Raw genomic sequence first — 57,671 nt, 5'->3', positions numbered from 1 at the left:
GGGTTACGGTCGCCCAACTGCCAGCAGCGGTCGATGACTTCCTGGCAACGACGCTCCATCTCGGGGTTTTCACGCTGAACCGAAGCGAAATCCAGGTCTGCGGAGCTGGTGCCGGTTGCCATCGAGGAGGCCGCGCCGCCACCCAGGCCGATCAGCATCGCCGGGCCACCCAGTACAATCAGCTTGGAACCCACGGTGATCTCGCCCTTCTGGACGTGATCTTCACGGATGTTGCCCATACCGCCCGCGAGCATGATCGGCTTGTGGTAACCACGAACCTCGTCACCGTGGTGTGTGGTGATGGACTGCTCGAAGGTACGGAAATAGCCGGTCAGCGCCGGACGACCGAACTCGTTGTTGAACGCCGCGCCACCTAGCGGGCCTTCAATCATGATGTCCAGCGCCGTCACGATGCGCTCGGGCTTGCCGTACGGCACCTCCCAAGGCTGCACGAAACCGGGGATCTGCAGGTTGGAGACGGTGAAACCGGTCAGCCCGGCCTTGGGCTTGGCACCGCGACCGGTTGCACCTTCGTCGCGAATCTCGCCGCCGGAGCCGGTCGCTGCACCAGGAAACGGCGCAATGGCGGTCGGGTGGTTGTGCGTCTCGACCTTCATCAGAATGTGCACCGGCTCCTGAACCGCGCCGTACTGACGGGTTTCAGGGTCCGGGAAGAAACGACCGGCGACGTTGCCGACGATCACCGAAGCGTTGTCCTTGTAAGCGGACAGCACGCCTTCGTTGTGCATCTGGTAGGTGTTCTTGATCATGCCGAACAGGCTTTTTTCCTGGCTCTGACCGTCGATGTCCCAACTGGCGTTGAAAATCTTGTGACGGCAGTGCTCGGAGTTCGCCTGGGCAAACATCATCAGCTCGATGTCGTGCGGGTTGCGCCCCAGACCATTGAAGCTGGTGATCAGGTAATCGATTTCATCTTCGGCGAGGGCCAGGCCCAGCTCGACGTTGGCTTTTTCGAGTGCCGCGCGACCGCCACCCAGAATGTCCACAGCGGTCAGCGGCTTGGGCTGAGCGTGGCTGAACAGGTTGGCAGCCTGCTCGAGGTCGCCCAATACCAGTTGCGTCATGCGGTCGTGCAGGCTGTCGGCGATTGCCTGGGCCTCGGTCTCGCTGAACTGGCCTTCTACATAGAAGGCAATCCCGCGCTCCAGGCGCTGGATTTTGCTCAGACCGCAATTGCGAGCGATGTCGCTGGCCTTGCTCGACCAGGGTGAAATGGTGCCAAAACGCGGCAACACCAGAAACAGACGGCCGCTCGGCTCTTGAACCGGCACGCTGGGGCCGTATTTCAGGAGGCGATCGAGAACCTGCTGTTCTTCGCTGGTCAGAACGTCGTTGACGTCAGCGAAGTGGGCGAATTCGGCGTACAAGCCACTGACAGCTGAAACTTTTTGTTTCAGTTGTTCTAGTAATTTGCTGTGGCGGAAAGCAGAAAGGGCAGGAGCACCGCGCAGGATCAACATCTTCGGGACAGCCTCGAGAAGGGGGTGTGCTTTGAGGCCGCGTATTCTAGCCTAAACCGGGCATTTGATCACCCAAAACGGCGGCATCCGCTGCGCCCGAATGTCGCCCCACGCAAAAAAACTCCGGAAATGCCCATAAAAGCCACTCGCCTATCAGACGCAAGCTTCACTGTCGAGATATGGCGCCCGGTGCGCTTTGCGTATACTGCACCGATGTTCTTCAAACCAGATTTCCGCCCACGTTGCGCCAAATGGCTCATCGCAACCGGACTCTTCCTGATGCTCGGCGCCTGTGTGGAAAAACCCACCACACTGGAGCGAGTCAAGGAGGACGGCGTACTGCGGGTGATCACTCGCAACAGCCCGGCGACTTATTTCCAGGATCGCAACGGTGAAACCGGCTTCGAATACGAGCTGGTCAAGCGTTTTGCCGAGGACCTGGGCGTCGAATTGAAGATAGAAACGGCTGACAATCTGGACGATCTTTTCGACCAGATGAACAAACCGGGCGGTCCGGTACTGGGTGCCGCCGGCCTGATCGAGACGCCAAAGCGCAAATTGCAGGCGCGTTTCTCGCATTCCTATCTGGAAGTCACCCCTCAGGTGGTCTATCGCAACGGCCAGTCACGGCCGACCGATCCCGGCGACCTGGTGGGCAAGCGCATCGTGGTGCTCAAAGGCAGTGCGCATGCCGAGCAACTGGCGGCGCTCAAGGCGCAGAATCCCGGCATTGAATATGAAGAATCTGACGCGGTCGAGGTCGTTGATCTCCTGCGTATGGTCGACGAAGGCCAGATCGACCTGACCCTGGTCGACTCCAATGAGCTGGCAATGAATCAGGTCTACTTCCCCAATGTGCGCGTGGCCTTCGACCTGGGCGAAGCCCGCGCACAGCGCTGGGCAGTGGCACCGGGTGAAGACAATAGCCTGCTCAACGAAATCAACGCCTACCTCGACAAGGTCGAAAAGAACGGCACGCTGCAACGCCTGAAGGACCGCTACTACGGCCATGTCGACGTACTCGGCTACGTGGGTGCCTACACCTTTGCCCAGCACCTTCAGGAACGTCTGCCCAAATACGAGAAACACTTCCAGACATCGGCCAAGAAAGAACAGGTCGACTGGAGACTGCTGGCCGCCATCGGCTATCAGGAATCGATGTGGCAGCCGACCGTGACCTCGAAAACCGGCGTGCGCGGCCTGATGATGCTCACCCAGAACACCGCGCAAGCCATGGGCGTATCCAACAGGCTGGATGCACGCCAGAGCATTCAGGGCGGCGCGAAGTATTTTGCCTACATCAAGGATCAGCTGGACGACTCGATTAAAGAGCCGGATCGTACGTGGCTCGCTCTCGCTTCCTACAACATTGGCAGCGGCCACCTCGAAGATGCGCGCAAATTGGCCCAGAACGAGGGGCTGAATCCTGATAAATGGCTCGACGTGAAAAAAATGCTGCCGCGTCTGGCACAGAAGAAGTGGTACAGCAAAACACGATACGGCTATGCCCGAGGCGGTGAGCCGGTGCATTTCGTGGCCAACATTCGCCGTTATTACGACATTCTGACCTGGGTGACGCAGCCACAGCTTGAAGGAAGTCAGGTCGCCGATGGCAATCTGCACGTTCCTGGCGTCGACAAGACCCAACCGCCCGTCCCGCCAGCCTCTCCCGTCCCCTCCTCCAGCAGCACGGACGAATCTGCGCTCTAAACGCTGTCTTTGCCAGCGTCCTTGGCTGCCCTGCGCATTCTGAAAAACTCGCTCAACATCGTCCCGCATTCCTCGCCCAGCACCCCGCCTTCGAACAGCACGCGGTGATTTAGAAATGCCTGACTGAAAAACTGCCCCTGGCTCTGCACGATGCCCGCCTTGGGCTCGAGCGCCCCGTAGACCACACGTGCCACGCGTGAGTGCACGATCAGCCCCGCGCACATGCTGCACGGCTCCAGCGTTACGTAGAGCGTGCTGCCCGGCAGGCGATAATTGTCCAGCGTCTTGGCAGCATCACGAATTGCGACCATTTCAGCATGCGCGCTCGGGTCGCTGCCGCTGATCGGGCAGTTGTAACCGCGACCGATGATCTCGCCGTTCTGCACCACCACTGCCCCGACGGGCACCTCACCCAGCAGCGCGCCTTGCGCGGCGAGCGCCAGCGCCTCGCGCATGAAGTGCTGATCCTTGCTGCGGTCGATGATCTGCGGTTGCCGCATCATGCCACCTCGATGGCGGCCATCAGGCCGGTTTCCATGTGATCGATCACGTGGCAATGGAACATCCATACACCAGGGTTATCCGCCACCAGCGCCACTCGCGCCCGCTCGTTACGACCCAGCAAGAACGTGTCAGTAAAGTACGGGATGATCTTGCGCCGATTGGAGGCGATCACCTTGAAACTCATGCCGTGCAAATGAATCGGGTGCTGATACTGAGTCATGTTCTTCAGTTCGAAGATATAGCTTTTACCGAGCTTCAACCTGGCGATAGGCCGATCGGCGCAGGTCTTGTCGGTAATGTCCCACGCTTCGCCATTGATCTGCCACAGGCTGGGCGGCTTGCCATTGTCGGTGTTGACCGACATGGAGCCCACCCACTCGAAGTTGAAATTGATCTTCTCGGCGTTATCCATATCAGGCTCGGCCACCGGATTGGCCGGCAGCTCGGGCGGCCACTGGCCGGGCGCGTCATTATTGGCGACCGAGCGGAACGTACCCAGGCGCACCGGGCCGTTACGCAACGAGATCTCCTCGCCCGCCGGCGGAGCCTTGATCGCCAGACAGATGCGCATGCCCGGCCCCAGCCAGTATTCGTCACCGAAGGGACGAGGCTTTACCGGATTGCCATCCAGTGCATAGATCTGCGCCTCGGCGTCCGGCAGGTTGAGGCGGTAGGTCACGGTATTGTCGAGATTGAGCAAGCGCACGCGTGTGATCTGCCCGGCAGGCAACTCAATCACCGCCTGCGAAATACCGTTCAGCGTTGAAAGCCGCCCCGCCGTGCCCTCACGCGCCGCTTCACGTAGCACACTGAACTCGGTAAAGGCACCCTGCTCGTCCACGTGCCAGCTTTTCAGACTGACCGTACGCTCGTGGGCAAAACCGGTCGGCTCGCGCTCTTCGACAATCAGCGGCCCGACCAGCCCGCGGCCCAGCTCTTCGCTGCTGCTGACGTGCGGGTGATACCAGTAGCTACCGGCGTCTGGCACACGGAATTTGTAATCGAAGTATTCTCCCGGCTTGACCGGCAACTGAGACACATACGGCACGCCATCCATTTCCAGCGGCAAGCGGATGCCATGCCAGTGAATGGTCGTCTCGACCGGCAACTGATTGATGAAGCGCAGCCGCAGCCACTCGCCCTGGCGCACGCGCAACTCAGTGCCCGGCGCAGAACCGCCGAAGGCCCAGGCAGGTGTCTTGTGCCCCGCCACCAGTTCCACATCCAGCGGAGCGGCGATCAGCACGAAGTCCGAACCGGCCTCCGACTCGCGCCGCCCCATCCAGTAACGCGAGGCCCCACCTGCGCCAAGGCCTATGACGGCCAGACCGGCGATGCCTGTAAGGATTTGACGACGGGTAAAGGACATGAACGGCGCAACCTCAAAAACGACAACTGAGCGCATCTGCGAGCAAATGCGAGGGGCGAATACGATACACCTGCATTTGCGTAAAGATAAGGGTAGATACCACGAACTGAAGTCGAGGCGTAAAAAAGCCGGGCAAGGCAGTGACACCCGCTCCGGCTTTTTGCATCGATCAACCGCTATGACTGACTAACCCGCTGCAGACATTCGCTATACGCCAGCTCTGCATCAAGCGGTAGATGGGCGCGGTAATACCCCAGTTCTTCCTGCATGCCAAACACCTTACACACCAACAGTGCCATGCGCGATGCAGGGCTATTCCTGACAGTATTCAGCGATGGGCTGCTGATAAAAAGCATCCAGTGCCTGCTCACGCTGGCACTTCCAACGGATATTCAGACCCATCTGCAGGACTGTGACAACGCTACTGTCGCACTGACCGTTATCACAACGTTTCACAACTTTTCACAACGATTTGCAGGTGATCGCAGTAAGAATCGAAGAACTCCTTTTTTCGCTTTCTTGCGGCCTTACCTTTCAAGGCTCGCCTTAACTGACGAGGCGCTCATGAACATCACGCCCAAAAACGACACACTCCCTCGCGAAGGTCTTGCAGATTTCGAGTCGAGGCTTAAGCGCAGCATCGTCTCCGCCAAGGGCGATGAGCAGAAAAAGCCAGACCGCACCGCAACCGACAACGAGCAATGGCCGCCGATTGAAGGCACCACCGTTTCGGTTACCGACAACGGTGACATGCGTTACGAGCGTGATGGGCAAGGTGTTGTCGTGGCGGCGTCGACTAATCCGAAGTTGTATCAGTTTCTCAAACAACTCGATGACCTGAGCCAGTCTCCGACACAGAAATCGCTGGTCGAAAAAGCCATCGCCGACGGGACCCCAATCGCAGATCGAAACACCGAGCTACCTGCGTGGGGCGATATCAAGAACTTTGAATGGCAAGGTCAGCTGGAAACAGCCGAGGTGGTCACTTACGTCAAACAGGATGGTGAGAAGGTCACTGTTTCAAAATCACTCACACCGGAATTGTTCACTGCGGCTCAGCAAATGGGCCTCTCGCGCGTTACCGTGGAAAACCGCGTCAATAACAATGGGCGCGAAGTGGCAGACGAGAACGTCTATGTCGCGGATCACGACATCATCAAGGCTGGCACCAAGGACGAACTGGGTAACGGCGTGATCGAGTTCGAGAGCCGCGACGGCAAGCAATACGTGGTCTCCGAATACCAGAACAAGGAGCTGTATGACCGGGTTGCCGACAAGAGCAGTTCCGGGGTGCAGGGCGACGTGCAGAAGATCCGTGACGAACACGGCCTGGGCAATCTCGACGAACTGGATATTCTCAGTAAACCCACAGGCGTGAAGTCTGACGAGAAAGACAAGGACTCCGAAGACCTGACCGTGGTCGAGCTTGCCACCAAAAACCTGATGGACAAGTATCAGAAGCTGGTCGACGACAAGAAAGTCGACAAGAACAGCGACGTTTACAAACTGGTCATGGCGATCCAGGCCAAGGCCGGTATGGAAAGTGGACGCACCATCACGCCTTATATCGAAGAGCCTCGCGGCGCCGAGTCCTGGCGCAGGTTCGACAGCGAGGGCGAAACCCTGACAAGCGCCGATATGCAGGACATCCTCGACGGCAATAACATCGATAAAGCGTTGACGGAGCTGTTTGCCAATGGCAATGGCGAGAAGGACAAGATCGGCAAGGAATATCAGGCCGAGATGGACGCGGCCATCGAAAAAGTCAGCGGTGGCGATAAGGAGGCGTTGGCCAAGGACCTGCATGACAAGTTGGTCAGCAGCGAGTTTGTCGATTACCTCGCTGATCTGGACAAGGCCGGTAAAAAGTCCGAAGGACAATCCGATGTAGCCCGCCTGCTTTCCAGCCTGGAACTTCTCGATCCGCAATTGGCGAAAGACGCCCAGAATGAGCTGCAGAAAAACAGCGTCATGGCCGAAGTCGATAAGTTGATGGCCGACCCTGGCGGTATCCCGGACGAATACAAAGAGCTGGCCCTGAAGGACATTTTCTCTGCACTTAAACAGGGGATCAAAGGTATGGCGGATATACCCCGCCGTACTCAGGAGACGATCGAGAAATTCATCAACGAGTTGCTACAGGACAAAACCAAACTCAGCGATTTTTCGGACCAGGTGGACAAGGTCAAATCAGGCGAAATGACTCAGGCGCAGCTCGAGGAAAACCTGGCAGGTAAATACGTGGGTGCCGAAGACAAGGAAGGCTTCAAGAAAGCCATCGGTAAACTTAACCAGAGCGGCGTATTCGGCACCGCTGCAGGCTTCACCTCTCTCGGTGGCGCTATCTATATGCTGACGGCCAAGAACGGCCAACTTGCTGACGATCCGCTGGAACGCCTGGCTATCGCCAAGGACTTCATCACCTTCCTGGGCTCCGGTGCGCAGTTTGAAAAGACTGGCATCTTTGATTTGATGACCCACACCAAAACTGCGGATTTGCTCGGGCTGAGCAAGAGCGTCCCGGAGATCTGGGGCAAGGAAGGTTTGTGGGGCAAAAAGATTGAAACGGCGCAGGCTGCCAATAACGTGCCAGACGTTGCGGACGGTCTGGAGAACCGACTGGCCAGCGTTTATGAGCTGGACAGCATCAGAGCAGGTAGCAGTATCGGCGACGTAATGGATCAGATTGGCCTGATCAATGAGGTCAACGACGCCGGCTCGCTTTCCGAGGACGTCAGTCGCGAATTGCTGGACGAGATCGTGACCCGATCTGGCGGCACTCCGCCCGCAGATTATTCGAAGTACGGCAATCTGAACGAACTGGCTGAAGATCTGAGACTGAACATCAGTCAGGATGCGGTGGTGCAGAGCATCAATTCTCAGCGCGCCTTAGTCGACCTCCCCGCCCTGGATGCTGAAAGCCTGAACAATATGGCCGTCGAGGTGGAGCGTGCTGCCAGCACGCCGGTTCCGGACTCTGCTTCCGGCTCCGGTTACGCCAGCTACAGCGACTCGTTGTACAAACTCTACGACGATGCCGTGCAGCGCTTCGTCGCACAAGACATCACCCCGCCAACCCGTGAAGCGTTTGCTGCCGGCATTGAGGACCAGCTGGAGCGCAACGGTCAGCCGGTCCCGGCGGAAAACGATCGGGTCAACCTGAGTGAAATGCTTGGCAGCGACGAGATCGATCGCGAGTCGATCAACGTGATGCTCGAAGCCGATAATCAACCAATCCCGGCTGATGACATCGTCGATAACATGCGCAACTCGGTCGGCCAGGCCGTGGCCGGTAATGCAGGGGGTGCGGGCCTGGTAGACCCACAATCTGTTGCACAAGGCGTTCAGAGTGCTGCACCGGACGGAGCGGACAAGGTGGTGCCCGGTGTATCGGCGCGCATTGCCGGGACAGTGGTCAAGGTACTCGGCGTAGCACCGGACATCATGAGCATCGCCGATATCGTCATGGGCGGGATCGCCATCAAGGATGGCATCAAGTCCGACAGCGATCTGGCAATTGCCAATGGCAGCCTGCAAATTGTTTCAGGTGTGGCGGGCACAGCAGCCGCCGGGATCGGGATCGCCGGTTTGCTCGGCCCTATCGGCGCCATTGCTGGAGCAACCGCGCCGCTATTTCTGGTGACGGCAGGCCTGGGGATCATTACCGGCATCATCAGCGTGTTCGTCGATCATCAGAAGAAACAAAAGGCCACCGACAAGGAAGGCCAGTGGTTCAAGGACCAGGCCGAACTGGGCTTCGCGCAGGACGACTGGGGCGACAAGCTTGAATACGGGCGTTACAGCTTCTACGAATATGAAGGCCGGGATGCACCGGACGATCAAAGCATCTTCGACTACCAGACCGAAGAGTGGAAACACTTCCAGGAAACCCCACAGGATCAGGGCTCGTCGATGATCCGCCTGGACGAAAGCGTGCATAAAGACAAAAACGGCATCGTTGGCGAGAACACCAACGGCTTGCCAATGGACGTTTACAACAAGGCGTACTACGACGCGCACAAGGAAGAGATCGAAACCATCCGCGAGAAGTGGGACGAATGGAACGGCAAAGACGATATCGTCAGCAAAAAGGACTTCGAGAAGATTCTGAGTGGTGGCGACGAGAAGGAAAAAGCTGCGGCCGAGTTTATTCTTAGTGACCAAGGCTTTTTCGACTTGCTGGATAACCTCTGGAAGAAAGACAAGCGCGACACGAAGATCAGCACGGATGACCTGGATACTTGGCTCAAGCTGATTGATGTGATGGATCGGACACCGGGTGAGACGGTGTTTTATGAGAAGCCGGAGTCGAATATTTATCGAGGCAGGTGAGTTCTTTGCTTGATTGGATGGGTGTGGTGTCGCTTCTGCTGGATAACTGACTGGCCGGTGGAGGCAGTGGCTGAGACTTTCTGAAAAGACAGTCTCAGCCATGTCACGGTGCAGGCCACTGTGCACTCCTCCGTATGCTCGCAGGCGCGAAAATCACACCCTGCCAAGGCCTCACAGTTTGCAGCGCGCCCCTTCCGTGGTCAGTCGCGCACCAGCTTCAGCAGTCCGCCGTCATACCAGGAAAGAGCTAACGACCCATCCTGTGCCAGGAAAAATGCCGGCGTTTCTTTATCAAAAGGACCCCAGCTTCCAGATTTGCATTCAACGCTATAGCGGTCGGCTTTTTCGATGCCAAGCTTATGGAGTTGTGGCTCTAGTTCAGCTCCACTGATCGGTGGAAGCTTATGAAAAACAGGCCCCTTGCACACATCTTCCGTCGAGTTTGCCGACGCCTTCCATGCAAGCTGGTCGTGATTGAAACTGAGACGTCGCCCCATAAAGCTCGGATCATCATCCCCCAGTGCCTGCACGCCCGAGTCTGATACCGCTACACCTGCAACATGCCAACTGCCGTAAAGCGCGCTTTCACCAGGCTGATCGTGCTGTGCAGCATCCATATTCGCTGCGCATCCTGTCAGCGACAATATGATCAGAAAGGATGAACTGTAAGGAAATCGGGATTTCATGAAGGGGGTCCTTGGTTTTTGCGGATGCGGATATTGAATCTTTTTGCTGGTCGCGCCCTGCGTCGATGTCGGGGTTGAGATGCATCTAAGCCACTTCTCCGTAACGATTTTCCTGCTGTTCGTCAGGGTCAACAGCGACCCACGCTTTCGCACGGTTGTAGTAGTATCCACCTTCTGCCTTTCTGCCTTAATGACCAGTCCAGCCATGTCTACAGCGTAGTCACCGTTGCGTTCGCTGGCCGGATCACGCAATTCACTTTTCCAACCGTAAGCCACGCCTTCCCACACCAGCACAATGCCGCCACGGTGCTTCTGGTTGCAAGCTCACCACTTGGTGCGGTTGCACATAGCGCCTCGATCAACTGCGTCATGGACGATTTTTCCTTCCTATTTATCTTTCCGCTCCCAGCGCAGTGAGCTGATTGCCTTGAACTGGCTGATACCGACTGATCCGCGCTCGTTTCTAGCTTTTGATCCAGGCTTGGTCAGGAGCATCTCAACCGCATACCGTGAGGCTTCATAGATCTGGAACGCATTATATTCTCCATTGAGCAGCACCAAGAGGACAGTATCGAATGGTTGCTTCAAATCGATCGAGCCAAGTCGGCCACCTCGAAGTTTTGCATTGGGGAAATATCGACCTTTGATTTGAATCTTGAGAGTCAGCCCCTCCCTCGTTTCTGTCGCGTCGTAACCAGCCTGCCTGGCAAGCGCCAGTTCAAGATCTAAAATCCGCGCAGCCTCGAACTCCGCAACCTCGCCGGTCACTCCCAACGGTTTGCCAGTGAGAAGGTAATATCGCTTGGCGAGTACCTTGGCGTCTCGAAGGATCTGGAAAACCTCATCGTTCGCGCTCATCGTCATTTCCTATAATTCAGGCCCAATGGCTGAGGCTAAGCCTGTTTTTCGACGCTATGATCAATATCGAACAGCACCTTCGACGTCCCGTAAAACGTAAACTCTAGCAGCTCAATGCTCCCCTCTCTGGCAATACGATAGAAGAACACGTCTGGGTTGGCTCCATGGCGCTCCGCACCGACTTCATCGAGCATTTTTTCGGCTTCGCACATAACCAAGTTCAACAGCTCGTTAAGCTTCAAGCTATTCTCAAGCAATGTGAAGTTCGCCCGCGATGACAGCTTTGCCATGAGTTTGGATTTGTGATGATGAAAATAAATTGCGCGAGCATTCATGTTCAGCGCGCTCATCAGCCGCTCCATGTCGACGTTGAAAGCCATAGTCTGGGTCCATTCATACGAAACCCGGGGCGATTCACTGCGCCGTAGGCTTCCGGGCATCACACCATCCGTGATTAAGCCGGTTGCCACTTATGCGGCAGCAACCGGTCGATTCCACTCGCACGTTGAGTCGGCAGCCGCCTGAGAACATACTTCAGATATGCATATGGATCATGACCATTCCAACTCGCAGATTGGCTCAAGCTCATGATCGCTGACGCCCGCTTGCCGCTGCGTAATGACCCTGCAAAGAGCCAGTTCTTGCGTCCAAGAGCACATGATCGGGTCTGGCTCTCTGCCCAGTTCTTGTCTATGGGTACAATCCCGTCATCGAGTTAGCACGACAGCACTGCCCAGCGTTTCAGACTGTAATCGAGTGCTTTGCTGATGGCTGACCCCTCGGGCACCAGATCGCGCTGGGCGCTCCTCTAGGCATTTAGCATGTCCATGCATGGGCAGTGAGTGTTGTCCGGTTCGTGGTGGATCAGTGTGCGTGGAAGCTCAACTGGTAATACAGTGCGCTTGGGCTTGTGGTTTTTCTCGGTCACCGCTGGCACTGTTTGGCGAACAGATAAGCGCACTGCAGTTACGCCACGCCGAACACAGTGATCACCCTCGCCAATGCCCTCTCGGTAGATGACTTGGCCGGACGCCTTCACCTGTTAGCCCTCTTCGTCATCCTGCCTCGCTTTTGCTCTACGGTCCAAGCTGGCCTTACTTAAAGATAGAATCGGCTTTCGGTTGGCTTCGCAGAAATTCGAGCGGCAGTCTCCGAGGATATCCTCGACGTTCAAACCAGCGTCTGTCCAAGCCAAAACAGGCTTAGCTCTGCTTTTCACCAGATTGTCCAAGTAGGTTTCAACCTTGGCTATCCGCTCCTTGTCGATAGTGACATATCCAATCGGCACCGTAATGGCGCTCTCGACATCCGGCTGAATATGGTACTGCACCACGGCCAACTGACCAGGGACCAAAAATATCTCCACCTGGCTCTGCAGATCATTACCCTCGTACGCGATGGCATTCGGCATCCTTGTATGGAAGCTCTGCTTCAGAGTTACTAGGTCTTCCTTACCCTCAAACGGTAGGATCGCAGCGATGATCCCACGCCCCTTTCGGTCCTCAGTCAGACGCTTAGCAACTTCGTTGCAGAACTCATTTAGCAAGTACCCGTTCGCCCCCCAAAACGGAGCGGAACTGGAAAGCCAGAAGCCCCGATGAGCCTCCCCAGGTTTCCAATCGGTGGAGAGGTCATCAAGCATGCGATCAAGGGTTATTTTATTGTTTAAGCTAAAAATCGGCCCGATCAACGAGCGCGTCGTAGGGTTACCATATCCCGTCTTGCGGTTGGCGTGGTCGATTAGCCAGCGGTTAAGATCTAGGCCACGCTCATCAATGTACTTGTCCAAGACATGGTCGTCGAACAGCGAACAGTAGCGTATAAGGCTCATGCCTCTGGAGGGCATTTTCACGCTGTTTAGATAGTCAGAAATCTTCGCCTCGACCTCCATTGATAGTGGCCGCTGGCGTGCACCACTGACTCGCTCAGCAACCCTCTTCAGGACCTCAACGTCACCTTCCTTGGTGGGGCGCAGCCAGATCTCTAAGTCGATGGGAATCTGTACGAATCGGCCGTTACTACAGCCGCTTACCTTGTACAAACGGGTGTTCTTAATCTCGTGCTCCTGGCGCCGAGAATGGACCAAAAACGCCCGGTACTGGCGACCAAATTCTTCGGTAATCGCCTCCGGTGTCGGACTCTGATTCTCGGCTGGAATGGCAAGCTGTCGTAAGCCGAATCGGCTGCGATTGTACGAATTGGTAGGCATGATCGAAACCGTCAACGCTTCGAAAACGACAGTTTCGGTGCGTTCTTCGTACTTTGTGAGCCTGGGTGGAATTTCAGGATCACCTTTGGTTCGGTCCATGAGAATACCGGAAGGCGCCAGCAGGCCCTCATTGGTATAAACGGCCAGCTTGTTCTTGAGCAGCGTCTCAATCAACACGTCACTCTCCCGTCTGCTCAGGCCGAAGTACTCTTGGATCTCGCCGGGGAGCACTTCCTGAAGGGCGATAAGAAGCCGGCAAGTGAACTCCTCAATTGCTGGCAGCGGAACTTCCTGCGTCCAAGCGCAGTTAATGTGGTAGCTGTAAGCGGGGATCAGCAACGAAATTGTGTTGCAAAGTCGCACGCCGCTAGGGTCAATAACTTCCATATCATCAAGCATATTTAGCGGCCTCAATCACGGTGGTTCCGTCCACAAATTCATAGTTTTCGTTGCCTTCGGCACTCTTCTCACTGATAAAAGCCAAGACATCCGCGAGAGAAGAGTTCGCGTTCGAACGCTCCCACATGTGCTTGGATCCGATGACTACTAACCGTTCCTGAGCACGAGACAACGCGACGTTGATCCGTGAAGCTTCGACCAGGAAGCCTTGCTTCCCTTCCGGGTTGTTCCTCACAAGAGACAGGATGATGATCGTGTTCTCTTGGCCTTGGTAGGCGTCCACTGTCTCGATCTTGATGAGATCACGTATGGGGGCGGCCCACTCGGCCTTGGACAATTCATTCTCCAGCAGCTTCTTCTGCGCCCGATACATAACGATGATACCGATAGGGAATGGGTGCTTCTCCGTCTTCTTCGCACGAAGACGTTCCAGCGATTCTGACCGGGCCAACTGCCTAAGGATGTCCCTGCATACCTCATATTCATGCCGGTTGGTCACCGCCCCCTTGCCGTCGTTGTCCTCATCAACAGCGCGTGCCCCGCTACCACTGTCTATCCAGGTGACTGGCTTGTTTAGGGGGTAAGGAAGATCACGGCACCATTCCGGGGCCTTCTTACGGTGGCTTTGAAGTTTGCTTTCATAAAAGCAATTGGAGATTATCTCGCCAATCGGCTCGATCATTCGGTACTGCGTATCCAGAGTGAGGCCGGCGTTGACGATGAATGCACGTTCAAAGTCGGTTTTCCTTACCTCAGCTTCATTGATACCAAGCAGTCTGGCAACATGCCGGATATGCACCTGTTCATAAAACGGGGGTAACTGACAGTGGTCACCTACAAGTAGGACGCGCTTTGCACACTGCAGAGCAATCATGAGTTCAGAAGCCTGCGCTCGCCCGGCTTCATCTACGATGACCCAGTCGAATTCCTGCTCTTCTAAACTCAGCCATTTGGCACCCATGCCTACCAAGGTTCCAGCGACCAACTGGCTCGACTTAACGAAGAACCGATCGAAGCTTGACGACGCTGACGCGAGGACATCAATCCAATCCTTGCTGATACCTATGAGCTGGTTCAGGCGCCGAATGGCAATCTGGTTGCTAACCCCATGCCGTATCGCGATGTGGCGCGTGAGTTCCGACCAGTAAGACGGATCCGTGATTTCCGGCAAGTCGAAATCGTAGCCCCGAGTCTCGATGTTGAGCTGAATGTGCTCTTTAGACGACTTCAGGGCCTCCTTCAACTCATAGACGTGAGCCTGCCGGTCAGGACTTAACTCTCGTTCATCGCTCAGCTCGTTGATGCTGCCCAGCAACACGGCGATATTCGACAGTAGCGGGCTGATACTGCGGTGAAGCTTGGCGATCTCATCGACGAACCCTTGGTCCAGCATGAGGCGGCAAGCCAACGCGTTTATACGATTTTCGTACTCACGCTGGAACTTGAAGCGCATCTTGCTCTGGATAGAGCTGGAGTGGCATTGCAGCAATTTCTCGTCAATCTGGTGCTCGCGCCCTAAGCGCACTAGACTGAGCGGAGTATCGAGCTCTTGGCACAATTCCTTGGCTTTGATGGCCACGGTATCCACTGACGTGTGAGATTGCCCAACGAGCAAGATGTTATTGGCGAGTTTGTTCTCGAACAGATAGTGGATCAGTTTGCTGACAAATGCCGTCTTGCCGGTGCCCGGGGGGCCTTGCAAAACAGCGATAGGCGACTGGCTGACTACGCGCTGGAATGCCAAAATCTGTTTTGGATTGAGCTCTTCGTCTGAGCCGTTACGACGGTCGTAGCGGGCCCGGATCGCCGCTTCGGCTGGCACTTCGGCCAAAACACTAGCGCACACATCACCTTTCTCATCAAAGTATCCTGGCAAATTATGAACCTTGGAGTTGCCAGACAGAACCCGATCCATAGCCTTTTGCCGACGGAACCGAGAAGCGTGACTTCGCTTGGACTCAAGGAACAGGTGAGCCCCCTCGCTGACCCGCTTTTTGAAAGATGAAAGGGATTCACCTCGTGGTTTGACCGCCAAGACTTCATCGGTGGTTTCTTCAGCGGTCGCCCAGCCGAACGCATGAACGTCGTCACCAAAGTAAACACCAATTTCCTCAATTTCATCAGCTGGGAACTCAAGCTCGTTGCCTGTCTTTAGCACGCAGGGCATCAGCCAAGCACCTGACTTGCTCTCGACGATATCAACGCTGCGTAATTCTAATTTCTGTCGCTGCTCCCCCTCTGTGTCCAAAAGAGCCCGCCAGATCTGGTGGGGACTAATTGTCTGCTCAATGCTTCCTTCCACAAGGGATTCATCTTCCCGAACATCCTCTTTGGGCTCAAACATGTCAACGAGAAGATCGAGAACCACATCCAGGTTCATCAGGAACTCGATAAACGAGTTAGGCTTATCAATTCCCATGATGCCGCGCTCTACAGTGATGGGTGTTGTAAAGCTGCATTGTGACCGCTGACCGTCACTGGCGTAGTCTCCTAGCCCTGAATCCTTTATCCAAGCTGTCGTGATAATTCTGGTCTCAGGATCGAGCTTGAGTCGCAACGTTTTCTCGTGGCCTGTGATGGTGAAAAACAGTAGACTCGGGTTGTCATTCGCTCGCTGAACAGACAAATGATATTCAGCCCCCTCTTTCTGTAGCAGGGTTGGCTTTTCGGGAAGATGCGGGTGGTTGTGCATCAGACGCAACGCAGGCTGTGCTGCTTTCGGCGGCGTCACGTGGTGATCCAGATCACTCTTAAGAGCAGCCCGAAGCAGTGCCAGATCAACAGGAACGCAATCTGGTTGATCTCCTGCAGCTTGAAGCTCCACTGCTAGCCCTGGGGAAATGTGCTCGGTAAATAGCTCTTCCACCATTCGGTAGACAGCAAACCTGTCACGCCCGAAACCGTCCGTCGCTGTTGGGTTGGCCGGGCCATATTCCACATTATAGGGATCGCTGGTATCGCCGTAATCCAACGCGTCGATCAGGAGCATATCGATGGTATGGCCACGCTCCCAATCTTCGCCGCGAACCAGAATGTTATCGGGGTGAAGGTCGCCATGCGCGAAGTCGCTTGCATGGACATGGATGGCAAGATCACAAAGTGCGAGAGCACTTTCCAGCTTTTTTTCTAGGGTAGAGAGTGTGCTCACGTACTCTCGCCAAGTGATGCCGTCCTCATAGCGGGTAACGATGAAAAGCCCGGCGCCTTCTCCAAACAGTCCGTATTGAACAACAGGCGAAATGGGAAGCTTGGCTTCCACGGCCTTCTCAATTCGCCGCCGCATACGTAGCAAACGTCGGTTAGCAGCAGGGTTCTGGAGATCGATGCGGGCATGCTGCCAAAGCTTCAGCAGACACTGCTCACCATTTACCAAGCAGCGATAGGCAATCTTCTCTCCAAAGAAGGAGACCTGCTCGTCTGGCACAGCAGGAAACACTCCTTGAAGAGTGAATGGGTTGAGATCCCTATTGATGAACTCGCCCGCGCTTAGCGCCTTGATAACCTCTGATGTGTCATCGTAGGACCGATCACTGCCGATGGAGATTGCGTTGAATTCCGCAAGCATATCGGCAGCATTCGCAAATCGGTTCTGGTAATCCAGGTCCATCGCCTTTTCAAAAAAAGCGTCAAGCTTGCCGTTGAATTTATCGCTCTCGATCGGTTTCCAGATCGAAACGCCTTCCTCCTCAGCGAGTTTCTGGTTAGGGAAGCAGATTTTGTGCGCAACAAGAGCCAGCAGATAAACGTCCTTGGCGAACGGATTGACCGGCTCCCCTTCTCCTCCATAAACGTCTTCGGGAATCAGGGTCGAGGAGCTTCTCAAAAGGCTACTCAATTCCTTAACCGTTCCCTTTTCGGGGATGAAGGCCGCGTGGTAGCCGCTGGTGAGGATGTAGGCGCTATCTTCGGAGTACCATAGGTTCTGCGGCTGGATATCCCGATGGGCGCTACCCAAGCTATGTAGTTCCGCAAACGGCGCTAATAGAGCCCGAACGATATCAATCCTCTGATCTGGGCTCCATTTGTGCGAGTTGAGGGCAATGAATTCACTCAAACGACGCGTATTCTGCTTGACTTCATACATTGCCACGCAATCAACGGCGATATTGTCATCATCGGGGGCGTCGAGAGGACGCAGCATGTATTGCTGCAGCAGGCTGTTCGTCGCCGAGGCATTATTGTAGAGGTGATTTTCCCGGCTTATCACCTTCTTCCAGATGCTATCTTCGCGATTAAGGATGCCCAATACTTCCAAATCCCACCGCCTGATAATAGCGCGCCGAACGCGAGACTCCTCATGCGTGGCGGGATATTCTGCGAATAACTTGAGCTCGTGCTGATGATCAGGATTTTCGTCTGCTTCATATCCCTTTACCTTGAATTTGGCAAGCTCTACGCGACGACCACGGAAGAAGCTATCGAATGATTTCAGATTGTCAGGATGATTCGGTCGCTGCCGCCCAATGCCATCGAACCTCAGACTGACTTTCTGCACTATAGCGTCGTAAACAGTGGTGTTTTTAACCTTCAAAAAATTATCCAGCCTGTGGACATAGAGCTGCTCGCTGGACGGAAGATGATCGGGAGTGGCTTCTCCACAAAGCACCACATGGGCCTCAACGAACGGAGGGTATCCGAGGTCGTGCGACAGATGTGTTTGAAGTATGCTCTTGAGGCGGAGGGCCTGATCTCGCTTAGTATGGTAAGGGCTCTTCGAGCGGTAATTTCCGTCGATGTACCAATTGCCGTCGTAGGATGTCAGCTTACCGCGCCAGTTTTTCAGCTCGACAACCAAAACGCGATCGTGGGTGACGATAATTAGATCAAACTCCATCGACCCCTGCTGATCCATAATCAGAACAGAAGCATAGGCATGCCATGAATCCTGAAGCTCCGATTCCATGCGGCTAAGCGCTTTTGTTTCGCTGCGGTGCAATCCGTTGCCTTTGACGATTACCTTCATATGATCCCTTTTCTTTGTCGGACCGACCGGAGCGTTGAGTCTCTGGATTCCAGTCTGCCGCATCCCATGTGCAGAGGTAGGTCACCAAGCTATACTTCATTAAGATCTATAGCAATTGGACATCATGGGAAAATTTTCGAGTTAGGGTATTCCGATAAGCGCCGTGAGTGAATAAGTTCGGCTTTAGTCGAGACCTTATGACTGCTGCTGGCCGGTCTCCCCGTGGTTTCCCAAGTGTAGGAGACGACTGACGGCCGTTAATTGAGTAGTTGTAACGAAGTGAGATGGAACCGGCAGCGGTGACGACCAAGTACAGCCGTCGCGGTCGTTTACTTTGTAGAGTTTTTCTTTCGGTTTGAGGTTACGCATCTTGGTATTAGTAAGCATGGCAGTCGCGGAACCATGTAAAAAATACCATGCTCAGAAAATCACTCATGCACCACGAGAAATCTAATAAAAAACGGGCTGATAATGAAATTTTATACCATGCCCTTCCCTACCACTGCGACATGGTATAGAGCACCAGGTATAACATTTGTCTCAGTCGATACCCGTACCATTCCAAATAACCACGGTGCTTGGCGATGCACAAAGCTGCCAGAACTCACCAACCCCAAAAAGCCAAAAGCCCGCAATTACGCGGGCTCCAGGGCATTTTTGCTAGATCGTGCCGGACGATGCCGGCCACCCAATCATTCCCACTCAATCGTAGCCGGCGGCTTGCTCGACACATCGTAAGTCACCCGCGAAATCCCTTCGATCTCGTTGATGATCCGACCGCTCACTGTCTCCAGCAGCTCATAAGGCAGGTGCGCCCAACGAGCAGTCATGAAGTCGATGGTTTCGACCGCGCGCAGCGCGACGACCCAGGCGTAGCGGCGGCCGTCGCCGACGACGCCCACTGATTTGACTGGCTGGAACACTACGAATGCCTGGCTGACCTTGTGGTACCAGTCGGCCTTACGCAGTTCTTCGATGAAGATGTGGTCGGCACGACGCAGGAGGTCGGCGTATTCCTTCTTCACTTCGCCGAGGATGCGCACGCCCAGGCCTGGGCCGGGGAATGGGTGGCGGTAGACCATGTCGTAGGGCAGGCCAAGTTCGAGGCCCAGGCGGCGGACTTCGTCCTTGAACAGTTCGCGCAGTGGCTCGACGAGCTTGAGGTTCATTTCTTCCGGCAGGCCGCCCACGTTGTGGTGCGACTTGATGACGTGGGCCTTGCCGCTTTTCGCGCCAGCGGACTCGATGACGTCCGGGTAGATGGTGCCTTGCGCCAGGTACTTGATGTTGTCCAGCTTGCAGGACTCGGCATCGAACACGTCGATGAAGGTACGGCCGATGATCTTGCGCTTCTTCTCTGGATCGCTCTCGCCTTCCAGGTTGTTCAGGAACTGTTCTTCGGCGTTGGCGCGGATCACCTTGACGCCCATGTTCTCGGCGAACATGGCCATCACTTGCTCGCCTTCATGCAGACGCAGCAGGCCGTTGTCGACGAATACGCAGGTCAGTTGATCGCCGATGGCCTTGTGCAACAGCGCCGCGACCACGGAGGAGTCAACGCCGCCGGAAAGGCCCAGCAACACGTTGTCAGTACCGACCTGAGCGCGAACCTGAGCGATAGCGTCTTCAGCAATCTTCGAAGGGGTCCACAGTGCTTCGCAGCCGCAGATGTCGAGGATGAAACGCGACAGGATGCGACCGCCCTGCTTGGTGTGAGTCACTTCCGGGTGGAACTGCACGCCGTAGTAACCGCGCGCGTCGTCAGCCATACCGGCAATCGGGCAGCTCGGGGTGCTGGCCAGAATGTGGAAGTCTTCCGGCAGTTTGGTGACCTTGTCACCGTGACTCATCCATACGTCGAGGCCAAACAGGCCGTCGGCGTCGATATGGTCTTCAATACCATCGAGCAGACGGCTTTTGCCGACTACGTCAACGCGAGCGTAGCCGAACTCGCGCAGCTCGGAACCGGCAACCTTGCCGCCCAACTGCTCGGCCATGGTCTGCATGCCGTAGCAGATACCGAAAACCGGCACACCCAGGTCAAATACCGCTTGCGGGCAGCGCGGGCTGTCGGCTTCGTGTACGGACTCGGGGCCGCCGGCGAGGATCACGCCTTTTGGAGCGAATTCGCGGATCGCTTCGTCGTCCATGTCAAACGGATGCAGCTCGCAATACACGCCGATTTCGCGCACGCGGCGGGCGATAAGCTGGGTGTACTGGGAACCGAAGTCGAGGATCAGGATACGGTGGGCGTGAATGTCGAGGGCCATGACTCATTCTCGTCAAAAAACAGAAACGACACGGGGCTGCGTCAACAGCCCCGGCTATGAAACTTGCTGGCCTGCATCGAGGCAAACACCCCGATGCAGTCCGGATCAACCGACGCGATAGTTCGGCGCTTCCTTGGTGATCTGCACGTCATGGACGTGGGACTCAGCCATACCGGCGCCAGTAATGCGAACGAACTCGGGCTTGGTGCGCATCTGCTCGATGTCGGCACTGCCGGTGTAACCCATGGAGGAACGCAGGCCGCCCATCAACTGATGGATGATGGCCGACAACGGACCTTTATAGGCCACACGGCCTTCGATACCTTCCGGCACCAGTTTCTCGGCACCTGCGGACGAATCCTGGAAGTAGCGATCGGAAGAGCCTTGCGCCTGGGACATCGCACCCAGCGAACCCATGCCGCGATAGGCCTTGTAGGAACGACCCTGGAACAGTTCGATCTCGCCTGGCGCTTCTTCAGTACCGGCGAACATCGAGCCCATCATCACGCAGGAGGCGCCAGCCACGATAGCCTTGGACAGATCACCGGAGAAGCGGATACCTCCGTCGGCGATCATCGGCACGCCAGTGCCTTCAAGGGCAGCGGAGACGTTGGCGATGGCGCTGATCTGCGGCACGCCGACACCGGCAACGATACGCGTGGTGCAGATGGAGCCCGGGCCGATACCGACCTTGACTGCATCGGCGCCTGCGGCAACCAGTGCCCTGGCTGCTTCGCCGGTGGCGATGTTGCCGCCGATGACCTGCACCTGAGGGAAGTTTTCCTTGACCCAGCGAACGCGGTCGATCACGCCTTTGGAATGGCCGTGAGCGGTATCGACGACCACGACGTCAACGCCAGCCGCGACCAGTGCGGTGACGCGCTCGCCGGTGTCCTTGCCGGTACCGACTGCAGCGCCGACGCGCAGGCGAGCCTGATCGTCCTTGCTGGCCAGCGGGTAAGCCTTGGCTTTTTCGATGTCCTTGACGGTCATCATGCCCTTGAGCGCGAAGTTGCCGTCGACGATCAGGACTTTTTCCAGACGGTGCTTGTGCAGCAGTTCGCGCACTTCGTTCTTGTCGGCGCCTTCGCGCACAGTGACCAAGCGCTCTTTGGGCGTCATCACTTCGCGAACAGGGACATCAAGACGGTTTTCGAAGCGTACGTCGCGGGACGTCACGATGCCGACCAGGTCGCCATTGTGCAGAACCGGTACGCCGGAAATGTTGTGCATGCGGGTGAGTTCGAACAGATCGCGAACAGTGGCGTCGGCTTCGATCGTGATCGGGTCTTTAACGACGCCGGCCTCGAACTTCTTGACCTTGCGCACTTCGGCAGCTTGCTGCTCGATGGTCATGTTCTTGTGGATGATACCGATACCGCCTTCCTGGGCCATGGCAATTGCCAGACGGGCCTCGGTGACTGTATCCATTGCAGCAGAGACCAAAGGTATATTCAGCTCGATGCCACGGGTCAAACGGGTTTTCAGACTGACTTCGTTGGGAAGTACCTCGGAATAACCGGGCACAAGGAGAATGTCGTCGAATGTAAGGGCTTCTTGACTGATACGCAGCATCGCGGGGGCTCCCGGGCGGGAAATTGGAAGCGCGCCATTATACCCACAGACCCCGCCCGGCTCAATGTAAACCTCAGCCTATTATCAAAGCTGTTTATAGACGCACATTAACGCAGGAGACCGGGCGATCCAGACGTTCGGCGAAGTCATCCAGAAAGGTCTGCGTGAACGACGCATCCAGCCAGTTATTGAAGATGAAACCGAGGTTGGAAAACCCGCAGGCGTCGAGAAAAAGAAAGCCGTTGATGTCATCTTCGTGGCGGCATTCGGGGCAGGTGAAATTATCGGTGTGACCGGGCATCCAGTCTTCCAGGCTGTCGAACAGCGCCTCCCCTACTTCGCGGCGACACTCCGGGCAACCGGCCTCTTCGGCAAAGTCGTTCAGCGGGGTATAGATGCAGCGCTTGGTGACGATTTCCAGGCCATTGACGACCTGCCCGAACGGCAACGCATCGGGGTTCTTCACCACCCGCTTCGCTCCGGGTGCCACTGCGCAGGCCATCTTGTTATAGGTGCGTCCACACGTGGTCAACTCCGGCTCGACCACATCGAGCTTGACCAGCCAGCGCAGGATCAGCCGCGCCCTGGCCTCGTGCCCGGGAAAGGTGGAAATTTGCGGGACGATGATGCTTTGGGTGTTCATAACGGAGCGTCGCTTAAAGCTGTTCGAGGCCGCAGCTTAATAGGCTGGCCATTCAGGTCAAGAAGCAATCCTGCCTTTACCGACGAGACAGACCTGTGCGCCAGACCGGCATTGCCATTATGATGCCGGACATGATCAAAGACCCTTTCGCAAGACTCGGCCTCGACCGGGAAGTCCTTACTGTCAGCCAGCTCAACGGCCGTGCCCGTGTGCTGCTGGAAGACGTGTTCAGCAGCATCTGGGTCGAGGGGGAGATCTCCAACCTCTCGCGCCCGGCGTCGGGCCATGTGTACTTCACGCTGAAGGACTCTGGCGCGCAGGTGCGCTGTGCCTTGTTCCGGCAGAGCGCGGCACGTGTGCGTCAGGCGCTCAAGGACGGCTTGCAGGTCAAGGTGCGCGGCAAGGTCTCGCTGTTTGAAGGCCGCGGCGACTATCAGTTGATTCTCGACACGGTGGAACCTGCCGGTGATGGTGCGTTGCGCCTGGCATTCGATGCGTTGAAAGCCAAGCTCAGCGACGAAGGCCTGTTCAGCGCCGAGCGCAAGGTCGCACCGCCGCTGCACCCGCAACGTATCGGGATTATCAGTTCTCCGACCGGTGCGGTGATCCGCGACATCATCAGCGTGTTCCGCCGTCGCGCGCCGCGGGTCGAGCTGACATTGATTCCCACAGCCGTTCAGGGTCGCGAGGCGATCAACCAGATTGTCCGCGCGCTGAAGCTGGCCGACAGCAGGGGCTTCGATGCGTTGATCCTGGCCCGTGGTGGCGGCTCGCTGGAGGACCTGTGGTGCTTCAACGAAGAAGCTGTCGCCCGCGCCATCGACGCGTGCGTGACGCCGATTGTCAGCGCTGTCGGGCATGAAACCGATGTATCCATCAGCGACTTTGTCGCCGACGTGCGCGCACCGACGCCCTCCGCTGCCGCCGAACTGCTCGCCCCGGATTCCAGCGACCTGCATCGACGCGTCGACAACCTGCACCGGCGACTGGTCAGCCGCATGCAGGACCGCCTGATGCGCGAGCGGCTGCGTCTGGAGGGTATTTCCCGGCGTCTGCGCCACCCTGGCGAGCGCTTGCGTCAACAGTCGCAACGGCTGGATGATCTGGACATGCGCCTGCGCCGCGCCTTCGAACAGAACATGCATCAACGCCAAGTGCGTCTGGCGCACCTGCAGAGCCGCCTTGCTGCCCAGCACCCGGGGCGGACCCTGGCCTTTTTGCGCCAGCGTCTGGATGCCCTGGCCGAGCGCCTGCCGCGAGCCATTCGTGAACAGATCAAGGCGCGCAAGCTGCAACTGCAAAGTCAGGTGCAGACCCTCAACGTGGTCAGCCCGCTCGCCACACTGGGACGCGGTTACAGCATCCTGCTCGACGAGCGCGGCCACGCGATCCGCAGCGCGGCACAGACGCAAACGGGCCAACGGCTTACCGCCAGGCTCGGCGAAGGCGAACTGCAAGTGCGCGTTGAAGACAATCACCTCACACCCGTGACCCTCTCCCTTCTGGACTGACTGCCTGATGCTACGTTTTATCGCCCCGCTGTTCGCCCTGCTGCTCTGTCTTCCCGCTCACGCTGACAGCTTTATTACCCGCGCACTCGACAAACCGGTGCCAGGCGGCGTGGCGGTTGTCGATCTGGGCACTGGCGCTCAGGCTCCGACCGCCACCTATCAAGGCAAACCGGTGCTGGTGGTCAAGGAACAGGGCACGCGCTGGCTGGCCATCGTGGGCATTCCGTTGACCGTCAAACCCGGCACTCAGCAAGTCACGTCCGGCGGGCGCACGCTCAACTTCAACGTTGGCAGCAAGAAATACCCGGAGCAGCACATCACGCTCAAGAACAAACGTCAGGTCAATCCAAACCCTGAAGACAACAAACGCATCGAGGGCGAATTGGCCGAGCAACTGCGCGCTTACCGCAGTTTCAGCCCAGGCACGCCAAGCAACCTGATTCTGGACAAGCCGGTCAACGGCCCGCTGTCGAGCAAGTTCGGCGTGCGTCGCTTCTTCAACGGCGAAGAGCGCAACCCGCATTCGGGACTCGACTTCGCGGTTCCGGCCGGCACACCGATCAAGTCCCCGGCAGCGGGCAAGGTCATCCTGACCGGCAATTACTTCTTCAATGGCAACACCGTATTCGTCGATCACGGGCAAGGCTTCATCAGCATGTTTTGCCATATGTCGAAGATCGACGTGAAGGTCGGCGACCTCGTCGCGCGTGGCGGAGTGGTCGGCAAGGTCGGCGCCACCGGTCGCGCAACCGGGCCGCACATGCACTGGAACGTCAGCCTCAACGATGCGCGCGTGGACCCGGCGATCTTCATCGGCGCTTTTCAGCCGTAAGCCTGTTGGTGAGCGAGCGTTACGGCGCTCGCTCACGCAAGCCCTCACTTGCGCACATCGCTTTTGACCAACAATAACCTGGATATAACGCTTTAAATACCGCTATAAAAACTCGCCAAAGACGTATTTTCGAGAATTTATTCCAATCTTTTTCAAGTGCTTGCCATCATCCATGCCAATGGTTACGGTTGGTCTCATGAAAACCTCTCAAACCCTTATTCTGTTGCGCCAACACCGGTGCCTCAGCCTGGTCAGCGCCCGACTGCCTGGCTAGCATGCTGTGCCTCGTCCCTGTGTTCGCAATTCCCTGTGCTATCTATCCAGAACGGCAGGCCGCCCAACCCCGGCCCCGTGAATACAAAAGGATTTCCTGATGACCATGCTCAAAGACCCTTCGAAGAAGTACCGTGCGTTCCCGACCATTGATCTGCCTGACCGCACCTGGCCTTCGAGGACCATCGATGCAGCGCCGATCTGGTGCAGCTCCGACCTGCGCGACGGCAACCAGTCGCTGATCGAACCCATGGACGCGGCCAAGAAACTGCGCTTCTGGAAAACCCTGGTCAGCGTTGGCGTCAAGGAAATCGAGGCATCCTTTCCATCGGCTTCGCAGACTGACTTCGACTTCGTGCGTACCCTGATCGAAGACGGCCATATCCCGGATGACACCACCATCCAGGTACTGACCCAGGCTCGCGAAGACCTGATCGCCCGCACCTTCGAATCGCTGCGCGGCGCGAAAAAGGCCATCGTCCACCTGTATAACGCGACCAGCCCGTCGTTCCGCCGCATCGTCTTCAATCAGGACAAGGCCGGGGTGAAAGAGATCGCGGTCAACGCGGCCAAGCTGTTCGTCAAATATGCAGCACAACAGCCTGAAACCCAGTGGACCTTCGAGTACTCGCCGGAAACCTTCAGTGCGACCGAGCTGGAATTCGCCAAGGAAGTCTGCGATGCGGTGATCGAGGTGTGGAACCCGACGCCCGAGAACAAGGTGATCCTCAACCTCCCGGCCACCGTGGAAGTGGCGACACCCAATATTTACGCTGACCAGATCGAATGGTTCGGCCGCAATATTACCCGCCGCGACAGCGTGCTGATCAGCCTGCATACCCACAACGACCGTGGTACGGGCGTTGCCGCTACCGAGCTGGGCCTGATGGCCGGCGCAGATCGCGTCGAGGGCTGCCTGTTCGGTAACGGCGAGCGGACCGGCAACGTCGATCTGGTCACCGTGGCCCTGAACCTTTACACCCAAGGCATCAACCCGGAGCTGGATTTCTCGGATATCGACGGTGTGCGCAAGGTCGTCGAAGAATGCAACCAGATTCCTGTGCACCCACGTCACCCGTACGTTGGCGACCTGGTGCACACCGCGTTCTCCGGTTCGCACCAGGATGCGATTCGCAAGGGTTTCACCCAGCAGAAGGAAGGCGAGTTGTGGGAAGTGCCTTACCTGCCGATTGACCCGGCCGACATCGGTCGCAGCTACGAGGCGGTGATTCGCGTCAACAGCCAGTCGGGCAAAGGTGGCATCACTTACCTGCTGGAACAGGAATATGGCATCTCCCTGCCACGCCGCATGCAGATCGAGTTCAGCCAGGTGGTTCAGGGTGAAACCGATCGTCTGGGTCTGGAGATGACGGCCGAGCAGATTCACTCGCTGTTGCGTCGTGAGTACCTGCAAGCCAACGTTCCTTATGCGCTGATCAGCCATAAGTTGCAGGAGGAGAACGGCAACAGCTCGGTGGATGCCGAGGTGCACGTCGACGGCGAAACCCAGCACTGGCGCGGCAAGGGCAAGGGCGCCCTGGAAGCACTGGTTGCCGGTCTGCCGGTGGCCGTGGAAATCATGGATTACAACGAGCATGCGATCGGCTCGGGTACCACCGCCAAGGCGGCCGCCTACATCGAGCTGCGCGTGAATGGCGAACGCGCCGTCCATGGCGTGGGCATCGATGAAAACATCACCACGGCGAGCTTCCGCGCCCTGTTCAGTGCCCTGAATCGTTCACTCAGCCAGACCCAGGCCAAAGCGGCCTGATTCGATAGCCGGATGGCGGACGCAGGTCCGTCATCCGCATCGCCCTCTTCCCTCCCCGCCTCACACTGCACCAGCCTCTTGCATTCCGCGCATGACCCTGCCTGTTTCGGCATAATCTTTTTCATTTATGCTGTGGTAGCATGCTGCCCTTACTCCAGAGCGCGCCCAATCCAACAGCAATTCATATGCTGACGATGCCTGCTCGGACTTACCTGCCAGCTGCACCTTTCCTATAAAACCAAGACGACTATTGCATTGATTTCCGGACGAAAAGAATGCTCGGGCAGACCCACCGTGCATTGAAATTACCATCGGCCTCGGTACGCTGAGCTGATCCAATCACATTTGGAGCGATTATGCCCAAGGCTTCCCATCAAGATTTGCGCCGTAGCTTCCGTGCGCTCACCTCGTCGAACGCTTGCTTTCACACAGCCTCGGTGTTCGACCCCATGTCAGCGCGAATCGCAGCGGATCTGGGCTTTGAAGTAGGCATCCTCGGCGGCTCCGTGGCGTCGCTGCAAGTCCTGGCAGCCCCTGACTTCGCCCTGATCACCCTGAGCGAATTCGTTGAACAGGCCACGCGCATCGGCCGTGTCGCACAGCTCCCGGTCATCGCGGACGCAGACCATGGTTATGGCAATGCCCTTAACGTCATGCGCACCGTTGTCGAACTGGAACGTGCCGGTATTTCTGCACTGACGATCGAAGATACCCTGCTGCCGGCACAGTTCGGACGCAAATCCACTGATCTGATCTCCACTGCCGAAGGTGTTGGCAAGATCCGCGCAGCGCTGGAGGCTCGCGTCGATCCAGAGATGTCGATTTTCGCTCGTACCAACGCAGCGATCATTCCGGTTCAGGAAGCCATCAGCCGGGTTCAGCAGTATCAGGCTGCCGGAGCTGACGGCATTACCATCGTCGGCATTCGTGACTTCGATCACCTGGCGCAGATATCCGAAGGCGTGACCGTACCGCTGATGCTGGTGACGTACGGCAACCCGGAACTGCACGACAACGCGCGCCTTGCCGAGATGGGTGTGAGGATTTGCGTGCATGGCCACGCAGCGTACTTCGCGGCGATCAAGGCCACCTATGACTGCCTGCGCGAGCAGCGTCAGATACTGGGCAACGAGTCGAACATGAGTGCGACTGAACTGACCCACACCTACACGCAGCCTGAAGACTACGTAGAGTGGGCCCGTAAGTTCATGAACGTGAATGAGTGACAGGCAACGCTGGACGCTGCGCCGCCTGATCAGGGGCGCAAGCAGCTGAATGCCCACGCAACACTGTGCGCGGGCATGATGAGCATCACTTCGAACGCAAAGCAGGCGATATCACGCGGTGGTGTTTACACCGCCACCGGTTTCCAGCTGCAGCAACGAGGCCTGCAACGTCTGCAGGTTGGCGCTGATGGTCGCGATCTGGCCCTGAATCGCCATGGACTTCTGCGCCTTCTCTTCCGCTGACCCTTTACCGCTTTGAGCAGCAGCCAGCTGCGCCTTCTGCTCGGCGAGTTGCTTCTGAGCGTCCTTGATCTGCTGCTTTATCTGCTCGATCGTCTGATTGAGAGACGATTCACTGGAGCCACCCACGCTGCCGCCGCCACCCGCTGCACCGGCCTTGCCACCTTCAGTCGACGCCTGATCAGAGCTTTTCTCCGTTTCGGTAGTCGTGGTGGCGACAGCAGTCGCGGTCTTGGCCGTTTCAGCATCAGTAGGCTTGACCGTTAGCGTCAACGAGCTTGAGTAACTGTTCAGCGTGGAGGTATTGATAGTAGTCATGACGGTCTCCTGGAAGTCTGGAACAGCTATCGGCCGACTGGAAACATTCTGAAGTACTTTTATTGAATATTGAAAGAGTCCGCGTCCAGCCCAGCCGGAAACCGCGTACGGTAGGCTTGCAGGTCTGCCGCGCTGAGCGTCGCCCTGAACACTCCATCCGCTTCGCCCGCGCTCAACAGGCTCTCGCCCTGAAAATCCAGGACCTGACTGTCACCGGTGTACGCAAAGCCCTTGCCGTCCGACCCGACGCGATTGACCGCCGCCACGTAGCACAGGTTTTCAATGGCTCTGGCGGGCAGCAGGCGGTTCCAGTGCAGACGCCGTGCGCCCGGCCAGTTGGCGGTGTACAGCAACAGATCGGTGTCCTGGGCGTCACGGCTCCAGACCGGAAAGCGCAGGTCATAGCAGATCAGCGGGCGTACACGCCAGCCGTTGAGCTCAAACATCACCTGGCGATCACCCGGCGTGTAGTGCTCGTGTTCACCGGCCATGCGAAACAGATGACGCTTGTCGTAATGCAGCAGTTCACCGTCTGGCCGCGCCCACAACAGGCGATTGCGATGACTGCCATCGGCAGCGCGCATCATGACGCTGCCGGTTACCACGGCGTTGATACGCCTGGCCTGCGCCAATAGCCATAGCGATGTAGGCCCGGCTTCCGGCTCTGACAGGGCCTCGGACTCCATCGAGAACCCGGTGGTGAACATCTCTGGCAGGATCACCAGGTCCGCGCCGCGCGCCTGATCCAGCAATGGCTCGAAATGCTCGAGATTGGCCTCGCGATCATGCCACGCCAGCGTGGTCTGGATCAGTGCGAGGTTGAGGTTGGGCAGCCCGCTTATATCGCGCATAGTTTCTCCGCCGCCAGACGCAGCGTCTCTTCCTGTTTGGCGAAGCACAGGCGGATCAGGCGCTGCCCTTCTGGCGGGCTCTGGTAGAACACCGAAATCGGAATGCTCGCCACGCCATGCTCACGGGTCATCCACAAGGCCATGTCGACGTCATTGAGGTCGGGCCTGATCTGCGAGTAATCGACCAACTGGAAATAAGTCCCGCCCACCGGCCGGAAGCTGAAACGCGACTCGGCCAGATGACTGCAGAAAAAGTCGCGCTTGGCCTGATAGAAGCCTGGCAGTTCATCGACATGCTCAGGGTGTTCGGCCATGAAGTCGGCCAATGCGTATTGCAACGGCGTGACACCACAGAAGCTCACATACTGATGCACCTTGCGCAGTTCGGACGTCAGCGCAGGCGGCGCGACCACGTAACCGGTTTTCCAGCCTGTGACGTGATAGGTCTTGCCGAACGAGCTGACGACGAAGGCGCGCTGATACAGCGCTTCGTGGTCGAGCACACTGACGTGGCGTGCGCCGTCAAACACCAGGTGTTCATAGACTTCATCGCTGAGCAGGTAAATGTCGCGATCGGCGATCAGCGCGGCCAGTCGATCAAGCTCTGAACGACTGATCAGAGCGCCGCTGGGGTTGTGCGGGCTGTTGATGACAATCATGCGGGTACGGGGGCTCAGCGCATCGCTGAGCTTTTGCCAGTCGATGGAGAAGTCATCCAGCCCCAGTTGCACATGAACGCAGCGCCCACCGGCCAGTTCGACGGCAGGCTCGTAGCTGTCATAACAAGGGTCGAAAATGATCACTTCATCGCCAGCACGAATAACGCTATGGATCGCGCAGAAAATCGCCTGGGTGGCACCCGGTGTAATAGTGATTTCAGTGTCCGCATTGACCGTACGCCCATAGCTGCGGGCGATCTTTGCCGCAACTTGCTGACGAAGCGCAGGCAGCCCGGTCATCGGTGAGTATTGGTTATGGCCTTGAGTGACGTGTCGGCAGACCGCATCACGCAGCGCCTGCGGCCCGTCAAAATCAGGAAACCCCTGGGACAGGTTGATAGCTCCGGTTTCGGCGGCCAGCTGTGACATGACGGTGAAGATAGTGGTGCCCACGTTGGGCAACTTGCTGTCGATCATGGAACCCTTTCCCTGCAATCTCCCGGCACCGGGCGGCACGGGGTCAGGCAGGATAGCCCATTAAACGGACACAAAAAAAGGCGCCGAAGCGCCTTTTTCCAGATGCTGACTCAGCGCTTGTCGCGGCGCTTCTTGTCGGCCTTCTTGTGGTGCGACATCATCCGACGCTTCTTGTTGACCTGACGGTCGGTGAGCGTGTTCTTGTTGCCTTCATACGGGTTCTCGCCGCCCTTGAACTCGATACGGATCGGCGTACCGACCAGTTTGAGCACACGCCGGTAAGTGTTTTCCAGGTAACGGACGTAGGACTTGGGTACTTTCTCGACCTGATTACCGTGGATCACGATCAGCGGCGGGTTGGCACCACCCAAGTGAGCGTAGCGCAGCTTGATGCGGCGGCTGCCGACCATCGGTGGCGCATGCTCGCTGACCGCATCTTCGAGAATCTGGGTCAGGCGGCTGGTTGGCCAGCGGGTTACCGCAGACTTGAACGAGTTCTGTACCGACTGATACAGGTTGCCCACGCCCGTGCCGTGCAGTGCGGAGATGAAGTGGATGTCGGCGAAGTCGACGAAGAACAACCGGCGCTCCAGCTCGATCTTCACGAAATCGCGTTCGCCCGGCGTCATGCCGTCCCACTTGTTCAGCGCGATGACCAGCGCACGACCCGCTTCAAGGGCGAAGCCCAGCAGGTTCAGGTCGTGGTCGACCACACCTTCGCGGGCGTCCATCACAAAGATCACCACGTTGGCGTCCTTGATGGCCTGCAGCGTCTTGACCACCGAGAACTTTTCAACTTCCTCGTGGATCTTGCCGCGCTTGCGCACACCGGCGGTGTCGATCAGCGTGTACTTCTCTTCGTTACGCTCGAAGGGAATGTAGATACTGTCGCGCGTGGTGCCTGGCTCGTCATAGACGATAACCCGGTCTTCACCCAGCATACGGTTGACCAGCGTCGACTTGCCGACGTTGGGACGACCGATGATGGCGATCTTGATGCCGTCTTTCTCGCTAGGGCCGGGAATGCGCTTGGCTTCCTGACCTTCGGCGACTTCCTCGACCTCAACACCCTCTTCAGGCTCGTCTTCGTCTCTGGGGAATTCGCGCAGAGCGATTTCGAGCATCTGCGAGATACCACGACCGTGGGCACCGGCCACCGGAATGGCGTCGCCCAGGCCCATCGGGCTGAACTCGGCGCGTGCCAGGTTCTCGTCGATGTTGTCGATCTTGTTGGCAACCACGTAGGAACGCTTGTTGCGCTTGCGCAGGTGCTCACCAATCATCTGATCAGCAGCGGTGTAGCCCGCACGGGCGTCCACCAGAAACAGCACCACATCGGCTTCTTCAATGGCCAGCAGCGACTGCTCGGCCATCTTTTCGTCCATGCCATGCTCGTCACCGGAGATACCGCCGGTGTCGATCAGAATATAGGAGCGCCCTTGCCACTTCGCCTCTCCGTATTGGCGATCACGGGTAAGACCGGACAGATCGCCGACAATGGCGTCGCGAGTCCTGGTCAGGCGGTTGAACATGGTGGACTTGCCGACGTTCGGTCGACCCACCAGGGCGATTACGGGAACCATGCGGCTCTCCACTTCGTTATTTCAGAAAATACAAAAGCCGCTGCAGGGCAGCGGCCGGAGTTCGGGGCGATGCCACAAAGGCACCGCAGCCTTGCCGAAGCAAGGGCACCCGGGGCCATTGGCCCCGGGCATGGACACTTATTGCTTGATGGTCAGGGCTTCCAGTTTGCCGCTGTTGCCATACACGTAAATCATGTCCCCAACCACCAGCGGACGCGCACGCAGGCCGTCGCTGTCGATACGTTCGCGACCGACAAAACGACCGTCCACCTGGCTCAACAGGTGCAGGTAGCCTTCCATGTCACCGACCGCTACGTAGCTGGAATACACTTCCGGCGCGCCGAGCTGGCGGCGAGCCAGTGATTCGTTGCTCCACAGTGCAGAGGACGAACGCTCGTCGATACCTTCGACAGTACCGGACGCCAGAGTGGCATAGACGCTGCCAAAGCCCTGGGCGACACCCGAGTAGCTCGAAGCATCACGCTGCCAGAGGACACGACCGCTTTCCAGATCGAGACCGGCGACGCGGCCCTGATAGGTAGCAACGTACAGCGTACCGCCGGACAGCAACAGGCCGCCGTCGATATCGACCACACGATCCAGTTCCGAGCGACCTTGCGGGATGGCAACACGCTGCTCCCAGATCGGCACGCCGTTGGTGATATCCAGAGCGACGACCTTGCCGGTCGACAGACCTGCCACGGCAAGACGGTTGGTCGCCAGCGGAGCACCGGTACCGCGCAGGGTCAGCACCGCCGGGGTACTTTCGTAGATCCAGAGCTGCGAACCGGTAGAGGCGTCGAAACCGACGATGCGGTCATCCTGAGTCTGGACAACGACCACGGAACCGTTGGTGGCAGGCGGAGCCAGCACTTCGCTGGTGACGCGAGCGCGCCACTTTTCTTCACCGGACGTGGCATCCATGGCAATCACTTCACCCTTGAGGGTGCCGATCATCACCAGTCCGTAGCCCACGCCGACTGCACCGGAAACGGGTAGGTCGAGATCCTTCTTCCAGATCACGTCGCCAGTCAGACGGTCCAGCGACACGACTTCGCCCGTGACGTCAGCCGCATAGATGCGGTCGCCATCAATGGCCGGCACGAGCATGTTGTAAGTCTTGCCCTGACCGTCGCCAATGGAACGGCTCCACTGCTTGTGCAGAACCACTTCTTCTTTGAAGTCGGTCAGCTCGGCCGGAGGCAATTCCTTTTTGCTGTTGCTGCTGCAACCCGCGGCCAGAATGGCCAGAGCCAGCAATGCTGCATGTTTCCAACGAATCACGTCACGCATCCCCTTTCGCCAGATCGTCGAGCTTCATTTGCAGGCCACCCACTGCTGCGTCTTCGGACAGAGCAGATTTGGCCTTTTGGTATGCAGCATACGCCTCGTCGGTACGACCCAGCTGTACCAGCAGGTCACCCTTGAGTTCTTCACGACTGGCGAGGAAAGCCTTGTCGGCATCGCCGTCGAGCAGCTTCAGCGCGTCATCGGTCTTGTTCTGCGCAGCCAGCACGCGTGCCAGACGTTGACGGGCAATCTCGCCCAGCGTGTCATTGGCAGGTTTGTCGGCCACGGTTTTCAGCTCGGCTGCAGCATCGTCCAGCTTGCCAGCATCGACCGCCACCTTGGCGACGAACAGGCTACCGAACTGTGCGTAGGTAGTGCCACCGAATTCGCTTTTCAGTTTGCCGGAGATCTCGGCGACACGTGCGGTGTCTGCCTGACCACTGGGCGTCAGTGCGGTTTCCAGCAATTGCTGATAAAGCATCGAGGCGCCTTGCGACTGGCTGGCCTGATACCTGTGCCAGAACTGCCAACCCAGAACCACGACCAACGCAAGCAGACCGCCGGTCAACAGAGGTTTGCCGTTGCGCTGCCACCAGTCCTTCATTACCGCCAGCTCTTCATCTTCGGTACCCGACACCCCAATACTCCTATTCGCTAAACGGCTGTTAAATCAGCTTCAACCCTGCACGACGCAGGAGGCCAGGTGCTCTGACAGAGCATCCCAGGCAATATTTTGTTGTTCACCCTGGCCACGCAGGGGCTTGACGCCAATGACCTTCGCCGCCAGTTCTTCTTCGCCGAGGATCAGTGCGAACAGCGCACCGCTCTTGTCGGCCTTCTTGAACTGGCTTTTGAAGCTGCCGGCACCGGCGTTGACCTGCAACCGCAGGGTCGGCAGCTGATCACGGACCTTTTCGGTCAGTGCCAGTGCCGCCAGCTCGGCCGCTTCGCCGAATGCACACAGGTAGACATCGACCTGACGGGCAATCTCTTCCGGCACCTGCTCAAGGGTTTCGAGCAGCAGAACCAGTCGCTCGATACCCATCGCGAAACCGACGCCTGCAGTAGGCTTGCCACCCATCTGCTCGACCAGACCGTCGTAACGACCGCCCGCACAGACCGTACCCTGGGCACCGAGTTGATCGGTGACCCACTCGAAAACGGTCTTGCTGTAGTAATCCAGGCCACGCACCAGCTTGGGATTGATCACATAAGGAATACCGGCGGCGTCCAGACGGGCCTTCAGGCCTTCGAAGTGAACGCGGGATTCGTCATCCAGGTAGTCCGCCAGTTTCGGCGCATCGACCAGCACAGCCTGGGTTTCAGGGTGCTTGGTGTCCAGCACGCGCAGCGGGTTGGTTTTCAGACGGCGCTGGCTGTCTTCGTCCAGTTGGTCGAGACGGGCCGAGAGGTATTCGACCAGCGCGTCGCGATAACGCGCACGCGCCTCGCTGGTGCCCAGGCTGTTCAGCTCGAGCTTCACGGCGTTGCGGATGCCCAGCAGGCCCCACAGGCGCCAGGTCATGACAATCAGTTCGGCATCAATATCCGGACCGTCCAGGTTGAAAACCTCGACACCGATCTGATGAAACTGACGATAACGGCCTTTCTGTGGACGCTCGTGACGGAACATCGGACCGATGTACCACAGTTTTTGAACCTGGCCGCCGCCAGTGATGCCGTGTTCGAGGACCGCACGCACGCATGCGGCAGTGCCTTCAGGGCGCAGGGTCAGAGAGTCACCGTTACGATCGGCGAAGGTGTACATCTCTTTCTCGACGATATCGGTCACTTCACCGATGGAGCGCTTGAACAGCTCGGTGAATTCGACGATAGGCATACGAATCTGGCGGTAACCGTAGTTATCCAGCAGACGGGCAACAGTGCCTTCGAAGTGACGCCACAGCGGCGTCTGCTCGGGCAGGATGTCGTTCATGCCACGAATGGCTTGTAGAGACTTACTCACAGAAAATCCTTAGCAATCCGGGTTAGCCGCGCACGATGACCGAGGCGTCGGCTTCGGCTTTTTCAGCCGCTTTCTCGCGAATCAAGCGTTCCAGCTCATTCACGAGATTGTCATTGGTCAGTTTCTGCGCGGGTTTGCCGTCGATGTAGATCAGGTTCGGCGTACCACCGGTCAGGCCGATATGCGCCTCTTTGGCTTCGCCCGGACCATTGACCACACAACCGATGACCGCAACATCGAGCGGAACCAGCAAATCCTCGAGGCGACCTTCCAGCTCGTTCATGGTCTTGACCACATCGAAGTTCTGCCGTGAGCAACTCGGGCAGGCGATGAAGTTGATTCCACGCGAACGAAGACGCAACGATTTGAGAATGTCGTACCCGACCTTCACTTCCTCGACCGGGTCAGCCGCCAGCGAGATGCGGATAGTATCGCCAATTCCTTCGGCGAGCAGCATACCGAGACCGACAGCCGATTTCACCGTACCTGAACGCAAGCCACCGGCTTCGGTGATGCCCAGGTGCAGCGGCTGAACAATCTCCTTGGCCAGCAGGCGATAGGCAGCGACGGCCATAAACACATCGGAAGCCTTGACGCTGACCTTGAAGTCCGGAAAGTTCAGGCGTTCCAGGTGCTCGACATGGCGCAGCGCAGATTCTACCAAGGCCTCTGGCGTAGGCTCGCCGTACTTCTTCTGCAGGTCTTTTTCCAGCGAACCGGCGTTGACGCCGATACGGATCGGGATGCCTCGATCACGCGCAGCATCGACCACGGCCCGCACACGGTCTTCACGACCGATATTGCCCGGGTTGATACGCAGACAGTCGACGCCCAGCTCCGCCACACGCAGGGCGATGCGGTAATCGAAGTGGATGTCGGCGACCAGCGGCACCTTGACCAGCTGCTTGATGCGGCCGAATGCTTCGGCAGCGTCCATGTCGGGCACCGAAACACGCACGATGTCGACACCCGCCGCTTCCAGACGATTGATCTGTGCCACGGTAGCGGCCACATCGTTGGTATCACTGTTGGTCATGCTTTGCACCGCGATCGGCGCATCACCGCCGACTGGTACGGAACCGACCCATATTTTCCGGGATTCGCGACGCTTGATTGGAGATTCGCCGTGCATGACTTATTGCCCTAGCTTCAGGCGAGCAGTTTCGCCGCTGGTAAAAGGTGCTACATCCACAGGCTGACCGTTGTAGCTGACCTGCGCACCGCGCGCGTAGCCCAGACGCAGGGTCAACGGCGGCTTGCCGCTGACATCCAGACTGTCGCCCTTGCGCTTGAGGCCGCTGACCAGCACCTTGCCGTTTCCGTCAGTGACCTGGGTCCAGCAATCGGCAACGAACTGTACGGTCACCTGACCGGCACCCGCCACGGCAGGCACTGGCTGCTCGGCAGGTGCAGTCGGCATCGACGGCACGGTCGGCGCAGCAACGGGGGCTTGCGGCGTGCTCGCCGGTGGCGTGGCAGCAGCAGGCGTCTGTGTTTGTGGTTGTGCGGTTGCATGACCTGTAACGCTGGAAGCCGGGGCCGCTGGCGCAGCAGCTGGCGCCTCACTGGCAGGCGCACCGGTATTCAACGGCAAGGAAGTTTGTCCGGAGGCAGGCGTTTCAGCCACAGCAGGCTCTTCCGGCTCGTCGAGCGGGTGAATCTGCGTGGTGCCGTCGGCACTTTCGACTTCGACGTGCTCCATGTTCAGCCCGGACTGATCCCTGCCGCGCAAGGTCGCCTGATCCTGCCACCAGAAGAAACCACCGCCGACCAGGATCACCAGCAACAGCAGGCTGACGATACGCAGAATGTTGTGCGACAGCCTGACCGGCTCTTCGATACGGCCCAGCGCGTGGACCGAACTGCCCTTACCGTCAGTGCCGGTGAACTGGTCGAACTGTTCGACCAGCGCCGCCTGATCAAGGTCAAGCAGTTTGGCGTAGGCACGCACGTAGCCCCGGGCAAACGTATGCCCAGGCAGCTTTTCAAACTGGCCGTTCTCCAGATTGGTCAGGGAGGTCACGGTGAGATTGAGTCTCAAGGCCACATCTGGCAGCGACCAGCTCCTGCTCTCGCGGGCCTGGCGCAGGGTTTCTCCAGGATTCACGCGATTGGTTGCTACAACTTCGGGATGCGCCGCTTTCATCATTGCTCCGACAGGTATTGCTGATATTCCGGCGTACCGGGATAGAGTCTTTTCAACAGCAGGCCAAAGCTGGCTGCCTTGTTACGATCATCATATATCTTCGCCAGCCGTGTACCGAGCAATAGACTACGTGCATTTTGCTCGCTGAGTTGGCTAAAACGGTCGTAATAGTCACGCGCCGGCACATATTGCTTGTCTTCGTAGGACAGCTGAGCCATTTCCAGCAAGGATAATGGCAACTGACGGTCCAGGCGCAATGCCTTGGTAAAATGCTCGCGAGCCTGCTCGCGGTTGCCCAGTTTCAGCGAGGTCATGCCCAGGCTTTCAAAAACCCGTGACCGCTCAGGATACAGGTTGTCGGCAGCCGCCTGTTCAAAACGCTCGTAGGCTTCCTTGTAACGTTTTTGCTCGAACAGAAAACTGCCGTAATTGTTGACGATACGTGTTTCGTTATTGCTGGCGGCCAACGCCTTGCGAAAGTACTGCTCTGCCAGCTCCGGCTCCATCTCTGTCTGGAACACCAGGGCCAGCGCGGCGTTGGCCTGCGCATCCGAGCTGTCGAGTTCAAGCGCCTTTTTCAGCGGAACCTTGGCGCGCTCGGTCTGCCCCTGCTGGAAATAACCCAGGCCAAGCTGCACGTAAGCCTTGCGCGCTTCCTCGCGCCCCTGGGCCGTCGTCAGCGGATTGACGTTACCGGTGGACACGCACGCTGTCAGCAGGACGACAACACAGAGCAGCAGCGAGGCACGCACAGGCATGGAGTCTCTCTCGGTCAGGTTCGCAGTCAGGTTCGAGTCACCGCGACAGGGGCCGCATCGGCCTCGGCGCTCAACTCACGCACTGCAATGTAGCGTTCGCTACGGCGTGTGCGGTCCATCACCTGCCCGACCAACTGGCCGCATGCAGCATCGATATCTTCACCGCGTGTGGTGCGCACAGTGACGTTATAACCGGCCTGATGCAACAGGTCCTGAAAACGACGGATTGCGTTATTGCTGGGACGCTCGTAACCGGAGTGCGGAAACGGGTTGAACGGAATCAGGTTGATCTTGCAAGGTGTGTCCTTGAGCAGTTCGATCATCTCGACCGCGTGCTCTACCTTGTCGTTGATGTCCTTGAGCATGGTGTACTCGATGGTGAGCACACGCTTTTCGCCCAGATTGGACATATAGCGACGGCAGGACTCGAGAAGCATTTTCAACGGGTATTTCTTGTTGAGCGGCACCAACTGGTTGCGCAGCGCATCGTTCGGTGCGTGCAGCGACAAGGCCAGGGACACGTCGATGTGCTTGGAAAGCTCATCGATCATCGGTACCACACCGGAGGTGGACAAGGTCACCCGGCGCTTGGAAATGCCATACCCCAGGTCATCCATCATCAGATGCATGGCGGCAATGACATTGTCGAAGTTCAGCAGCGGCTCACCCATGCCCATCATCACCACGTTGGTGATGGCACGGTCGACGGTCGCCGGGACGCTGCCGAAGGATTTGTTGGCAATCCACACCTGACCGATGACTTCGGCGGCGGTGAGGTTGCTGTTGAAGCCTTGCTTGCCCGTGGAACAGAAGCTGCAATCCAGGGCACAGCCCGCCTGGGACGAAACACACAAGGTGCCACGCTTGCCCTGCGGAATGTAGACGGTCTCGACACAGCTGCCGGACTCTACGCGCACCACCCATTTACGGGTGCCGTCGCTGGAGATGTCCTCGCTGACCACTTCGGGACCGCGAACTTCGGCACAGGCCTTGAGCTTTTCGCGCAGGGCCTTGCTGACGTTCGTCATCGCGTCGAAATCGTCGACGCCGAAGTGGTGAATCCACTTCATGACCTGACCGGCACGGAAGCGCTTCTCCCCGATAGAGTCGAAGAATTTCTCCATTTCCTGTTGAGTCAGCCCCAGCAGGTTGGTTTTACCAGTCGATGCAATCATGAATTCACCCTTCACTCGTCAGTCAAAAATGACTTAGCGAGCGGTTACTTCGGTAGCTGCGAAGAAGTACGAGATTTCGCGAGCGGCGGCTGCTTCGGAATCGGAGCCGTGAACAGCGTTGGCGTCGATGGAGTCAGCGAAATCAGCACGGATGGTGCCGGCAGCAGCTTCTTTAGGGTTGGTAGCGCCCATCAGCTCGCGGTTCAAAGCGATAGCGTTTTCGCCTTCCAGAACCTGAACGACAACCGGACCGGAGATCATGAAAGCAACCAGGTCGCCGAAGAAACCGCGAGCGCTGTGCTCAGCGTAGAAACCTTCAGCTTCGGCCTTGGACAGTTGCTTCAGCTTGGAAGCGACAACGCGCAGACCGGCTTTTTCGAAACGAGTGGTGATCTCGCCGATTACGTTCTTGGCAACGGCGTCAGGCTTGATGATGGAGAAAGTACGTTGAACAGCCATGGTGAAACTCCAGAAGCAGTGATTGAAGCGAAAAATTAAACCCGCGAATTATACGCGGGTTCTGGTGTATTGCCTAACTGCGTACGTTACTGAACGTCAATCGGCCTCTTCGATCCATAACCCCTGGATCGCCTCGAGAACCTTTTCCCCACTACGGTCAGGGTGGTCATCGAACTCAGGCAAGGCCATGACCAGATTACGCAGCCTGGGAAAACTCACAGTCAGCGGATCGACATCCGGGTGGCTTTCAGCCAGCTGGATGGCGATTTCCTGCACATCAACCCATTTGAGACTCATGAGCAATCCTTGAATCAGTGTGGCGCTTCAGCGGCGTGGTTGAGCGAATACTTGGGTATTTCGACCGTGAGGTCTTCGTTGCCGACAATGGCCTGACAGGACAGACGCGATTGCGCTTCCAGCCCCCACGCCTTGTCGAGCATGTCTTCTTCCAGCTCATCGGCTTCATTCAGCGAACCGAAACCTTCGCGAATGATGCAATGGCAGGTGGTGCACGCACACACGCCACCACAGGCGCTTTCAATCTCGATGTGGTGCTCGTGGGCAATGTCGAGAATAGACGTGCCGGGCTCCACTTCTACAACCAGCCCGTCCGGGCAATGCTCGGCGTGGGGCAGAAAAATCACCTGCGGCATCAGTTATTCCTCAATCTCATTCAAGTTGCGCCCGGCCAGTGCGGCTTTTACCGTCGAATCGAGGCGTCGGGCAGCAAATGCATCGGTCACCTGCGACAGACGCTTGGTCTGTTGCTCGATGGCATAACCATCGGTGCCTTGCATCAGTTCACGGAGTTCGTCCATCTGCAGGTTAATGACCAGGCGCTCTTCCTCGTCGAGAAGACGCTCGCCATCGGCATCCAGGGCACCCTGAACAGCTTCGAGCAGACGCTCGGCATCAACCTGATGCTCACGCAGCACACGAGCGACCTTGTCGTCGCCGGCATACTCGAAGGAGTCCTTGAGCATGCGGGTGACTTCGTCATCGGTCAGCCCGTAGGAAGGCTTGACCTGAATGCTCGACTCGATACCCGAGCCCATTTCACGCGCCGAAACGCTGAGCAGACCGTCAGCATCGACCTGGAAGGTGACACGAATCTTTGCCGCACCCGCGACCATCGGCGGGATGCCACGCAGCTCGAAGCGCGCCAGCGAACGACAGTCGCTGATCAATTCACGCTCACCCTGCAGTACATGAATCTTCATGGCCGTCTGGCCATCCTTGTACGTGGTGAATTCCTGACCACGCGCCACAGGGATGGTGGTGTTGCGCGGAATGACCTTCTCCATCAGACCGCCCATGGTTTCCAGCCCCAGCGAGAGCGGAATCACATCGAGGAGCAGCAGTTCGCCACCGTCACGCTTGTTGCCGGCCAGAGTATCGGCCTGGATCGCAGCCCCGATGGCCACCACCTGATCCGGGTCGATCTCGGTCAACGGCTGACGACCGAAAAGCTCGGCCACCGCTTCGCGTACGCGTGGAACTCGGGTTGAACCGCCGACCATGACCACCGCTTCGACTTCTTCAAGCTCGATACCGGTGTCACGCACCGCACGACGACAGGCCTTGAGACTGCGCGCGACCATAGGCTCGATCAGCGCATTGAGCGCCTCGCGGGTCAGCGTGCCACGCCAGTCACCGTAGGCGACCTCGACAGACTCGGCGTCAGTCAGCGCTTCCTTGGCCGAGCAGGCAGCCTGCAGCAGGCTGCGTTGCGCGGAAGGGTCGATATCGGCAGACAGACCGGCATCAGTGACAATCCAGTTGGCTATCGCATGATCGAAGTCATCGCCACCCAGAGCGGTATCGCCGCCAGTGGCCAGTACTTCAAACACACCGCCGGTCAGGCGCAGGATCGAGATATCGAAGGTCCCGCCACCCAAGTCATAGATGGCAACCACGCCTTCGGCTTTCTGATCCAGGCCATAGGCGACAGCCGCCGCCGTGGGCTCATTGAGCAGGCGCAGTACGTTGAGACCCGCCAGTCTGGCAGCGTCCTTGGTCGCCTGACGCTGAGCGTCATCGAAGTAGGCAGGAACGGTGATCACCGCGCCTACCAGCTCGCCACCCAACGAGGCTTCTGCGCGCTGGCGCAGGACCTTGAGGATGTCGGCAGACACTTCGACCGGACTTTTCGGCCCCTGCACGGTGTCGATGAACGGCATGTGCGACTCACCGCCAACAAACCGGTACGGCAGCTGCTCGCCCAGTTGCTTGACGTCAGTCAGACCACGCCCCATGAGACGCTTGACCGACAGAACGGTATTGAACGGGTCCTGGGAGGCGGCGATCTTCGCTGACTGCCCTACTTCGACACGATCAGCGTGATAGCGCACGGCAGACGGCAGAATGACCTGCCCCTCTGCATCGGCCAGCGGTTCGGACAGGCCGCTGCGTACCGCAGCAACCAGAGAATTGGTGGTGCCCAGGTCGATACCCACAGCCAGACGACGCTGGTGCGGTTGAGGACTCAGGCCGGGTTCGGCGATCTGCAGTAAAGCCATGCTGTTCAGAATAATCACTGGCGCGCGGCCGAAGCCGCGCGGGGTTAATCGTCGAGGCGCTCTTCTAACTGGCGCACTTCGTGAGAGAGCTTGTCGAGAAACTGCATACGCCGCATCAGCTTTTCAGCGTGCTCGCGCTGTGCAGCATCATTCCAACAGGCCGCGAAGCTCTGGTTCAGTTCGTCCTGAGCGACCTTGAGCTGACGCTTGAAGGTCGCAACGCCGGCGAGATCAGCCTCTTCCTGCAAGTCCTCAAGGTCTTCGCGCAATTGCATCTGCTGCAGAAGAAACTCGGGATCATGCACCGTGACTTCGAGCGGCACTTCGTTGCCGTTCATTGCCAGCAGGTAGCGCGCCCTTTTCGGCGGGCTTTTCAGGGTCTGATAGGCCTCGTTGAGACTGGCCGAGCGCTCCAGCGCCACACGCTGCTCACGCTCGGGGGCATCCGCAAAGCGATCCGGATGCACGTTACGCGCAAGCTCACGGTAGCGCGTGGCCAGCTGGTCAAGATCAAGCTGAAACTCGGGCTTGAGGTCGAACAGGGCGAAGTGACAGGGAGTACCCACAATAAAAAGCCTCAGACGTTGAAGCTTTCGCCACAGCCGCACTCACCGCGCGAATTGGGATTGTTGAACTTGAAGCCTTCGTTCAACCCTTCACGCACGAAATCGAGCTCGGTGCCATCCAGATAGACCAGACTCTTCGGATCAATGATCACCTTGACGCCGTGCATTTCAAACACGGTGTCTTCGCTGGCCGCCTCATCGACGAACTCGAGCACATAGGCAAGACCTGAACAGCCTGTGGTGCGAACACCCAGACGAACGCCGTCACCCTTGCCGCGCCCCTCAAGGGAACGTCGTACGTGGTTAGCGGCAGCTTCTGTCATGCTGATAGCCATCGGAACTCCTTAGCCTGTTGCATTAGCCTGTTGCAGTTGACTCTGTCGCAAGCTTCTCTTGAAAAGCCTGCTTACAGCAGACCTTTCTTTTGCTTGTAATCGCGAACGGCCGCCTTGATGGCGTCTTCAGCGAGTACCGAGCAGTGAATCTTCACTGGCGGCAGTGCCAGCTCTTCAGCCAACTGAGTGTTCTTGATGGTCTCTGCTTCATCCAGAGTCTTGCCTTTCATCCACTCGGTCGCCAGGGAGCTGGACGCAATGGCCGAACCACAGCCGTAGGTCTTGAACTTGGCGTCTTCGATAACGCCCTGCTCGTTGACCTTGATCTGCAGGCGCATCACGTCGCCGCACGCAGGAGCGCCGACCATGCCGGTGCCAACATCAGGATCTTCCGCGTTCATCTTGCCGACGTTACGTGGATTTTCGTAGTGGTCGATGACCTTTTCGCTGTAAGCCATGATTCTATTCCTCTCACATCAGGGAGCCGCTCTGCAGGTCACGTCGCAATTGCCCATGACCTGTCTTGGAGGCGACTTTAAATTAGTGCGCCGCCCACTCGATCTTGGAGATGTCGACGCCGTCTTTGAACATGTCCCACAGCGGCGAAAGCGTGCGCAGCCGGGTGACAGCCTCGCAAACTTTCTGCGCGGCGTAATCGATTTCTTCTTCGGTGCTGAAACGGCCGAAGGTGAAACGAATCGAGCTGTGCGCCAGTTCGTCGTTGCGACCCAGGGCACGCAGCACGTACGAAGGCTCAAGCGAGGCCGAGGTACAGGCCGAACCGGACGATACCGCCAGATCCTTGAGCGCCATGATCAGCGACTCGCCTTCGACATAGTTGAAGCTCAGGTTCAGGTTGTGCGGTACGCGTGCGGTCAGACTGCCGTTGACGTACAGCTCTTCCAGGTTTTCGACCTGCTTGAAAAAACGATCGCTGAGTGCCTTGATGCGCACGTTTTCAGCAGCCATTTCTTCCTTGGCGATACGGAATGCTTCGCCCATGCCGACGATCTGGTGAGTCGCCAGGGTGCCGGAACGCATGCCACGCTCGTGACCGCCGCCGTGCATGGTCGCTTCAAGGCGAACACGTGGCTTGCGGCTGACGTAGAGTGCGCCGATGCCTTTGGGGCCGTAGGTTTTGTGTGCAGAGAACGACATCAGGTCAACCTTGAGGCTGGCCAGATCGATTTCAACCTTGCCGGTCGACTGCGCGCCATCGACGTGGAACAGCACACCACGTGAACGGGTCAGCTCACCGATCGCGGCGATATCGTTGATGGTGCCGATCTCGTTGTTCACATGCATGATCGAAACCAGGATGGTGTCGTCGCGCAGTGCCGCTTCAATCATGGCAGGCGTGATCAGACCGTCTTCGCCTGGCTCGATGTAGGTCACTTCGAAACCTTCGCGTTCCAGCTGGCGAGTGGTGTCGAGGACAGCCTTGTGCTCAACCTTCGACGTGATCAGGTGCTTGCCTTTGCTGGCGTAGAAATGCGCAACACCTTTAATAGCCAGGTTGTTGGATTCAGTGGCACCCGAAGTCCAGACGATTTCGCGCGGATCGGCGTTGACCAGATCAGCGACCTGACGACGAGCGTTCTCGACCGCTTCTTCGGCTTTCCAGCCAAAGACGTGGGAGCGCGAGGCCGGGTTGCCGAAGTTTCCTTCGACGGTCAGGCAATCGATCATTTTCTGCGCGACACGCGGATCGACCGGGGTCGTCGCGGAGTAGTCGAGGTAAATTGGCAATTTCATTGAAGCTCTCCTATCAGGCAGGCGCACCGCTCATTCATCTGCGTTCATTCGACGGCGGACGTTTCGATCTTACCCAGTTGCGACATGTGGTTATGACCACGGCGCATATCCTGGCGCTGAGCGACTTCTTGTACCTCACGGCGAGTGACAAGATCCGCCAAGCTGATACCGCTTAGAAATTCGTGAATCTGCTGGCTCAGGTCGCACCACAGGTGGTGAGTCAGGCAGGTATCGCCAGCATGGCAATCGCCCAGACCCTGACACCGCGTGGCATCGACAGATTCATTGACTGCATCGACAACCTGAGCAACCTGGATGCCTTTCATGTCGCGCGACAGCTGGTAACCACCGCCCGGACCACGAACACTGGAAACCAGATTGCCGCGACGCAGCTTGGCGAACAGCTGCTCGAGGTAGGACAGGGAAATACCCTGCCGCTCGGAGATGTCGGCCAGAGACACTGGCCCGTTCTGCGCGTGCAACGCCAGGTCAAGCATGGCTGTTACAGCGTATCGGCCTTTAGTAGTCAGTCGCATGGCGTATACCGCAGAGGTTCGGAATGAGAGCGAGTATGCTATTCCCGAGTAAAAGAGTCAACTATTAGACCAAGTAAAACAGTCGGGATTAGCGAAAAGCGCGGGCTGCATCATAGCAAAGGTGCGGCGTAATGGCACGCACCCTGCCCACCGTGAGCGCTAGCCGACCTTGCCTTCCTGGCAGTCCTTGACGCAGTCGAAAACTTCGTCACGCAGCTCCGGCAACTCCTTGGCGCGGTAATCGCTGCCAAGCCTGCCGAGTGCATCGCACATGCCTTCCAGGCGCCCATCGACAGCCTGCAAATGGTCAAGCAACTGGCCAATGGCGCGCGCGACCGGATCGGGCATATCTGCACTGACACCGTAGGCATCGAAGCCGAGCTTCTCGGCCATGGCCTTGCGCCTGGCCTCAACCTCATCGTCTGACTTGACGATGATGCGCCCCGGGATGCCCACTGCGGTTGCGCCCGCAGGCACAGCCTTGGTGACCACTGCATTGGAGCCGATCTTGGCGCCGGCGCCCACCGTGAACGGCCCGAGCACCTTGGCACCCGCCCCGACCACCACACCGTCTTCCAGCGTCGGATGGCGCTTGCCGGCATTCCAGCTGGTGCCACCCAGGGTCACGCCCTGGTAGAGGGTGACGTCACTGCCGATCTCGGCGGTTTCGCCGATCACGATGCCCATGCCGTGATCGATGAAAAAACGGCGGCCGATGCGCGCGCCCGGATGGATCTCGATTCCGGTCATCCAGCGGCCAAAGTTCGAGACCACCCGCGCCGGCCATTTCCAGCCGTTGCGCCACAGAATATGGGCGAAGCGGTGCAGCCAGATCGCGTGCATCCCCGGATAGCAGGTCAGGACTTCAAAGGCGTTGCGCGCTGCGGGATCGCGGTGGAACACGCTTTGAATGTCTTCTCGCAGACGCTCGAACATCACTGATCCTTTCGCTTGTAGGGTTCACCGCGCGCGGCTTTCTGGGTTTCAGTGAGCACACCGCGCAGGATACTCAGCTCGGATCGCTCGACTTCGCTACGCCCGTACAGCCTGCGCAACCGGGCCATCAGATGCCGTGGCTTTTCCGGATCAAGAAAACCGATGGCCACCAGCGTGGCCTCGAGGTGGGTGTAGAAACCTTCCATTTCGTCCATGGTCGCCAGTTCGGCACTGTGCGCCGACGCAGGCCTTGAAGCCTCGCCCTGCTCCGCGGCAGCCAGCCAGGCCACGCGCACCTCATAACTGAGCACCTGTACGGCAGCCGCCAGATTGAGAGAACTGAACGCAGGGTCAGACGGGATGTGCACATGGAAGTGGCAACGCTGCAGCTCTTCGTTGGTCAGGCCCGCATGTTCGCGACCGAACACCAGCGCCACCTCGGCACCGTCGCCGGCCTGTTCGATGACTTTCTCACCCGAGGCACGCGGATCCAGCATAGGCCAAGGCAGGCTTCGATCCCGCGCGCTGGTGCCCAGCACCAGACGGCAGCCGACCAGCGCTTCTTCAAGGGTCGCCACCACCTGCGCGCCCTCGAGAATGTCGGTAGCGCCGGACGCACGCGCATCGGCATCGGGCGAAGGAAAAATGCGCGGATCGACCAGCACCAGACGCGAAAGCCCCATGTTTTTCATGGCGCGAGCAGCCCCGCCGATATTTCCGGGATGGGTAGTGCCGACCAGGACAACACGAATGTTCTGCAACAAAGCGAACGCTCACTGATACGAATTAGGGGGGCAAATCTTACAGAAACGGCTCGACTAACGCCATGAAGCTGTGAGAGCTGCAACAGCATGGGCGACCGCGCCGGACGCAAAAAAACACACACGAACCCGACAACCGTAACAACGCAAGGCTGGAAATAATTCGAATCAGCCCATAGAATGCCCGGCTCTCTTTAACAACCTTAGGTGAATTATCCATGCAGCCCATGCTGAATATCGCGCTGCGCGCCGCCCGCAGCGCCAGCGAATTGATTTTCCGCTCCATCGAGCGCCTGGATACCATCAAGGTTGACGAAAAAGAAGCCAAAGACTACGTCACAGAGATCGACCGCGCTGCCGAGCAAAGCATCATCACCGCTCTGCGCAAGGCCTACCCGACTCACGGCATCCTCGGCGAAGAAAGCGGCCTGCACGAAGGCAGCGGCGAAGGCACCGACTACCTGTGGATCATCGACCCACTGGACGGCACCACCAACTTCGTTCGCGGCATCCCGCACTTTGCCGTCAGCATCGCCTGCAAATACCGCGGCCGCCTCGAGCACGCCGTGGTTCTCGACCCGGTCCGCCAGGAAGAATTCACCGCAAGCCGTGGTCGTGGCGCAGCCCTGAACGGTCGCCGTCTGCGCGTCAGCCAGCGCAAGAGCCTGGAAGGCGCCCTGCTCGGCACCGGCTTCCCGTTTCGTGACAACCAGATGGACAACATCGAGAACTACCTGGGCATGTTCCGCAGCCTGGTAGGCCAGACCGCCGGCATCCGCCGCGCAGGTGCTGCCAGCCTCGACCTGGCTTATGTCGCTGCCGGTCGCTTCGATGCGTTCTGGGAGTCAGGCCTGTCCGAGTGGGATATGGCTGCAGGCGCCCTGCTGATTCAGGAAGCAGGCGGTCTGGTCAGCGATTTCACCGGTGGTCACGACTTCCTCGAGAAAGGCCACATCGTTGCCGGCAACACCAAGTGCTTCAAGGCGGTACTGACCGCGATCGCACCGCACCTGCCAGCTTCGCTCAAGCGTTAAGCGGCAGGCATAAAAAAACCGGCGCAAGCCGGTTTTTTTATGTCTTGTGAAGCTCAGCGGATGGCGTTACTGCGCCTGACCCAATATCAGCTGACCGTTCTTGTCGACCGGAATCTGGCTACCCGGATCACGCTCCATACGAACCTGACCCACCTTCTCGTTCAGCTTGTACTTGACGTTGTAGCCCACAACCTTGTCGCTCACATCATTGACCGTCGTGCAGCGGTTCTGCGTAGTGGTGTAGGTATCACGCTCCTGCATGCCTTCCTGAACCTTGTTACCCGCATAACCACCACCTACCGCGCCCGCGACTGTAGCGATCTTCTTGCCGTTACCGCCACCGATCTGGTTACCCAGCAAGCCACCGGCAACCGCGCCAATAACGCTACCGACGATCTGATGCTGGTCCTTGACCGGCGCCTGACGGGTAACGGTTACGTCCTTGCAAACTTCACGGGGGGTTTTGATCTGCTGATTGATCGGCTCTACCGCCAATACATCCGCATACTCAGGACCACCCTTGACCAAGCTATAGGTGGCAACGGCGCCGCCAGCAGTCACGACAGCAGCACCTAACACAGCACCAACAAGCATAGACTTGTTCACTTGAACCTCCTGACCAATCGAAACGCAGCATGGCTGCGCAATGCCTAGCCTTGGAGCATAAAAAAAGGCGCGAGTTCAGCACTCGCGCCTTTTTTATGATGGCCGGACCTACGGGAGGTCGTCAGCCTTCTCGACGACCACTGGAGGAATCAGATCCTCGGTGGTCAGGTTCAGCCAGATCAGCACCACGTTGGCGATGTAGATGGACGAGTAGGTACCCGCCAGTACGCCGATGAACAACGCGATGGAGAAGCCTTCCAGGCTGTCACCGCCAAACACCCACAATGCCACGATCGCCAACAGGGTCGAAACCGAGGTGGCAATGGTGCGCAGCAGTGTCTGCGTGGTGGAGATGTTGATGTTCTCGATCAACGAAGCCTTGCGCAGCAGGCGGAAGTTTTCGCGTACCCGGTCGAAGACCACAATGGTGTCGTTCAGCGAGTAGCCGATGATCGCCAGCACCGCCGCCAGCACCGTCAGGTCGAAGGTGATCTGGAAGAACGACAGGATCCCCATCGTCACCACCACGTCGTGAATCAGCGAGACGATCGCCCCGACTGCGAATTTCCACTGGAAGCGGAATGCCAGGTAGATCAGAACACCGCCCAGCGCCATCAGCATGCCGAGGCCGCCCTGATCGCGCAGCTCTTCACCGACCTGCGGGCCGACGAACTCGACACGCTTGACCACTGCCGGGTTATCGGCACCGGCCTTGCGCAGCGCCTCGGCAACCTGGGTGCCCAGTTGCGGGTCTTCACCCGGCATGCGCACCAGCAAGTCGGTGGTGGCGCCGAAGCTCTGTACAACGGCTTCGTGATAGCCCGCCGAAACCAGCTCCTGACGAACCTTGCCCAGGTCAGCGGGACGTTCGTAGGTCAGCTCGATGAGCGTACCGCCGGTGAAGTCCAGACCAAAGTTGAGCCCTTTATGGAACCAGCTGAACAACGCCAGTACGGTAAGGAGCATTGTGATGGCGAACGCAACATTGCGAACGCCCATGAAGTTGATGGTACGTAACATGGCAGCCCCTTAAATCCACAACTTCTTGAAGTCACGACCGCCGTAGATCAGGTTGACCATAGCGCGGGTCACCATAATGGCCGTGAACATCGAGGTAAAGATCCCGAGCGACATGGTCACCGCAAACCCCTTGACCGGGCCGGTGCCCATCGCAAAGAGAATGCCGCCGACCAGCAGCGTCGTCAGGTTGGCGTCGAGGATCGCCGTGTAGGCACGATCGAAACCTTCGTTGATAGCACGCTGAACCGTCATGCCGTTGGCGATCTCTTCACGAATCCGCGAGAAGATCAGCACGTTGGCGTCCACCGCCATACCCATGGTCAACACGATACCGGCGATACCCGGCAGGGTCAGTGTGGCACCCAGCAAGGACATCAATGCCAGCAGCATGACCATGTTGAGGGCCAGTGCCACGGTCGCGATCAGACCGAAGAAGCGGTAGATCGCCATGATGAACAGCGAGACGAACAGCATGCCCCACAGGGAAGCGTCGATACCCTTGGTGATGTTGTCGGCACCCAGGCTAGGACCGATGGTGCGCTCTTCAGCGAAGTACATCGGCGCCGCCAGACCACCGGCACGCAACAGCAGCGCCAGCTCGGAAGACTCACCCTGACCATTCAGACCGGTAATCCGGAACTGGCTGCCCAGTGGCGACTGAATGGTCGCCAGACTGATGATTTTCTTGTCTTCCTTGAAAGTCTGCACCGGCACGTCTTTCTCGACGCCATCGACCATCTGTTTGGTATAGGTGGTGGTCGGACGCTGCTCGATGAAGATCACCGCCATGCTGCGCCCCACATTGCTGCGGGTTGCGCGGCTCATCAGTTCGCCGCCGTGACCATCGAGGTTGATGTTCACCTGTGGACGACCATGCTCGTCGAAGCTGGCCTTGGCGTCAGTCACCTGATCACCGGTAATGATCAGACCACGCTCCACCGCCGCTGCCGGACGACCGCCTTCGCGGAATTCGAACATCTCGGTGGTGCCTTTCGAATCATCCGGGCCTGCACCCAGACGGAATTCGAGGTTGGCGGTCTTGCCCAGAATACGCTTGGCTTCGGCCGTGTCCTGAACACCCGGCAGCTCGACCACGATGCGGTTGGCACCCTGGCGCTGAACCAGCGGCTCGGCAACACCCAGCTCGTTGACCCGGTTACGCACGGTGGTCAGGTTCTGCTTGATCGAGTATTCGCGAATCTCGGCCAGCTTGGCAGGCGTCAACGCCATGCGCAGTACCGGGATACCGTTCAGCTCGGCAGGCGTGATTTCGAAATCGGTAAAGGTCTTGCGTACCAGTGCACGCGCCTGCTCACGCTCTGCGTCGTCGGTGAAGCCCAGCTGAATCACATTGCCCAGCTGCGGCAGGCTGCGATAACGCACCTTTTCCTTGCGCAACAGGGATTTGACTTCGCCTTCGTAGACTTTCAGACGTGCATCGATCGCCTTGTCCATGTCGACTTCCAGCAGGAAGTGCACACCGCCGGACAGGTCGAGACCAAGCTTCATCGGGCTTGCACCCAGGTGACGCAACCAGGTCGGCGTGGTACGCGCCAGGTTCAGTGCAACGACATAGTCGTCACCCAACGCCTTGCGCACGACATCCTTGGCTGGCAACTGATCTTCCTGCTTGCTCAGACGCAACAAACCGCCCTTGCCATTCTCGGCCAGAGAAGAAGCCTTGACCGAGATGCCGGCATCGGCAAGCGCCTTGGCTGCACGATCCACGTCCGCCTGATTGACTTGCAGCGCAGTGCTTGCGCCGCTGATCTGGATGGCAGAATCATCAGGGTAGAGATTGGGTGCGGAATAAATAAAACCGACCACCAGCACCGCCAGGATCAGTACGTATTTCCACAGAGGGTATTTGTTCAGCATCACGCCGCCCGCTTAAAACGCGGGGCGCCTTGCGCGCCCCGTCGATGGGTAAAAAGTTGTTGCTCAGATCGCTTTCAGGGTGCCTTTAGGCAGAGTGGCCGCGATGGCGCCCTTCTGGATTTTCAGCTCAACGGTGTCAGACACTTCGATGACCACGAAGTCATCGGTCACTTTGTTGATCTTGCCCGCGATACCGCCACTGGTGACAACTTCGTCGCCTTTCTGCAGGTTGCCCAGCAGGTTTTTCTGCTCTTTGGCGCGCTTGGCCTGTGGACGCCAGATCATCAGATAGAAGATGACCAGGAAGCCGACCAGGAAGATCCACTCGAAACCACTGCCCGCAGGACCGGCAGCCGGTGCAGCAGCATCCGCAAAAGCGGGAGAGATGAAAAAGCTCATTTGTCGCTCCAGTTACATAATTAGTATAAAAAGCAGGAAAAACTCGTTCTGTTTCAACCCAGAGGCGGCGTTGGAAGACCGCGTTTGGCATAGAAGGCATCGACGAAGGCGGCCAATGTACCCTGTTGAATAGCCTCGCGCAAACCAGCCATAAGCAGCTGGTAGTGCCGCAAATTATGGATTGTATTGAGCATGCTCCCCAGCATTTCCCCGCACTTGTCCAGGTGATGCAGATAAGCGCGCGAGAAGTTCTTGCAGGTGTAGCAATCGCAGGTCGGGTCCAGCGGCGAATTGTCGTGGCGATGGAACGCGTTACGGATTTTCAATACACCGGTATCAGTGAACAGATGGCCGTTGCGGGCGTTGCGGGTGGGCATCACGCAGTCGAACATGTCGACGCCACGGCGCACACCTTCGACCAGATCTTCCGGCTTGCCTACACCCATCAGGTAACGAGGTTTGTCTGCCGTCATGAGGCCTGGCAGGTAGTCCAGCACCTTGATCATCTCGTGCTTGGGTTCGCCCACCGACAGACCGCCGATCGCCAGACCGTCAAAGCCGATCTCGTCCAGGCCTTCCAGCGAGCGCTTGCGCAGGTTCTCGTGCATCCCGCCCTGAACGATGCCGAACAACGCGGCAGTGTTTTCGCCGTGGGCGATCTTGGAACGCTTGGCCCAGCGCAGCGACAGCTCCATGGAGACTCGCGCCACATCTTCGTCGGCCGGGTACGGTGTGCATTCGTCGAAGATCATCACGACGTCTGACCCCAGATCACGCTGGACCTGCATCGACTCTTCCGGCCCCATGAACACCTTGGCACCATCGACCGGCGAGGCGAACGTCACGCCCTCTTCCTTGATCTTGCGCATGGCGCCCAGGCTGAACACCTGAAAACCGCCGGAGTCGGTCAGAATCGGCCCCTTCCACTGCATGAAATCGTGCAGGTCGCCGTGGCCCTTGATGACTTCGGTGCCGGGACGCAGCCACAGGTGAAACGTGTTGCCCAGAATCATCTGCGCACCGGTGGCCTCGATATCACGCGGCAGCATGCCCTTGACCGTGCCATAGGTGCCCACCGGCATGAACGCCGGGGTTTCCACCACACCGCGCGGGAAGGTCAGCCGGCCGCGACGGGCTTTGCCATCGGTGGCCAACAACTCGAAAGACATACGACAGGTGCGACTCATGCGTGATCCTCTGGTGCCGATTCCTGTGGGGCCGTCGGCGCGGGATTGCGGGTGATGAACATCGCATCACCGTAACTGAAGAAGCGGTAGCCGTGCTCGATGGCCGCAGCATAAGCCGCCATCGTCTCGGGATAACCGGCGAACGCTGAAACCAGCATCAACAGCGTGGATTCAGGCAAATGGAAATTGGTCACCAGGGCATCGACCACGTGAAACGGCCGGCCTGGATAGATGAAGATGTCGGTATCGCCGCTGAACGGCTTCAGTTCGCCGTCACGCGCGGCACTCTCCAGCGAGCGCACGCTGGTGGTCCCGACGGCAACCACTCGCCCGCCCCGTGCACGGCACGCGGCCACAGCGTCGACCACGTCCTGGCCAACTTCCAGCCATTCGCTGTGCATGTGGTGATCTTCGATCTGCTCGACGCGCACCGGCTGGAATGTACCCGCGCCAACGTGCAGCGTGACGAACGCAGTCTCGACGCCCTTGGCGGCGATCGCCTCCAGCAGCGGCTGATCGAAATGCAAGCCAGCAGTCGGTGCAGCCACAGCACCCGCACGCTGCGCGTATACGGTCTGATAACGCTCGCGGTCCGCGCCCTCGTCCGGGCGGTCTATATAAGGAGGCAACGGCATATGGCCGACACGCTCCAGCAACGGCAGCACTTCTTCGGCGAAGCGCAGCTCGAACAGCGCATCGTGCCGCGCCACCATCTCGGCCTCGCCACCGCCATCGATCAGAATCGACGAGCCAGGCTTGGGCGACTTGCTCGAACGCACATGCGCCAGCACACGATGGCTGTCCAGCACGCGCTCGACCAGAATCTCCAGCTTGCCGCCGGAGGCCTTTTGCCCGAACAGACGTGCGGGAATGACCCGGGTATTGTTGAACACCATCAAATCGCCCGGGCGCAAATGCTCGAGCAAATCGGTGAATTGACGATGTGCCAGCGCGCCCGTCGGCCCATCGAGGGTCAACAGACGACTGCTGCGACGCTCGGCCAGCGGGTGGCGAGCAATCAGGGAATCGGGGAGTTCGAAGGTAAAGTCGGCGACGCGCATGATCGGGTTCGTTTAGCAGGGCCGGGAAGTTTATCCGGTTTGACGGCATTAGTAAAAAACCTGCGTAAATCCCTGTTGACCAACAGAAAACTCATCCTTATACTTCGCCGCCATTGAGCCCTGATGGCGGAATTGGTAGACGCGGCGGATTCAAAATCCGTTTTCGAAAGAAGTGGGAGTTCGATTCTCCCTCGGGGCACCACAAAATTAAAAAAAGACCTTGTTTTATAAGGTCTTTTTTTTTGCCTGGCGTAAATTTGGCGTAGTCTTATCCTATTGCAGCGCTCGACCTAGGCTGCCCCCAAAGGCTTCCTGGCCGCCTGAAGCTGACGAGTCAGTCAGCTTTATGAACCACTGTCAATGCGCGCGGTCCCATCAGTATCAGCTAGTCTTATACGCTGGTAGGCCTAAAGAATCGCTGAGCCACGCCGCTATAGGGGTTAGCCGCCGAGAGGCAGATAGCCATCTGCAATATCTTTTTTTGATTGACTTAACGCCTTGACATAGGAAGAATCGACCCCCATTTTAGGTGAACCATAATTTATCTTTTTGTGGGGAAAACCGAAGACCATATCTATATCTATAGCTATGGCATGCTCCGGCGAGATGTCGGAACGAGGAGAGTAACGTGGGAAATGCACTGAAAAAAACCGAGCGCCTCTGCATTCCGCAGCGCGACAAATCGAGCGTAGCAAAGGCTCGTCCGGCTGACGGCGCATACCAAGCTCAAATCGAGAAAGCATTCTGCGCAGCGTTCCATCGCTATGAAAAAGCTTTTGAGGATCTGGCGAAGGTCTAACTCAGGGTTTTTCTATGCCGTCAATGGAACTGTCGGATCTCAGCGAACCCCTGGAGGGGATTAGATATCTCACTCCAGAGGCGCTGATCTGGATCAACAAGCGCTTAATCCTTGCTCAAACTCCAAGCGAACCAATAGCCGTTATCAAGCCAAACGAGTTGAGCTCCTCCCAGCAACGGCCCGCACAGCATCGGTATTACACGGGAAACCAGGATATGTACTGCCTGGCCTCTCTGTTGATGCAAAGCCTTGTCCAGAACCATCCTTTTGCCAACGCCAACAAGCGAACAGCCGCCGCCGCTGGGTACATGTTCCTATTGCTGAACGGTTATGAACTCACCGCACCGGGAGATGAATTTGTACAAATCATGCTCGGCGTGGCCAACCATGAGTACACGCAAGAGGAATTAGAGGATTGGATTGCGTACTGGTCAAGGCCATTCGATGCTAACGGTTTGAATGCCCCTAGCGAGTTTCTCGCTATGTTCGAAATGATAGGCGAGCGGCCAGCCTGTTAATAACCGCATGCCTGTCCTACGCGCCTGTGTTGCTGTGTAACTGGCGCAATATTACGCAATCTTCGTCTTTCAGAGGCACTCAGGGAGCAGTATCGGCGAAGCTTGCTGTTGCTAACCCACCTTAGAGCCCTATCAAACTAGTCGCATCTCACAGTCCATAGCTCTTGAATATTTGTAGTGTAGCTTTGGCTCATCATCTCCCGGCGCATGGCCCACTCTGGACTGACCGGAACGCTTCCCGCTCGTAATGTTCCTCTCCCCCAGCGGGTATTGATTTCGTCCAGCACGCCCATCACCTTCTCGGCCGCAACCGGCTGCGAGGCCGCGAAAAGATCATCCGTAAACTCACCTGGCTGCCGAAGATCCAATAGCAGCACCTCCGCTTTGCTGTACTTGAAGCCCGGCCGGAACAGGCGATTCACGGCCTCGGTCGCAGCTTTCGTCATCAAGCGCACGTCATTTGTGGGATACGGCAGTTCGACCAGCGCGCCATTGGCGTACTTGGCTTCTTCAGGGTTGAACATGCCAGTGCGGATGCTGACCCGAATCTTTTTGCATAAGGAACTCTGGGAGCGAAGCTTCTCCGCAGCACGTTGCATGTAGGTGGCCACCGCTTCCTTAATTGGCTCAATCGTAGTCAGCCGCTGACCGAACATCCGGCTGCAGCAGATCTCCTGCTTGGGAGGCGCAGCCTCGCCCAGCTCCAAGCATGGAGTGCCGGCCAACTCACGAGCCGTCTTTTCAATGACAACACTGAACCGGTCGCGCAGGGTACGAGGATCGGCGTTGGCCAGGTCCATCGCGGTGCGAATGTTCATCGCTTCCAGGTGTGCTTTCATCTTCCTGCCTACACCCCAGACCTCGGAGACCGCTGTGTTGCGCAGCACCCAGTTGCGTTTGTGCAGATCGCAGATATCGACGACCCCACCTGTTTGAGCCAAGAGACGCTTTGCTGTGTGATTCGCAAGCTTAGCCAGAGTTTTCGTCGGAGCGATTCCGACCCCGACTGGTATGCCAGTGCACTTAAGGACGGAAGCCCGTATGCGACGACCGAATGCTGTGAGATCCCCAGGGATGCCGGTCAAGTCCGCGAACGCTTCGTCGATGCTGTAAACCTCCGTGGCGGGCACCATGGACTCGATGATCGACATCACGCGCTCGCTCATATCGCCATTTATGTGGAATAGAAATTCAACCTTTGGGTGTGAAAAAATCCGTCCCGGTTTC

49 protein-coding genes, 1 tRNA gene and 3 pseudogenes (1 of these 53 running past the window's edge) are annotated in these 57,671 nt (G+C 57.9%); 10 read left to right on the top strand and 43 right to left on the bottom strand.

Going from position 1 to position 57,671, the window contains the following annotated elements:
• Nucleotides 1–1,481, bottom strand: the 5' portion of a protein-coding gene (gene purL, locus BLR16_RS11495; RefSeq protein WP_072365644.1) for a phosphoribosylformylglycinamidine synthase. The gene continues 2,416 nt to the left of window position 1, outside the view; only the first 1,481 of its 3,897 coding nucleotides appear in the window; it begins with the start codon at nt 1,479–1,481; the stop codon falls past the left edge of the window.
• A 213-nt stretch (nt 1,482–1,694) separates the two neighbouring features.
• Between purL and mltF the strand changes: the two genes are divergently transcribed.
• Entirely contained in the window at nt 1,695–3,191 is a 1,497-nt protein-coding gene (mltF, locus tag BLR16_RS11490; RefSeq protein WP_058416013.1) for a membrane-bound lytic murein transglycosylase MltF, read from the top strand.
• Here mltF and tadA read toward each other — a convergent pair.
• Nucleotides 3,188–3,691 (bottom strand): tRNA adenosine(34) deaminase TadA, encoded by a 504-nt coding sequence (gene tadA / locus BLR16_RS11485; protein ID WP_054080827.1) that lies wholly within the window; start codon nt 3,689–3,691, stop codon nt 3,188–3,190. The two genes, mltF and tadA, sit on opposite strands and share 4 nt — an antisense overlap.
• Nucleotides 3,691–5,064 carry a multicopper oxidase family protein gene (locus BLR16_RS11480; protein WP_003365023.1) on the bottom strand — a complete coding sequence of 458 codons (1,374 nt, stop codon included), beginning with the start codon at nt 5,062–5,064 and terminating at the stop codon, nt 3,691–3,693. The genes tadA and BLR16_RS11480 overlap by 1 nt, the downstream gene beginning before the upstream one ends.
• Nucleotides 5,065–5,628: 564 nt before the next feature.
• Between BLR16_RS11480 and BLR16_RS11470 the strand changes: the two genes are divergently transcribed.
• Nucleotides 5,629–9,396 carry a hypothetical protein gene (locus tag BLR16_RS11470; RefSeq protein WP_054080737.1) on the top strand — a complete coding sequence of 1,256 codons (3,768 nt, stop codon included), beginning with the start codon at nt 5,629–5,631 and terminating at the stop codon, nt 9,394–9,396.
• Nucleotides 9,397–9,596: 200 nt separating this feature from the next.
• On the opposite strand, the gene BLR16_RS11465 is transcribed toward BLR16_RS11470, so the two are convergent.
• From BLR16_RS11465 to BLR16_RS11415, 11 genes and pseudogenes are all read right to left on the bottom strand, one after another.
• The gene (locus BLR16_RS11465; RefSeq protein ID WP_032609485.1) at nt 9,597–10,082 is read right to left on the bottom strand and encodes a hypothetical protein; all 486 of its coding nucleotides are present in this window, start codon (nt 10,080–10,082) and stop codon (nt 9,597–9,599) included.
• 85 nt (nt 10,083–10,167) lie between these two features.
• Nucleotides 10,168–10,453: pseudogene (locus BLR16_RS11460) on the bottom strand (antirestriction protein ArdR).
• 16 nt (nt 10,454–10,469) lie between these two features.
• Nucleotides 10,470–10,940 (bottom strand): hypothetical protein, encoded by a 471-nt coding sequence (locus BLR16_RS11455; RefSeq protein ID WP_232917479.1) that lies wholly within the window; start codon nt 10,938–10,940, stop codon nt 10,470–10,472.
• Between the two features lie 35 nt (nt 10,941–10,975).
• Nucleotides 10,976–11,320, bottom strand: a complete 345-nt coding sequence (locus BLR16_RS11450; RefSeq protein ID WP_074805546.1) for a hypothetical protein — start codon at nt 11,318–11,320, stop codon at nt 10,976–10,978.
• A gap of 74 nt (nt 11,321–11,394) precedes the next feature.
• Nucleotides 11,395–11,742 (bottom strand): annotated as a pseudogene (locus BLR16_RS11445) (transposase); the annotation flags it as partial.
• A 240-nt stretch (nt 11,743–11,982) separates the two neighbouring features.
• Nucleotides 11,983–13,548 (bottom strand): hypothetical protein, encoded by a 1,566-nt coding sequence (locus BLR16_RS11440; RefSeq protein WP_074805548.1) that lies wholly within the window; start codon nt 13,546–13,548, stop codon nt 11,983–11,985.
• Nucleotides 13,541–18,511 (bottom strand): AAA domain-containing protein, encoded by a 4,971-nt coding sequence (locus BLR16_RS11435; RefSeq protein WP_074805917.1) that lies wholly within the window; start codon nt 18,509–18,511, stop codon nt 13,541–13,543. The genes BLR16_RS11440 and BLR16_RS11435 overlap by 8 nt, the downstream gene beginning before the upstream one ends.
• A 226-nt stretch (nt 18,512–18,737) precedes the next feature.
• Nucleotides 18,738–18,898 (bottom strand): annotated as a pseudogene (locus BLR16_RS28880) (integrase); the annotation flags it as partial.
• 305 nt (nt 18,899–19,203) lie between these two features.
• A complete protein-coding gene (gene guaA / locus BLR16_RS11425) occupies nt 19,204–20,781 on the bottom strand; it encodes a glutamine-hydrolyzing GMP synthase (RefSeq protein WP_055007843.1) in 1,578 nt (525 codons plus the stop codon).
• Between the two features lie 105 nt (nt 20,782–20,886).
• Nucleotides 20,887–22,356, bottom strand: a complete 1,470-nt coding sequence (guaB, locus tag BLR16_RS11420) for an IMP dehydrogenase (RefSeq protein WP_003433443.1) — start codon at nt 22,354–22,356, stop codon at nt 20,887–20,889.
• Nucleotides 22,357–22,450: 94 nt separating this feature from the next.
• Complete coding sequence (locus tag BLR16_RS11415) at nt 22,451–22,999, bottom strand: sugar ABC transporter ATPase (protein WP_074805553.1); 549 nt, start codon at nt 22,997–22,999, stop codon at nt 22,451–22,453.
• A 131-nt stretch (nt 23,000–23,130) separates the two neighbouring features.
• Here BLR16_RS11415 and xseA point away from each other — a divergent pair, with 131 nt between their 5' ends.
• The 4 genes from xseA (at nt 23,131) to BLR16_RS11395 (ending at nt 28,612) form a co-directional block, all read left to right on the top strand.
• Nucleotides 23,131–24,510 carry an exodeoxyribonuclease VII large subunit gene (xseA, locus tag BLR16_RS11410; RefSeq protein ID WP_161437897.1) on the top strand — a complete coding sequence of 460 codons (1,380 nt, stop codon included), beginning with the start codon at nt 23,131–23,133 and terminating at the stop codon, nt 24,508–24,510.
• Between the two features lie 7 nt (nt 24,511–24,517).
• Nucleotides 24,518–25,342, top strand: a complete 825-nt coding sequence (locus tag BLR16_RS11405; protein WP_058397325.1) for a M23 family metallopeptidase — start codon at nt 24,518–24,520, stop codon at nt 25,340–25,342.
• 373 nt (nt 25,343–25,715) lie between these two features.
• Nucleotides 25,716–27,386, top strand: coding sequence for a 2-isopropylmalate synthase (gene leuA / locus BLR16_RS11400; protein WP_058416009.1), 1,671 nt, complete (start codon nt 25,716–25,718; stop codon nt 27,384–27,386).
• A 356-nt stretch (nt 27,387–27,742) separates the two neighbouring features.
• Nucleotides 27,743–28,612: an isocitrate lyase/PEP mutase family protein gene (locus BLR16_RS11395; RefSeq protein ID WP_003365065.1), complete on the top strand. Its 870-nt coding sequence runs from the start codon at nt 27,743–27,745 to the stop codon at nt 28,610–28,612.
• A 111-nt stretch (nt 28,613–28,723) separates the two neighbouring features.
• Here BLR16_RS11395 and BLR16_RS11390 read toward each other — a convergent pair whose 3' ends face one another.
• From BLR16_RS11390 to trmJ, 22 genes are all read right to left on the bottom strand, one after another.
• On the bottom strand, nt 28,724–29,170 hold the full coding sequence (locus tag BLR16_RS11390; protein ID WP_060708762.1) for a FlxA-like family protein: 447 nt from the start codon (nt 29,168–29,170) through the stop codon (nt 28,724–28,726).
• A 59-nt stretch (nt 29,171–29,229) separates the two neighbouring features.
• On the bottom strand, nt 29,230–30,021 hold the full coding sequence (locus tag BLR16_RS11385; protein ID WP_024662103.1) for an amidohydrolase: 792 nt from the start codon (nt 30,019–30,021) through the stop codon (nt 29,230–29,232).
• Complete coding sequence (locus BLR16_RS11380) at nt 30,009–31,157, bottom strand: pyridoxal phosphate-dependent aminotransferase (protein WP_003365071.1); 1,149 nt, start codon at nt 31,155–31,157, stop codon at nt 30,009–30,011. Before BLR16_RS11380 ends, BLR16_RS11385 begins: the two co-directional genes overlap by 13 nt.
• A 110-nt stretch (nt 31,158–31,267) precedes the next feature.
• A complete protein-coding gene (gene der, locus BLR16_RS11375) occupies nt 31,268–32,740 on the bottom strand; it encodes a ribosome biogenesis GTPase Der (RefSeq protein WP_003365072.1) in 1,473 nt (490 codons plus the stop codon).
• A gap of 138 nt (nt 32,741–32,878) precedes the next feature.
• On the bottom strand, nt 32,879–34,033 hold the full coding sequence (gene bamB / locus BLR16_RS11370) for an outer membrane protein assembly factor BamB (protein ID WP_042930335.1): 1,155 nt from the start codon (nt 34,031–34,033) through the stop codon (nt 32,879–32,881).
• A complete protein-coding gene (locus tag BLR16_RS11365; protein WP_002552488.1) occupies nt 34,026–34,667 on the bottom strand; it encodes a YfgM family protein in 642 nt (213 codons plus the stop codon). The genes bamB and BLR16_RS11365 overlap by 8 nt, the downstream gene beginning before the upstream one ends.
• Before the next feature lie 39 nt (nt 34,668–34,706).
• Complete coding sequence (gene hisS, locus BLR16_RS11360; protein ID WP_003365074.1) at nt 34,707–35,996, bottom strand: histidine--tRNA ligase; 1,290 nt, start codon at nt 35,994–35,996, stop codon at nt 34,707–34,709.
• 22 nt (nt 35,997–36,018) lie between these two features.
• On the bottom strand, nt 36,019–37,128 hold the full coding sequence (gene ispG, locus BLR16_RS11355) for a flavodoxin-dependent (E)-4-hydroxy-3-methylbut-2-enyl-diphosphate synthase (protein WP_003365075.1): 1,110 nt from the start codon (nt 37,126–37,128) through the stop codon (nt 36,019–36,021).
• Nucleotides 37,129–37,131: 3 nt separating this feature from the next.
• A complete protein-coding gene (locus tag BLR16_RS11350) occupies nt 37,132–38,142 on the bottom strand; it encodes a RodZ domain-containing protein (RefSeq protein WP_054080729.1) in 1,011 nt (336 codons plus the stop codon).
• Complete coding sequence (gene pilW, locus BLR16_RS11345) at nt 38,142–38,900, bottom strand: type IV pilus biogenesis/stability protein PilW (RefSeq protein ID WP_003409116.1); 759 nt, start codon at nt 38,898–38,900, stop codon at nt 38,142–38,144. Before pilW ends, BLR16_RS11350 begins: the two co-directional genes overlap by 1 nt.
• A gap of 26 nt (nt 38,901–38,926) precedes the next feature.
• Nucleotides 38,927–40,075, bottom strand: coding sequence for a dual-specificity RNA methyltransferase RlmN (rlmN, locus tag BLR16_RS11340; RefSeq protein WP_003433455.1), 1,149 nt, complete (start codon nt 40,073–40,075; stop codon nt 38,927–38,929).
• A gap of 33 nt (nt 40,076–40,108) precedes the next feature.
• Nucleotides 40,109–40,534 carry a nucleoside-diphosphate kinase gene (gene ndk, locus BLR16_RS11335; protein WP_002552482.1) on the bottom strand — a complete coding sequence of 142 codons (426 nt, stop codon included), beginning with the start codon at nt 40,532–40,534 and terminating at the stop codon, nt 40,109–40,111.
• A 96-nt stretch (nt 40,535–40,630) separates the two neighbouring features.
• Entirely contained in the window at nt 40,631–40,831 is a 201-nt protein-coding gene (gene iscX / locus BLR16_RS11330; RefSeq protein ID WP_002552481.1) for a Fe-S cluster assembly protein IscX, read from the bottom strand.
• Nucleotides 40,832–40,845: 14 nt separating this feature from the next.
• Entirely contained in the window at nt 40,846–41,187 is a 342-nt protein-coding gene (fdx, locus tag BLR16_RS11325) for an ISC system 2Fe-2S type ferredoxin (RefSeq protein ID WP_003433456.1), read from the bottom strand.
• Between the two features lie 3 nt (nt 41,188–41,190).
• Nucleotides 41,191–43,053 (bottom strand): Fe-S protein assembly chaperone HscA, encoded by a 1,863-nt coding sequence (gene hscA / locus BLR16_RS11320; RefSeq protein ID WP_003433457.1) that lies wholly within the window; start codon nt 43,051–43,053, stop codon nt 41,191–41,193.
• Between the two features lie 44 nt (nt 43,054–43,097).
• Entirely contained in the window at nt 43,098–43,619 is a 522-nt protein-coding gene (gene hscB / locus BLR16_RS11315) for a co-chaperone HscB (RefSeq protein ID WP_002552478.1), read from the bottom strand.
• A gap of 11 nt (nt 43,620–43,630) precedes the next feature.
• Nucleotides 43,631–43,954, bottom strand: a complete 324-nt coding sequence (gene iscA / locus BLR16_RS11310; RefSeq protein WP_003365093.1) for an iron-sulfur cluster assembly protein IscA — start codon at nt 43,952–43,954, stop codon at nt 43,631–43,633.
• Between the two features lie 71 nt (nt 43,955–44,025).
• Nucleotides 44,026–44,412, bottom strand: a complete 387-nt coding sequence (gene iscU, locus BLR16_RS11305) for a Fe-S cluster assembly scaffold IscU (protein ID WP_002552476.1) — start codon at nt 44,410–44,412, stop codon at nt 44,026–44,028.
• An 82-nt stretch (nt 44,413–44,494) separates the two neighbouring features.
• Entirely contained in the window at nt 44,495–45,709 is a 1,215-nt protein-coding gene (locus BLR16_RS11300; RefSeq protein WP_003365095.1) for an IscS subfamily cysteine desulfurase, read from the bottom strand.
• A 44-nt stretch (nt 45,710–45,753) separates the two neighbouring features.
• Entirely contained in the window at nt 45,754–46,245 is a 492-nt protein-coding gene (gene iscR, locus BLR16_RS11295) for a Fe-S cluster assembly transcriptional regulator IscR (protein ID WP_002552474.1), read from the bottom strand.
• Nucleotides 46,246–46,404: 159 nt separating this feature from the next.
• Entirely contained in the window at nt 46,405–47,181 is a 777-nt protein-coding gene (gene cysE / locus BLR16_RS11285) for a serine O-acetyltransferase (protein ID WP_058397328.1), read from the bottom strand.
• On the bottom strand, nt 47,181–47,945 hold the full coding sequence (trmJ, locus tag BLR16_RS11280; protein ID WP_003433458.1) for a tRNA (cytosine(32)/uridine(32)-2'-O)-methyltransferase TrmJ: 765 nt from the start codon (nt 47,943–47,945) through the stop codon (nt 47,181–47,183). The genes cysE and trmJ overlap by 1 nt, the downstream gene beginning before the upstream one ends.
• A gap of 215 nt (nt 47,946–48,160) precedes the next feature.
• Between trmJ and suhB the strand changes: the two genes are divergently transcribed.
• On the top strand, nt 48,161–48,976 hold the full coding sequence (suhB, locus tag BLR16_RS11275) for a type III secretion system regulator SuhB (RefSeq protein WP_003314166.1): 816 nt from the start codon (nt 48,161–48,163) through the stop codon (nt 48,974–48,976).
• A 66-nt stretch (nt 48,977–49,042) separates the two neighbouring features.
• Here suhB and BLR16_RS11270 read toward each other — a convergent pair whose 3' ends face one another.
• The 6 genes from BLR16_RS11270 to queA all read right to left on the bottom strand — a co-directional run bounded on the left by BLR16_RS11270 (nt 49,043) and on the right by queA (nt 55,127).
• The gene (locus tag BLR16_RS11270; protein WP_002552471.1) at nt 49,043–49,582 is read right to left on the bottom strand and encodes a glycine zipper 2TM domain-containing protein; all 540 of its coding nucleotides are present in this window, start codon (nt 49,580–49,582) and stop codon (nt 49,043–49,045) included.
• Nucleotides 49,583–49,690: 108 nt separating this feature from the next.
• Nucleotides 49,691–50,602, bottom strand: a complete 912-nt coding sequence (secF, locus tag BLR16_RS11265) for a protein translocase subunit SecF (protein ID WP_003433459.1) — start codon at nt 50,600–50,602, stop codon at nt 49,691–49,693.
• Nucleotides 50,603–50,611: 9 nt separating this feature from the next.
• The gene (gene secD, locus BLR16_RS11260; RefSeq protein WP_003433461.1) at nt 50,612–52,480 is read right to left on the bottom strand and encodes a protein translocase subunit SecD; all 1,869 of its coding nucleotides are present in this window, start codon (nt 52,478–52,480) and stop codon (nt 50,612–50,614) included.
• A 63-nt stretch (nt 52,481–52,543) separates the two neighbouring features.
• The gene (gene yajC / locus BLR16_RS11255; RefSeq protein WP_002552468.1) at nt 52,544–52,879 is read right to left on the bottom strand and encodes a preprotein translocase subunit YajC; all 336 of its coding nucleotides are present in this window, start codon (nt 52,877–52,879) and stop codon (nt 52,544–52,546) included.
• 53 nt (nt 52,880–52,932) lie between these two features.
• Nucleotides 52,933–54,048 carry a tRNA guanosine(34) transglycosylase Tgt gene (gene tgt, locus BLR16_RS11250; RefSeq protein WP_161437900.1) on the bottom strand — a complete coding sequence of 372 codons (1,116 nt, stop codon included), beginning with the start codon at nt 54,046–54,048 and terminating at the stop codon, nt 52,933–52,935.
• A gap of 14 nt (nt 54,049–54,062) precedes the next feature.
• On the bottom strand, nt 54,063–55,127 hold the full coding sequence (queA, locus tag BLR16_RS11245; protein ID WP_002552466.1) for a tRNA preQ1(34) S-adenosylmethionine ribosyltransferase-isomerase QueA: 1,065 nt from the start codon (nt 55,125–55,127) through the stop codon (nt 54,063–54,065).
• Nucleotides 55,128–55,244: 117 nt separating this feature from the next.
• On the opposite strand from queA, the gene BLR16_RS11240 reads away from it, so the two are divergent.
• The 3 genes from BLR16_RS11240 (at nt 55,245) to BLR16_RS11230 (ending at nt 56,444) form a co-directional block, all read left to right on the top strand.
• Nucleotides 55,245–55,329, top strand: a tRNA-Leu gene (locus BLR16_RS11240).
• A gap of 426 nt (nt 55,330–55,755) precedes the next feature.
• Nucleotides 55,756–55,926 (top strand): hypothetical protein, encoded by a 171-nt coding sequence (locus BLR16_RS28580; RefSeq protein ID WP_092194281.1) that lies wholly within the window; start codon nt 55,756–55,758, stop codon nt 55,924–55,926.
• A gap of 14 nt (nt 55,927–55,940) precedes the next feature.
• The gene (locus BLR16_RS11230; protein WP_074805565.1) at nt 55,941–56,444 is read left to right on the top strand and encodes a type II toxin-antitoxin system death-on-curing family toxin; all 504 of its coding nucleotides are present in this window, start codon (nt 55,941–55,943) and stop codon (nt 56,442–56,444) included.
• Nucleotides 56,445–56,581: 137 nt separating this feature from the next.
• Here BLR16_RS11230 and BLR16_RS11225 read toward each other — a convergent pair whose 3' ends face one another.
• On the bottom strand, nt 56,582–57,658 hold the full coding sequence (locus BLR16_RS11225) for a DUF4113 domain-containing protein (RefSeq protein WP_092194279.1): 1,077 nt from the start codon (nt 57,656–57,658) through the stop codon (nt 56,582–56,584).
• Nucleotides 57,659–57,671 lie beyond the last annotated feature (13 nt).

This window comes from Pseudomonas sp. BS3767 (assembly GCF_900099665.1).
GTDB lineage: Bacteria > Pseudomonadota > Gammaproteobacteria > Pseudomonadales > Pseudomonadaceae > Aquipseudomonas > Aquipseudomonas cerasi.
Note: the sequence above shows the minus strand (reverse complement) of the source record. Positions and strands in the feature narration are given on the sequence as shown.

Bases quoted from the DNA above. Each gene is read 5' to 3' on its own strand.
- BLR16_RS11440 (WP_074805548.1), bottom strand. From the start codon at position 13,548: ATGCTTGATGATATGGAAGTTATTGACCCTAGCGGCGTGCGACTTTGC.
- tgt (WP_161437900.1), bottom strand. From the start codon at position 54,048: ATGTCTTTCGAGTTGTTGGCCACCGATGGCAAAGCCCGTCGCGGCCGG.
- guaB (WP_003433443.1), bottom strand. From the start codon at position 22,356: ATGCTGCGTATCAGTCAAGAAGCCCTTACATTCGACGACATTCTCCTT.
- BLR16_RS11350 (WP_054080729.1), bottom strand. From the start codon at position 38,142: ATGAAAGCGGCGCATCCCGAAGTTGTAGCAACCAATCGCGTGAATCCT.
- BLR16_RS11455 (WP_232917479.1), bottom strand. From the start codon at position 10,940: ATGAGCGCGAACGATGAGGTTTTCCAGATCCTTCGAGACGCCAAGGTA.
- BLR16_RS11435 (WP_074805917.1), bottom strand. From the start codon at position 18,511: ATGAAGGTAATCGTCAAAGGCAACGGATTGCACCGCAGCGAAACAAAA.
- BLR16_RS11390 (WP_060708762.1), bottom strand. From the start codon at position 29,170: ATGACTACTATCAATACCTCCACGCTGAACAGTTACTCAAGCTCGTTG.
- mltF (WP_058416013.1), top strand. From the start codon at position 1,695: ATGTTCTTCAAACCAGATTTCCGCCCACGTTGCGCCAAATGGCTCATC.
- ispG (WP_003365075.1), bottom strand. From the start codon at position 37,128: ATGCACGGCGAATCTCCAATCAAGCGTCGCGAATCCCGGAAAATATGG.
- iscX (WP_002552481.1), bottom strand. From the start codon at position 40,831: ATGAGTCTCAAATGGGTTGATGTGCAGGAAATCGCCATCCAGCTGGCT.
- suhB (WP_003314166.1), top strand. From the start codon at position 48,161: ATGCAGCCCATGCTGAATATCGCGCTGCGCGCCGCCCGCAGCGCCAGC.
- BLR16_RS11300 (WP_003365095.1), bottom strand. From the start codon at position 45,709: ATGAAATTGCCAATTTACCTCGACTACTCCGCGACGACCCCGGTCGAT.
- bamB (WP_042930335.1), bottom strand. From the start codon at position 34,033: ATGCGTGACGTGATTCGTTGGAAACATGCAGCATTGCTGGCTCTGGCC.
- yajC (WP_002552468.1), bottom strand. From the start codon at position 52,879: ATGAGCTTTTTCATCTCTCCCGCTTTTGCGGATGCTGCTGCACCGGCT.
- BLR16_RS11470 (WP_054080737.1), top strand. From the start codon at position 5,629: ATGAACATCACGCCCAAAAACGACACACTCCCTCGCGAAGGTCTTGCA.
- fdx (WP_003433456.1), bottom strand. From the start codon at position 41,187: ATGCCGCAGGTGATTTTTCTGCCCCACGCCGAGCATTGCCCGGACGGG.
- BLR16_RS11480 (WP_003365023.1), bottom strand. From the start codon at position 5,064: ATGTCCTTTACCCGTCGTCAAATCCTTACAGGCATCGCCGGTCTGGCC.
- BLR16_RS11450 (WP_074805546.1), bottom strand. From the start codon at position 11,320: ATGGCTTTCAACGTCGACATGGAGCGGCTGATGAGCGCGCTGAACATG.
- der (WP_003365072.1), bottom strand. From the start codon at position 32,740: ATGGTTCCCGTAATCGCCCTGGTGGGTCGACCGAACGTCGGCAAGTCC.
- iscA (WP_003365093.1), bottom strand. From the start codon at position 43,954: ATGGCTATCAGCATGACAGAAGCTGCCGCTAACCACGTACGACGTTCC.
- BLR16_RS11380 (WP_003365071.1), bottom strand. From the start codon at position 31,157: ATGATCGACAGCAAGTTGCCCAACGTGGGCACCACTATCTTCACCGTC.
- BLR16_RS11415 (WP_074805553.1), bottom strand. From the start codon at position 22,999: ATGAACACCCAAAGCATCATCGTCCCGCAAATTTCCACCTTTCCCGGG.
- leuA (WP_058416009.1), top strand. From the start codon at position 25,716: ATGACCATGCTCAAAGACCCTTCGAAGAAGTACCGTGCGTTCCCGACC.
- ndk (WP_002552482.1), bottom strand. From the start codon at position 40,534: ATGGCTGTTCAACGTACTTTCTCCATCATCAAGCCTGACGCCGTTGCC.
- BLR16_RS11465 (WP_032609485.1), bottom strand. From the start codon at position 10,082: ATGAAATCCCGATTTCCTTACAGTTCATCCTTTCTGATCATATTGTCG.
- queA (WP_002552466.1), bottom strand. From the start codon at position 55,127: ATGCGCGTCGCCGACTTTACCTTCGAACTCCCCGATTCCCTGATTGCT.
- rlmN (WP_003433455.1), bottom strand. From the start codon at position 40,075: ATGATTGCATCGACTGGTAAAACCAACCTGCTGGGGCTGACTCAACAG.
- cysE (WP_058397328.1), bottom strand. From the start codon at position 47,181: ATGTTCGAGCGTCTGCGAGAAGACATTCAAAGCGTGTTCCACCGCGAT.
- BLR16_RS11385 (WP_024662103.1), bottom strand. From the start codon at position 30,021: ATGCGCGATATAAGCGGGCTGCCCAACCTCAACCTCGCACTGATCCAG.
- BLR16_RS11405 (WP_058397325.1), top strand. From the start codon at position 24,518: ATGCTACGTTTTATCGCCCCGCTGTTCGCCCTGCTGCTCTGTCTTCCC.
- pilW (WP_003409116.1), bottom strand. From the start codon at position 38,900: ATGCCTGTGCGTGCCTCGCTGCTGCTCTGTGTTGTCGTCCTGCTGACA.
- BLR16_RS11230 (WP_074805565.1), top strand. From the start codon at position 55,941: ATGCCGTCAATGGAACTGTCGGATCTCAGCGAACCCCTGGAGGGGATT.
- guaA (WP_055007843.1), bottom strand. From the start codon at position 20,781: ATGGCCCTCGACATTCACGCCCACCGTATCCTGATCCTCGACTTCGGT.
- hscA (WP_003433457.1), bottom strand. From the start codon at position 43,053: ATGGCTTTACTGCAGATCGCCGAACCCGGCCTGAGTCCTCAACCGCAC.
- xseA (WP_161437897.1), top strand. From the start codon at position 23,131: ATGATCAAAGACCCTTTCGCAAGACTCGGCCTCGACCGGGAAGTCCTT.
- iscR (WP_002552474.1), bottom strand. From the start codon at position 46,245: ATGCGACTGACTACTAAAGGCCGATACGCTGTAACAGCCATGCTTGAC.
- tadA (WP_054080827.1), bottom strand. From the start codon at position 3,691: ATGCGGCAACCGCAGATCATCGACCGCAGCAAGGATCAGCACTTCATG.
- iscU (WP_002552476.1), bottom strand. From the start codon at position 44,412: ATGGCTTACAGCGAAAAGGTCATCGACCACTACGAAAATCCACGTAAC.
- BLR16_RS11395 (WP_003365065.1), top strand. From the start codon at position 27,743: ATGCCCAAGGCTTCCCATCAAGATTTGCGCCGTAGCTTCCGTGCGCTC.
- secD (WP_003433461.1), bottom strand. From the start codon at position 52,480: ATGCTGAACAAATACCCTCTGTGGAAATACGTACTGATCCTGGCGGTG.
- secF (WP_003433459.1), bottom strand. From the start codon at position 50,602: ATGTTACGTACCATCAACTTCATGGGCGTTCGCAATGTTGCGTTCGCC.